The 57,671-nt window shown below is 64.7% G+C and carries 49 protein-coding genes and 1 tRNA gene (1 of these 50 running past the window's edge); 44 read left to right on the top strand and 6 right to left on the bottom strand.

The genetic code is table 11. From position 1 onward, the window contains the following. Window positions 1–1,873, top strand: partial view of an acetyl-CoA carboxylase biotin carboxylase subunit gene (locus AC1DN9_RS02355; protein WP_478096919.1) — the 3' portion only. Its footprint begins 176 nt before the window's first position; the window shows 1,873 of its 2,049 coding nt (coding positions 177–2,049); its start codon lies off the left edge, out of view; it ends in the stop codon at window positions 1,871–1,873. Beyond that, window positions 1,873–2,349 carry a VOC family protein gene (locus tag AC1DN9_RS02350; RefSeq protein WP_478096917.1) on the top strand — a complete coding sequence of 159 codons (477 nt, stop codon included), beginning with the start codon at window positions 1,873–1,875 and terminating at the stop codon, window positions 2,347–2,349. Before AC1DN9_RS02355 ends, AC1DN9_RS02350 begins: the two co-directional genes overlap by 1 nt. A gap of 21 nt (window positions 2,350–2,370) precedes the next feature. Here the strand turns inward: AC1DN9_RS02350 and AC1DN9_RS02345 are convergent, their stop codons facing one another. The 4 genes from AC1DN9_RS02345 to AC1DN9_RS02330 form a co-directional block, all read right to left on the bottom strand. After that, window positions 2,371–3,006: a LysE family translocator gene (locus AC1DN9_RS02345; protein WP_478096915.1), complete on the bottom strand. Its 636-nt coding sequence runs from the start codon at window positions 3,004–3,006 to the stop codon at window positions 2,371–2,373. Beyond that, a complete protein-coding gene (locus AC1DN9_RS02340; RefSeq protein WP_478096913.1) occupies window positions 3,003–3,638 on the bottom strand; it encodes an RnfABCDGE type electron transport complex subunit B in 636 nt (211 codons plus the stop codon). The genes AC1DN9_RS02345 and AC1DN9_RS02340 overlap by 4 nt, the downstream gene beginning before the upstream one ends. A gap of 4 nt (window positions 3,639–3,642) precedes the next feature. Next, on the bottom strand, window positions 3,643–5,049 hold the full coding sequence (locus tag AC1DN9_RS02335; protein WP_478096911.1) for a polyhydroxyalkanoate depolymerase: 1,407 nt from the start codon (window positions 5,047–5,049) through the stop codon (window positions 3,643–3,645). A gap of 189 nt (window positions 5,050–5,238) precedes the next feature. Next, on the bottom strand, window positions 5,239–6,435 hold the full coding sequence (locus tag AC1DN9_RS02330; RefSeq protein WP_478096909.1) for an amino acid aminotransferase: 1,197 nt from the start codon (window positions 6,433–6,435) through the stop codon (window positions 5,239–5,241). Window positions 6,436–6,547: 112 nt separating this feature from the next. Here AC1DN9_RS02330 and uvrB point away from each other — a divergent pair, with 112 nt between their 5' ends. From uvrB to AC1DN9_RS02150, 36 genes are all read left to right on the top strand, one after another. Further along, window positions 6,548–8,680 (top strand): excinuclease ABC subunit UvrB, encoded by a 2,133-nt coding sequence (uvrB, locus tag AC1DN9_RS02325; RefSeq protein WP_478096907.1) that lies wholly within the window; start codon window positions 6,548–6,550, stop codon window positions 8,678–8,680. 214 nt (window positions 8,681–8,894) lie between these two features. Beyond that, window positions 8,895–9,431, top strand: coding sequence for a Fe-S cluster assembly transcriptional regulator IscR (iscR, locus tag AC1DN9_RS02320; protein WP_028253560.1), 537 nt, complete (start codon window positions 8,895–8,897; stop codon window positions 9,429–9,431). Window positions 9,432–9,503: 72 nt separating this feature from the next. Further along, window positions 9,504–10,724, top strand: a complete 1,221-nt coding sequence (locus AC1DN9_RS02315; RefSeq protein ID WP_478096905.1) for an IscS subfamily cysteine desulfurase — start codon at window positions 9,504–9,506, stop codon at window positions 10,722–10,724. 19 nt (window positions 10,725–10,743) lie between these two features. After that, window positions 10,744–11,157 (top strand): Fe-S cluster assembly scaffold IscU, encoded by a 414-nt coding sequence (gene iscU / locus AC1DN9_RS02310; protein ID WP_478096903.1) that lies wholly within the window; start codon window positions 10,744–10,746, stop codon window positions 11,155–11,157. Between the two features lies 1 nt (window position 11,158). Continuing rightward, entirely contained in the window at window positions 11,159–11,482 is a 324-nt protein-coding gene (iscA, locus tag AC1DN9_RS02305) for an iron-sulfur cluster assembly protein IscA (protein WP_184524123.1), read from the top strand. 58 nt (window positions 11,483–11,540) lie between these two features. Next, entirely contained in the window at window positions 11,541–12,059 is a 519-nt protein-coding gene (gene hscB / locus AC1DN9_RS02300; protein ID WP_478096901.1) for a Fe-S protein assembly co-chaperone HscB, read from the top strand. 4 nt (window positions 12,060–12,063) lie between these two features. Then, the gene (hscA, locus tag AC1DN9_RS02295) at window positions 12,064–13,920 is read left to right on the top strand and encodes a Fe-S protein assembly chaperone HscA (protein WP_478096899.1); all 1,857 of its coding nucleotides are present in this window, start codon (window positions 12,064–12,066) and stop codon (window positions 13,918–13,920) included. An 8-nt stretch (window positions 13,921–13,928) separates the two neighbouring features. After that, a complete protein-coding gene (fdx, locus tag AC1DN9_RS02290) occupies window positions 13,929–14,267 on the top strand; it encodes an ISC system 2Fe-2S type ferredoxin (protein ID WP_478096898.1) in 339 nt (112 codons plus the stop codon). After that, window positions 14,267–14,986, top strand: coding sequence for a DNA polymerase III subunit epsilon (gene dnaQ, locus AC1DN9_RS02285; protein WP_478096896.1), 720 nt, complete (start codon window positions 14,267–14,269; stop codon window positions 14,984–14,986). Before fdx ends, dnaQ begins: the two co-directional genes overlap by 1 nt. Before the next feature lie 63 nt (window positions 14,987–15,049). Further along, window positions 15,050–15,124: transfer RNA gene (locus AC1DN9_RS02280), tRNA-Val, on the top strand. Window positions 15,125–15,480: 356 nt separating this feature from the next. After that, window positions 15,481–15,747, top strand: coding sequence for a flagellar biosynthetic protein FliQ (locus AC1DN9_RS02275; protein ID WP_478096895.1), 267 nt, complete (start codon window positions 15,481–15,483; stop codon window positions 15,745–15,747). Between the two features lie 12 nt (window positions 15,748–15,759). Continuing rightward, complete coding sequence (locus AC1DN9_RS02270) at window positions 15,760–16,581, top strand: flagellar biosynthetic protein FliR (protein ID WP_478096893.1); 822 nt, start codon at window positions 15,760–15,762, stop codon at window positions 16,579–16,581. Further along, entirely contained in the window at window positions 16,542–17,672 is a 1,131-nt protein-coding gene (locus tag AC1DN9_RS02265; protein ID WP_478096891.1) for an EscU/YscU/HrcU family type III secretion system export apparatus switch protein, read from the top strand. The genes AC1DN9_RS02270 and AC1DN9_RS02265 overlap by 40 nt, the downstream gene beginning before the upstream one ends. Next, on the top strand, window positions 17,669–19,768 hold the full coding sequence (gene flhA / locus AC1DN9_RS02260; RefSeq protein ID WP_478096889.1) for a flagellar biosynthesis protein FlhA: 2,100 nt from the start codon (window positions 17,669–17,671) through the stop codon (window positions 19,766–19,768). Before AC1DN9_RS02265 ends, flhA begins: the two co-directional genes overlap by 4 nt. A 20-nt stretch (window positions 19,769–19,788) precedes the next feature. Then, entirely contained in the window at window positions 19,789–20,565 is a 777-nt protein-coding gene (locus AC1DN9_RS02255) for a flagellar hook-basal body protein (protein ID WP_478096887.1), read from the top strand. A gap of 52 nt (window positions 20,566–20,617) precedes the next feature. Further along, on the top strand, window positions 20,618–21,403 hold the full coding sequence (gene flgG, locus AC1DN9_RS02250; RefSeq protein WP_478096886.1) for a flagellar basal-body rod protein FlgG: 786 nt from the start codon (window positions 20,618–20,620) through the stop codon (window positions 21,401–21,403). Beyond that, the gene (gene flgA, locus AC1DN9_RS02245; protein WP_478096884.1) at window positions 21,387–22,433 is read left to right on the top strand and encodes a flagellar basal body P-ring formation chaperone FlgA; all 1,047 of its coding nucleotides are present in this window, start codon (window positions 21,387–21,389) and stop codon (window positions 22,431–22,433) included. Before flgG ends, flgA begins: the two co-directional genes overlap by 17 nt. Before the next feature lie 11 nt (window positions 22,434–22,444). Beyond that, on the top strand, window positions 22,445–23,011 hold the full coding sequence (locus AC1DN9_RS02240) for a flagellar basal body L-ring protein FlgH (protein ID WP_478096882.1): 567 nt from the start codon (window positions 22,445–22,447) through the stop codon (window positions 23,009–23,011). Continuing rightward, on the top strand, window positions 23,011–24,144 hold the full coding sequence (locus AC1DN9_RS02235) for a flagellar basal body P-ring protein FlgI (protein WP_478096880.1): 1,134 nt from the start codon (window positions 23,011–23,013) through the stop codon (window positions 24,142–24,144). The genes AC1DN9_RS02240 and AC1DN9_RS02235 overlap by 1 nt, the downstream gene beginning before the upstream one ends. Before the next feature lie 49 nt (window positions 24,145–24,193). Further along, entirely contained in the window at window positions 24,194–24,577 is a 384-nt protein-coding gene (gene flgB, locus AC1DN9_RS02230) for a flagellar basal body rod protein FlgB (protein WP_478096878.1), read from the top strand. A 2-nt stretch (window positions 24,578–24,579) separates the two neighbouring features. Next, window positions 24,580–25,047, top strand: coding sequence for a flagellar basal body rod protein FlgC (gene flgC / locus AC1DN9_RS02225; protein WP_478096876.1), 468 nt, complete (start codon window positions 24,580–24,582; stop codon window positions 25,045–25,047). Beyond that, window positions 25,044–25,385, top strand: a complete 342-nt coding sequence (gene fliE, locus AC1DN9_RS02220) for a flagellar hook-basal body complex protein FliE (RefSeq protein WP_478096874.1) — start codon at window positions 25,044–25,046, stop codon at window positions 25,383–25,385. The genes flgC and fliE overlap by 4 nt, the downstream gene beginning before the upstream one ends. Further along, window positions 25,382–26,830, top strand: coding sequence for a flagellar basal-body MS-ring/collar protein FliF (gene fliF / locus AC1DN9_RS02215; protein WP_478096872.1), 1,449 nt, complete (start codon window positions 25,382–25,384; stop codon window positions 26,828–26,830). The genes fliE and fliF overlap by 4 nt, the downstream gene beginning before the upstream one ends. Further along, window positions 26,827–27,426 carry a hypothetical protein gene (locus tag AC1DN9_RS02210; RefSeq protein WP_478096870.1) on the top strand — a complete coding sequence of 200 codons (600 nt, stop codon included), beginning with the start codon at window positions 26,827–26,829 and terminating at the stop codon, window positions 27,424–27,426. The genes fliF and AC1DN9_RS02210 overlap by 4 nt, the downstream gene beginning before the upstream one ends. Beyond that, on the top strand, window positions 27,423–28,184 hold the full coding sequence (locus AC1DN9_RS02205; protein ID WP_478096869.1) for a FliH/SctL family protein: 762 nt from the start codon (window positions 27,423–27,425) through the stop codon (window positions 28,182–28,184). The genes AC1DN9_RS02210 and AC1DN9_RS02205 overlap by 4 nt, the downstream gene beginning before the upstream one ends. A gap of 1 nt (window position 28,185) precedes the next feature. Further along, the gene (locus AC1DN9_RS02200; RefSeq protein ID WP_478096867.1) at window positions 28,186–29,544 is read left to right on the top strand and encodes a FliI/YscN family ATPase; all 1,359 of its coding nucleotides are present in this window, start codon (window positions 28,186–28,188) and stop codon (window positions 29,542–29,544) included. Further along, on the top strand, window positions 29,541–30,050 hold the full coding sequence (locus tag AC1DN9_RS02195; protein WP_478096865.1) for a hypothetical protein: 510 nt from the start codon (window positions 29,541–29,543) through the stop codon (window positions 30,048–30,050). The genes AC1DN9_RS02200 and AC1DN9_RS02195 overlap by 4 nt, the downstream gene beginning before the upstream one ends. A gap of 527 nt (window positions 30,051–30,577) precedes the next feature. After that, window positions 30,578–30,835 (top strand): hypothetical protein, encoded by a 258-nt coding sequence (locus AC1DN9_RS02190; RefSeq protein WP_478096863.1) that lies wholly within the window; start codon window positions 30,578–30,580, stop codon window positions 30,833–30,835. Beyond that, window positions 30,835–31,236, top strand: coding sequence for a flagellar hook capping FlgD N-terminal domain-containing protein (locus AC1DN9_RS02185; protein WP_478096861.1), 402 nt, complete (start codon window positions 30,835–30,837; stop codon window positions 31,234–31,236). The genes AC1DN9_RS02190 and AC1DN9_RS02185 overlap by 1 nt, the downstream gene beginning before the upstream one ends. A 27-nt stretch (window positions 31,237–31,263) precedes the next feature. Then, window positions 31,264–32,454: a flagellar hook protein FlgE gene (locus tag AC1DN9_RS02180; protein WP_478096859.1), complete on the top strand. Its 1,191-nt coding sequence runs from the start codon at window positions 31,264–31,266 to the stop codon at window positions 32,452–32,454. 8 nt (window positions 32,455–32,462) lie between these two features. After that, on the top strand, window positions 32,463–33,347 hold the full coding sequence (locus AC1DN9_RS02175; RefSeq protein WP_478096857.1) for a FliM/FliN family flagellar motor switch protein: 885 nt from the start codon (window positions 32,463–32,465) through the stop codon (window positions 33,345–33,347). Between the two features lie 20 nt (window positions 33,348–33,367). After that, entirely contained in the window at window positions 33,368–33,703 is a 336-nt protein-coding gene (locus tag AC1DN9_RS02170) for a FliM/FliN family flagellar motor switch protein (RefSeq protein WP_478096855.1), read from the top strand. Between the two features lie 3 nt (window positions 33,704–33,706). Continuing rightward, on the top strand, window positions 33,707–34,165 hold the full coding sequence (locus AC1DN9_RS02165; protein ID WP_478096854.1) for a flagellar biosynthetic protein FliO: 459 nt from the start codon (window positions 33,707–33,709) through the stop codon (window positions 34,163–34,165). Continuing rightward, window positions 34,162–34,887 (top strand): flagellar type III secretion system pore protein FliP, encoded by a 726-nt coding sequence (gene fliP / locus AC1DN9_RS02160; protein WP_478096852.1) that lies wholly within the window; start codon window positions 34,162–34,164, stop codon window positions 34,885–34,887. Before AC1DN9_RS02165 ends, fliP begins: the two co-directional genes overlap by 4 nt. A 10-nt stretch (window positions 34,888–34,897) precedes the next feature. Continuing rightward, a complete protein-coding gene (locus AC1DN9_RS02155) occupies window positions 34,898–35,665 on the top strand; it encodes a sigma-70 family RNA polymerase sigma factor (RefSeq protein WP_478096850.1) in 768 nt (255 codons plus the stop codon). Window positions 35,666–35,704: 39 nt separating this feature from the next. Beyond that, complete coding sequence (locus AC1DN9_RS02150; RefSeq protein WP_478096848.1) at window positions 35,705–36,934, top strand: tetratricopeptide repeat protein; 1,230 nt, start codon at window positions 35,705–35,707, stop codon at window positions 36,932–36,934. On the opposite strand, the gene AC1DN9_RS02145 is transcribed toward AC1DN9_RS02150, so the two are convergent. After that, window positions 36,931–37,302, bottom strand: coding sequence for a hypothetical protein (locus AC1DN9_RS02145; RefSeq protein WP_478096846.1), 372 nt, complete (start codon window positions 37,300–37,302; stop codon window positions 36,931–36,933). The genes AC1DN9_RS02150 and AC1DN9_RS02145 overlap by 4 nt on opposite strands. Before the next feature lie 18 nt (window positions 37,303–37,320). Beyond that, window positions 37,321–37,908: a tetratricopeptide repeat protein gene (locus AC1DN9_RS02140; protein ID WP_478096844.1), complete on the bottom strand. Its 588-nt coding sequence runs from the start codon at window positions 37,906–37,908 to the stop codon at window positions 37,321–37,323. A gap of 146 nt (window positions 37,909–38,054) precedes the next feature. Between AC1DN9_RS02140 and AC1DN9_RS02135 the strand changes: the two genes are divergently transcribed. The 6 genes from AC1DN9_RS02135 to AC1DN9_RS02110 form a co-directional block, all read left to right on the top strand. Continuing rightward, window positions 38,055–52,751, top strand: a complete 14,697-nt coding sequence (locus tag AC1DN9_RS02135) for a LysM peptidoglycan-binding domain-containing protein (RefSeq protein ID WP_478096842.1) — start codon at window positions 38,055–38,057, stop codon at window positions 52,749–52,751. Window positions 52,752–52,759: 8 nt separating this feature from the next. Continuing rightward, the gene (locus AC1DN9_RS02130; protein WP_478096840.1) at window positions 52,760–53,074 is read left to right on the top strand and encodes a hypothetical protein; all 315 of its coding nucleotides are present in this window, start codon (window positions 52,760–52,762) and stop codon (window positions 53,072–53,074) included. Window positions 53,075–53,297: 223 nt separating this feature from the next. Beyond that, window positions 53,298–53,642 (top strand): hypothetical protein, encoded by a 345-nt coding sequence (locus AC1DN9_RS02125; protein WP_478096838.1) that lies wholly within the window; start codon window positions 53,298–53,300, stop codon window positions 53,640–53,642. Window positions 53,643–53,693: 51 nt separating this feature from the next. Then, on the top strand, window positions 53,694–56,549 hold the full coding sequence (locus AC1DN9_RS02120; RefSeq protein WP_478096836.1) for a LysM peptidoglycan-binding domain-containing protein: 2,856 nt from the start codon (window positions 53,694–53,696) through the stop codon (window positions 56,547–56,549). Next, window positions 56,533–57,126 (top strand): hypothetical protein, encoded by a 594-nt coding sequence (locus AC1DN9_RS02115; protein WP_478096834.1) that lies wholly within the window; start codon window positions 56,533–56,535, stop codon window positions 57,124–57,126. Before AC1DN9_RS02120 ends, AC1DN9_RS02115 begins: the two co-directional genes overlap by 17 nt. A gap of 217 nt (window positions 57,127–57,343) precedes the next feature. Then, on the top strand, window positions 57,344–57,671 hold a 328-nt coding region (locus AC1DN9_RS02110; RefSeq protein WP_478096833.1), incomplete at its 3' end, for a hypothetical protein.

The raw sequence follows: 57,671 nt of genomic DNA, 5'->3' as shown, positions 1-57,671 counted from the left end.
CTACCTGCAGGCCGACCGCATCATCGCGGCATGCAAGCAGACCGGCGCCGAAGCGGTGCACCCCGGCTACGGCTTCCTCTCGGAGAACGAAGCCTTCGCCAAGAAGGTGGAAGACGAGGGCATCGCCTTCATCGGCCCCAAGCACTATTCGATCGCTGCCATGGGCGACAAGATCGCGTCGAAGAAGCTCGCGAACGAGGCCAAGGTCAACACCATTCCAGGCTGGAACGATGCCATCGACACGGCAGAGCGTGCCGTCGAAATCGCCAAGGACATCGGCTACCCGGTGATGATCAAGGCATCGGCCGGCGGCGGCGGCAAGGGCCTGCGCGTGGCCTACAACGACAAGGACGCGTTCGAAGGCTTCACTTCGTGCCGCAACGAGGCGCGCAACAGCTTCGGCGACGACCGCGTGTTCATCGAGAAGTTTGTCGAAGAGCCGCGCCACATCGAGATCCAGGTTCTCGGCGATTCGCACGGCAACGTGATCTACCTGAACGAGCGCGAATGTTCCATCCAGCGCCGGCACCAGAAGGTGATCGAGGAAGCACCGTCGCCCTTCATCAGCGAAGCGACTCGCAAGGCCATGGGCGAGCAGGCCGTGGCGTTAGCCAAGGCAGTGAAGTACCAGAGCGCGGGAACGGTCGAGTTCGTGGTCGGCAAGGACCAGAGCTTCTATTTCCTGGAGATGAACACACGCCTGCAGGTGGAGCATCCGGTGACCGAAGCCATCACCGGTCTCGATCTGGTGGAACTGATGATCCGCGTCGCCGCCGGCGAGAAGCTGCCGCTGGCGCAAAAGGACGTGAAGCGCGAGGGCTGGGCCATCGAATGCCGCATCAATGCGGAAGACCCGTTCCGCAACTTCTTGCCGTCGACCGGCCGCCTCGTGCGCTTCCAGCCGCCGAAGGAGACCATGTTCTCCGCGGACACCGAGCATCTGTATGGCGTGCGAGTCGACACTGGCGTGTACGACGGCGGCGAGATCCCGATGTTCTACGACTCGATGATCGCCAAGCTGATCGTCCATGGGCGTGATCGCGCGCATGCCATCGCCCTGATGCGTGAGGCACTCAACGGATTCGTGATTCGCGGCATCAGCAGCAACATTCCTTTCCAGGCGGCGCTGCTGGCTCATCCGAAGTTCGTCGCGGGCGACTTCAACACGGGCTTCATCGCCGAGCACTACGGCAAGGGCTTTCATGCGGAGGACGTGCCGCATGACGATCCCGACTTTCTCGTGGCGCTCGCGGCCTACATGAACCGACGCTATCGTGCCCGTGCATCGGGCATCAGCGGCCAGCTCGAAGGCCACGGCGTCAAGGTCGGCGAGCAATTCGTGGTGGTCGTGCTCGACGACAACGGCCAGCACGTGCATAAGCCGGTGTCAGTCACCGACTTTCACGGGCAGACGGGGTCGAGCGCCGTTGCAGTGGGTGGCAACAGCTACAAGATCGACAGCAGGTCTCCCCTGGGCAGCGTCCGTGTCGAAGGGACGGTGAATGGTCGTGCCTTCACCGCTCAGGTCGAGCGCGGGGCCGGCAAGAATCCGCTTTCGCAGCGTGTCTCGCACAACGGCACGCAGATCGAGGCGATGGTTTTGTCGCCGCTTGGCGCCCGGCTGTTGAAGCTCATGCCCTACAAGGCGCCGCCGGACCTGAGCAAGTTCCTCATGTCGCCGATGCCCGGCCTGCTGGTCGAGGTGGCGGTGCAGCCCGGTCAACGTGTCCAGGCGGGCGAGAAGCTGGCGGTGATCGAAGCAATGAAGATGGAGAACGTGCTGTTCGCGACACAGGACGGCGTGGTCGGCAACATCGCGGCCGCCAAGGGCGAATCGTTGTCGGTCGATCAGGTGATCATGGAGTTCGCGTGATGAGCCGCCCATTCAAGGTGCTGGGCATCCAGCAGATCGCCATCGGCGGCGCCGACAAGACACGGCTGCAGAAGCTGTGGGTCGAGATGCTGGGCCTCGAGGTCACGGGCATGTTCAAGAGCGAGCGCGAGAACGTCGACGAAGACATCTGCGCGATCGGCAGCGGGCCGTTCAAGGTCGAGGTCGATCTCATGCAGCCGTTGGACCCCGAGAAGAAGCCCGCGGTCCACGCCACGCCGCTGAATCATGTGGGCCTGTGGATCGATGATCTGCCCAAGGCGGTCGAATGGCTGACGGCGCGGGGCGTTCGCTTTGCGCCGGGGGGCATCCGTGCGGGCGCGGCTGGCTTCGACATCTGCTTCCTGCACCCCAAGGGGAGCGAGGAGTTTCCGATTTCGGGGGAAGGCGTTTTGATCGAGCTGGTGCAGGCGCCGCCGGAAGTCGTCAAGGCGTTTGCCGCGCTCGCGGCCGCATGAGACGAGTGGGTGTAGCCGCGATCAGGCGCCTGGACGGCGCCAGATTGCGAGCGTCCCGGCGAGCAGCCACATACCCACGGCGCAGCCTCGATTGAGCGTGCGCAGGCTGCGTTGCGAAAGCCAGCGCACGGCCTGCGTTCCGGCCGTGGCGTAGCCCAGCATCACGCAGGTGTCGAGGCAGACGAAGATGGCGCCAAGCAAGAGGTATTGCGGTCCTTGTGCCTGGGTCGTGTCGACGAATTGGGGCAGAAAGGCCGCAAAGAACAACAGGGACTTCGGGTTGGACAGCGCCACCGCGAGGCTGCGCAGCATCGCGAGCCGGCCGCGCAGCGGTTTGGCCGCTGACGCTGCAAGTTCGCTCGCAATGTCAGGTGCCGGAGTGCGCCAGAGCTTGACGCCGAGCCAGACCAGGTAGGCGACGCCCACGATACGGATCGCGTTGAAAAGCCACTCGGAAGCTGCAAGCAGCGAGCCCAGGCCCAGCGCGACGGTGGTGATCACGATGGTGCTGCCCAGCGAAGCGCCGGCGACGCCCCATCCCGCTGCGCGCATGCCGCCTCCGATGCCGTTGGACAGCGCAAGCAGCATGGTCGGACCGGGCGTGATCGCGAGCGCGATCGAGGCGAACGTGAAGAGGAGGAGGGTGTTGGTGTTCATGATTTCCCGCTGCCGGTTTTGGATGCGCTCGCCGCACGAGCGCGTGCCAGGGCCGCTTCGATGATGGCCCGTTTGCGGTCCGTTGGGGGCGTCGCGTCAGGCGTAGCCACCGGTGCCGACGCGGTGACGGGGGCCTGCTTGCTGCTCCGCAACTTGTGCGCCTCATAGCGCTGGCGTGCGTGATCGGCCTGCTCTTGCGACCACGCCTGCCAACCGCTTCGGCCGGGCGTGGCTACCTCGAGTGAGATGCAATCGACCGGGCAGACCGGAATGCAGAGTTCGCATCCTGTGCAATGGGCTTCGATCACCGTGTGCATGCGCTTGTGAATGCCGACGATCGCATCTGTCGGACAAGCATCCAGGCACAGCGTGCAGCCTATGCACCACGCCTCGTCGATCACCGCCATTGCGCGGGGCCCCTCGACGCCGAACCGTGGATCGATGCCCCGCACCGGATGGCCTGTGAGTCGGGATAACCGCGCAACGCCCTCGGCACCGCCTGGGGGACATTGGTCGATCCCTGCCTCGCCGTCTTCGATGGCCCGTGCGTAGCCCGCGCAATCTGGATAGCCGCAGCGCGTGCACTGCGTTTGCGGCAGCGCCTCGAGAAGGCGCACGGCCAGACCGGTCACGGCATCACGACGACTTGCGCTTCGCTGTGCGTGACCGGGGCGCGGGCGCAGTCTTGCGCGCCGCCGCCGATGTCGCGCGCTTTTTGGGCGCGGAGGGTTTGGTGACGGCATCTTCCTGGGCCAGCACCACGTGCGATGCGCGCGTCTGCGGCTCGTCGTGCGCCGCGATGAACGTTTTGACCTCGGGGTAGACCCGCTCTCGCCAACGGCGTCCGCTGAAGATGCCGTAGTGCCCGGCACCCTTGACTTCGAGATGCTTCTGCTCGTCGGCAGAAATCCCCGTACACAGATCGTGTGCTGCGCGGGTTTGGCCCGCACCCGAGATGTCGTCGAGTTCGCCCTCGACCGTCAACAGGCCCGTCGAATGGATGTCCTGCGGACGCACGGGCTCCCGCTCGCCTTCGAGGTTCTTCACTTCCCACGTGCCGTTGACGAGGTCAAAGTCCTGGAAGACGGTCCGGATGGTCTCGAGGTAGTAGTCCGCATCCATGTCGAGGACGGCGTTGTACTCGTCGTAGAAAGTGCGATGCGCATCGGCACTCGCGTCGTCACCCTTGATCAGGTTCTTGAAGTAGTCGTAGTGACTGCTCGCGTGGCGGTCGGGGTTCATCGCAACGAAGCCCGTGTGCTGCAGGAATCCTGGGTACACGCGGCGGCCGGCGCCCGGAAAGCCGTCCGGCACGCGATAGATCACGTTGTTCTCGAACCACTCGAAGCTCTTGTTCATCGCCAGGTTGTTCACGGCCGTCGGTGACTTGCGGGCGTCGATCGGGCCACCCATCATGGTCATCGACAGCGGTGCCCTCTCCCCGCGGCTCGTCATCAGGGACACCGCCGCAAGCACCGGCACCGTGGGCTGGCAAACGCTGATCACGTGGCAATTGCCGTACTCGGTCTGCAGATAGCGGATGAAGTCTTCGACGTAGTTGATGTAGTCGTCGAGGTGGAATTCGCCTTCGGACAGCGGCACCAGGCGCGCGTTGACCCAGTCGGTGATGTAGACCTTGTGGTCCTGCAACATGGTGCGCACGGTATCGCGCAGCAGCGTTGCGTAGTGGCCCGACAGCGGCGCCACGATCAGAACCACCGGCTGGCTCTTGAGGGTCTGGAGGATCTTCGGTTCGTCAGTGAAGCGCTTGAAGCGGCGCAACTGGCAAAAAGGCTTCTCGACTTCGATGCTCTCGTGGATCACGACGTCACGGCCGTCGACCTTGACCGTCTTGATTCCGAATTCCGGCTTTTCGTAATCCTTGCCCAATCGGTAGAGCAGGTCGTAACCGGCGGCCATCCGTTGAGCGATGGGCGTCTGGCCAAAGACGGCGCCTTGCCCATAGAGTTTGGAGGCGGCTTGCGCGAAGTCCGCGAACGGCTCCATCAGGGAGCGTTGCGCTTCATACAGTTGGTAGAGCATCGGGAGGCCCGGTTAGTTATTGCAGTGCAATATATCAGTTGCACCTTTCTGTAAATAGAGTGTGTGTTCAACTTGACAAGGGTGCGCGTGACATTCAGATCACTGCGCGCACCTATTTTGGGCGGCGCAGTCGACCCTGTTCAGCCTGCGATGAGGGGCGGCGCCACGAATAGGCGCCGCCGTTCAGGTTCAGAGGACCTTGGCGATGCTCTGGCAGACGTAGTCGATGTTCTTGCTGTTCAGCGCCGCCACGCACATGCGGCCGGTGTCGGTGCCGTAGACGCCGAATTCCTCGCGCAGGCGCACCATCTGGTCTTTGGTCAGCCCGGAGTAGCTGAACATGCCGATCTGCGAGGTGATGAAGCTCATGTCCTGCTTCACGCCGGCGGCCTTCAGCCCGTCGACCAACTTCTGGCGCATGGCCTTGATGCGCACGCGCATCTCTGCCAGTTCGTTTTCCCAGACTGCACGTCGCGCAGGGTCGTTGAGCACCGCGGCCACCACCGCACCGCCGTGGATCGGCGGGTTGCTGTAGTTAGTGCGGATCGCGACCTTGAGCTGCGAGAGGACGCGGGCGGCTTCATCCTTGTTTTGGCACAGGACGGAGAGGGCGCCGACGCGCTCGCCGTAGAGGCTGAAGCTTTTCGAAAAGGAGGTCGAAACGAAGAAAGTCAGACCCGCTTCCACGAACTTGCCGATCACGGCGCCGTCTTCTGCGATGCCATTGCCAAAGCCTTGGTAGGCCATGTCGAGGAAGGGCGTCAGATTGCCGGCCTTGACCGCGGCGATGACCTGATCCCACTGTGCGGCGGTGATGTCGTAGCCGGTCGGGTTGTGACAGCAGGCATGCAGGACAACGATGGTGCCAGATGGGGCCGCCTTCAGCGCAGCGAGCATGCCTTCGAAGTTGATGCCGCGCTGGGCGGCGTCGTAGTAGGGGTACGTTTCGACTTCGAATCCGGCGTTGGTGAACAGGGCGCGATGGTTTTCCCAGCTCGGATCGCTGATCAGTACCTTGGCCTGGGGGCTGAGCTTCTTGAGGAAGTCCGCGCCGACCTTGAGGCCGCCCGTGCCGCCGATGGCCTGGATGGTGGCGACGCGGCCGGATTTCACCGGTTCGCTATCTGCGCCGAACACGAGACCCTTGACTGCGTTGTCGTAGGCGACGATGCCGTCGATCGGCAGATAGCCGCGCGCGCTGGGCGCCTTCATCATGTCTTCTTCCGCAGCCTGCACGCATTTCAGCAGGGGCAGCTTGCCGTTGTCGTCGTAGTACACGCCCACGCCGAGGTTGACTTTTTGCGGATTGCTGTCGGCGGCGTAGTGCTCGTTGAGGCCCAGGATCGGGTCGCGTGGCGCCATCTCGACGGCGGTGAACATAGACATGGGAGAAATCCTTTTGGGGGTGATCGATTCGCGTGAACCCCGGAGCTGCGTTACGCTTTCCGGTTCGCTTGAATTTTACCGGCCGCGGCCGCATCTCTCCCGAGTCCACGCCATGCCAGAAACGTCCGAAGTCATTCCTGAGTCGCAACACGCCGATCCGGTGGGTCCCGCCAAGGAGGGCGAATTCATCAGGTTCCCCGGTTCTCCGTTCGAGCTCTACCAGCCCTATCCGCCGGCGGGCGACCAGCCCACTGCGATCGCCGGCCTTGTCGAAGGTGTCCAGGATGGCGAGGTGTATCAGACGCTGCTGGGCGTCACCGGCTCCGGCAAGACCTTCACCATGGCCAACGTGATCGCCCGCCTGGGTCGGCCGGCGATCGTGTTTGCACCCAACAAGACGCTGGCGGCGCAGTTGTATAGCGAGTTCCGGGAGTTCTTTCCGAAGAATGCCGTCGAGTACTTCGTCAGCTACTACGACTATTACCAGCCCGAGGCCTACGTTCCTCAGCGTGACCTGTTCATCGAGAAGGACAGTTCGATCAACGAGCACATCGAGCAGATGCGGCTGTCGGCCACAAAAAGCGTGCTGGAACGGCGCGACACGGTGATCGTGGCGACGGTCAGCGCCATCTACGGCATCGGCACCCCCGAGGACTACACGCAGATGCGCTTCATCATGCGAACGGGCGACAAGATCGGCCAACGCGACGTGATCGGGCGGCTCATTCGTATGCAATACACGCGAAACGAGCAGGATTTTTCGCGCGGCACCTTCCGCGTGCGCGGCGACACGATCGACGTCTTTCCGGCAGAGCACAGCGAGTTGGCGATCCGCATCGAGCTGTTCGATGACGAGATCGAGTCGCTGCAGTTGTTCGATCCGCTCACGGGCCGCATTCGGCAGAAGATTCCGCGCTTCACCGTCTACCCCTCGAGCCACTACGTCACGCCGCGCGACAAGGTGCTGAATGCGGTGGAAACCATCAAGCTGGAACTCGACGAACGGCTGAAGTTTTTCCTGGCCGAGGGCAAGCTGGTCGAGGCGCAGCGAATCGAGCAGCGCACGCGTTTCGATCTCGAAATGTTGGCCGAGATCGGGCACTGCAAGGGCATCGAAAACTACACCCGCCATCTGTCAGGTGCTGCGCCGGGGGAACCACCAGCCACGCTGACCGACTATCTTCCGAAGGACGCCCTGATGTTCCTCGACGAGAGCCACCAGATGATCGGGCAGCTCGGCGGCATGTACAACGGCGATCGGGCGCGCAAGACGACGCTCGTCGAATACGGCTTCCGGCTGCCCTCGGCACTCGACAACCGGCCGCTGAAGTTCGAGGAATTCGAAACCCGCATGCGTCAGTGCATCTTCGTGTCCGCCACGCCGGCGCAATACGAAAAGGACAACGCCGGCAATGTGGTGGAGCAATTGGTGCGTCCCACAGGCTTGATCGACCCCGAGGTCGAAGTCCGTCCGGCCACGCACCAGGTGGATGATGTGTTGCAGGAAATCCGTCTGCGGGTGGACAAGAACGAGCGGGTGCTGATCACGACCTTGACCAAGCGAATGGCCGAACAGCTGACCGACTACCTGGGCGACAACGGCGTCAAGGTGCGTTACCTGCACAGCGATGTGGATACCGTCGAGCGCGTCGAGATCCTTCGCGACCTCCGCCTCGGGACGTTCGACGTGCTGGTCGGCATCAACCTCCTCAGGGAAGGGCTGGATATTCCCGAGGTGTCGTTGGTCGCGATTCTCGATGCTGACAAGGAAGGCTTCTTGCGTGCCGAGCGCTCGCTGATCCAGACCATCGGCCGCGCGGCTCGAAACCTCCATGGCAAGGCGATTCTTTATGGCGATCGCGTCACCGATTCGATGAAGAAAGCCATCGACGAGACGGAGCGTCGACGCGCCCGCCAGATCGCCCATAACGAGGCGAACGGCATCACGCCGCGAAGTATCGTCAAACAGGTTCGGGACCTGATTGACGGGGTGTATAGCGAAAAATCCGGGAAGGAAGCCGCAAAGCGTGACCTTGAGCGTGCAAAGGTGGAGGACATGTCCGAAAAGGACATCGCGCGCGAGATCAAGCGGCTTGAAAAGACCATGCTTGAACACGCGCGCAATCTCGAATTCGAGAAGGCTGCACGTGTCCGGGATCAGCTGGCGTTGCTGCGCGAGCAAGCGTTTGGAGCCTCGGGGCACGACAATATTGCGGTTCCGTCGTCAGGCGACGCGACCGCCTGAGTCGCCGCAGGACTGCAATCGGGTTTACCCCAGCAGTCCGAAGGGCCTTCTGCTATACTTGAGCAAAACACTCAACAACAAAGAAACTTCGCGATGAAGGGCCGACTCCCAATAACTGGTTCACCAGTGAAGCAGGGGTCGGGCAGGGCGGAGACGACGTCACCCAGGCCTCGGCCAAGGTGTCATTTCAACGGTAAGCACTAAGGAGCTTGCGATGCGTCTCACTACCAAAGGCCGCTTTGCGGTTACAGCCATGATCGATCTGGCGCTGCGCCAGAACACCGGTCCGGTCACGCTGGCCGCAATCAGCCAGCGGCAGCAGATTTCGTTGTCGTATCTCGAACAACTCTTCGGCAAGCTGCGTCGCCACGAACTGGTCGAGTCGACCCGCGGCCCCGGCGGCGGCTATTCGCTCGGTCGCAAGGCTGCAGATATCACCGTGGCCGACATCATTGTTTCCGTCGATGAGCCCATTGATGCCACCCAGTGCGGCGGCAAGGAAAACTGCCTTGGAGAAGCCGGTCGATGCATGACCCACGAACTGTGGGCTTCGCTCAACCAGCGCATGGTCGAATTTCTCGACTCGGTGACGTTGCAGAAGCTGGTTGACGACCAGATCGCCAAGGGCGTCCAGATTGAGAACAAACCAGCCGTCAAGCGCGCGATTTCGAGCCAGCCGGTCGTCAAGCCGATCAGGGTGAATGCGCCGAATTCGGTATTCGCATTGGGCAATGCGTTCGCCAAATCGTGATCTGTAGGCGCCTTCGGGCGCCGCTGCTTCCAGCTTCCACAAAGATAAACCCCACGCCAGCCTGAGCCAGCCATGGACGTCACTCCTCATTTCCCGATCTATCTTGACTATGGCGCCACGACGCCGGTTGATCCGCGCGTGGTCGACGCGATGATTCCCTGGTTGCGTGAGCACTTCGGCAATCCGGCGTCGCGTAGCCATGCATGGGGATGGGAGGCCGAGGAGGCCGTCGAAAAGGCGCGTGTCGACGTGGCCGACCTGATCGGCGCGGATCCGCGCGAAATCGTCTGGACTTCCGGCGCCACCGAATCGAACAATCTCGCGCTCAAGGGTGCCGCCCACTTCTACAAGGGCAAGGGAAAGCACCTCATCACGGTGAAGACGGAGCACAAGGCCGTGCTCGACACCATGCGCGAACTCGAGCGACAGGGCTTCGAAGTGACCTACCTGGACGTCCAGGAAGACGGCCTGCTCGACCTGGAAGTGTTCAAGGCCGCGATCCGTCTGGACACCATCCTTGCGAGCGTGATGTTCGTGAACAACGAGATCGGTGTGATCCAGGACTTGGTTGCGCTCGGCAACATCTGTCGTGAAAAGGGCGTGATCTTCCATGTCGACGCGGCGCAGGCGACCGGCAAGGTCGAGATCGATGTCAAGAACCTGCCGATCGACCTGATGAGCCTGGCTTCCCACAAGACTTACGGGCCAAAGGGCATCGGCGCGCTGTATGTGCGCCGCAAGCCGCGCGTACGTCTCGAAGCTCAGATGCATGGTGGCGGCCATGAGCGTGGCATGCGTTCGGGCACGCTGCCCACGCACCAGATCGTGGGTATGGGCGAGGCCTTCCGACTCGCCAGGCTTGAAATGAAGCAAGACATTGCCAAGGCGCAGGCGCTCCAGAAGCGCCTTCTCGATGGCCTGAAGGATGTCGAGCAGGTGTTCATCAATGGCGATCTCGAGCACCGCGTCCCACACAACCTGAACATGAGCTTCAACTACGTCGAAGGCGAGTCGCTGATCATGGGCATCAAGGGTTTGGCGGTGTCCAGCGGCTCCGCCTGCACCTCGGCCAGCCTCGAGCCCAGCTATGTGCTGCGCGCGCTGGGCCGCAGCGACGAACTCGCGCACAGCAGCTTGCGCATGACGATCGGCCGGTTCACGACCGAAGAAGAGATCGACTACGCGATCTCGACCATCAAGCACAACGTGGCCAAGCTCCGGGAACTGAGCCCGTTGTGGGAGATGTTCCAGGACGGCATCGACATCAGCACGATCCAGTGGTCGGCTCACTAGAAATCAATGAGGTATCCCCATGGCATATTCATCCAAGGTCATTGACCACTACGAAAATCCCCGCAATGTCGGCTCTTTCGAAAAGGGCGACGAGTCGGTGGGCACCGGCATGGTGGGCGCGCCTGCCTGTGGTGACGTCATGAAGCTCCAGATCAAGGTCAACCCCGAAACCGGGGTGATCGAGGACGCACGCTTCAAGACATACGGCTGCGGCTCGGCAATTGCCTCGTCTTCGCTCGTGACCGAATGGGTCAAGGGCAAGACGCTCGACGAAGCGGCCGCGCTGAAGAACGCGCAGATAGCCGAAGAGCTGGCGTTGCCGCCCGTCAAGATCCACTGCTCGATCCTCGCGGAAGACGCGATCAAGGCGGCGGTCAGCGATTACAAGGCCAAGCATGGCGTTGCCGCATCGGCGACGGAGGCTGCTCACTGACATGGCTGTGACTCTCACCGAATCGGCCGCGCGCCACGTCACGCGCTACCTCGGCAAGCGAGGTAAGGGTGTAGGTGTGCGGCTGGGCGTCAAGACCACCGGCTGCTCGGGGCTCGCCTACAAGCTCGAGTACGTCGATGAGTTGTCGCCAGAAGACGTGGTGTTCGAAGACCACGGCGTGAAGGTGCTGGTTGACCCCAAAAGCCTCGCCTACATCGACGGGACCCAACTCGATTTTGTGCGTGAAGGTCTCAACGAGGGCTTCAAGTTCAACAATCCGAACGAACGCGACCGCTGCGGTTGCGGCGAGAGCTTTCGCATCTGACTCCACCGGCATCGAGCCCGAGCCGCCACCATGTCATGTGCTGGCGGCTTTTTGACGCATGAACCTCACTGACAACGATTTCGACCTCTTCGCGGTACCTGTCCGCTTTGGACAAGACCGCGCCAAGTTGGACGTCCGCTGGAAAGAATTGCAGCGCGAAGCGCATCCAGATCGCTTCGCTGCGCAAGGCACTGCGGCGCAACGGGTGGCGATGCAGTGGTCGGTGCGCATCAACGAGGCCTACCAGCGCCTGAAGGATCCGATCAAGCGTGCTGCATACCTTTGCCAGTTGAACGGCGCTCCGATCAACGCCGAGAACAATACGGCGATGCCGGCGGATTTTCTGATGCACCAGATCGAGTGGCGCGAAGAACTCGATGAAGCGCGCGGCGCGGCCGATATCGAGAAACTGCGTGCCGAAGTCGACGCCGGCCGCGCGCGGGCGCTGTCCTCGCTTGACTGGCTCATCGACGAAAAGGGCGACTATCCCACTGCGGCGCTGCAGGTCAGAGCCCTCATGTTCATAGAGCGCTTTGCCGAGGACATCGAGGCGAAGTCGGAGCAATTGGGACAATAGCGCCATGGCATTGCTCCAGATTTCAGAACCCGGCCAGGCGCCTGACCCGCACCAGCGCCGTATCGCGGTCGGCATCGACCTTGGAACCACTCACTCCCTCGTGGCGGCGGTGCGCAACGGCGTGTCCGAATGCCTGCCAGATGCAGAAGGCCGAGTGGTGCTGCCCTCGGCGGTGCGCTATCTCGACAAGGACCGGCGCCAGATCGGCTTCGACGCGCTGGCTGCGCGTGTCGGCGATCCCGCAAATGTCATCACGTCTGTCAAGCGCTTGATGGGTCGCGGCATCCAGGACATTGTCAATCGGGATGCAATGGCCTACCACCTGACGGACGACGCAGGCATGGTCCGCGTTCGGACTGCGGCCGGCGAGAAATCCCCGATCGAAGTCAGCGCCGAGATCCTCGCGACCCTGCGCTATCGCGCCGAGGACACTTTTGACGACGATCTGTATGGCGCCGTGATCACGGTGCCGGCCTACTTTGACGAAGGTCAACGCCAAGCCACCAAGGACGCCGCGCAACTCGCGGGACTCAACGTGCTGCGCCTCATCAGCGAACCGACAGCGGCCGCGATTGCCTATGGGCTGGACAATGCGAGCGAGGGCGTCTATGCCGTCTACGACCTGGGTGGTGGCACGTTCGACATTTCGATCCTGCGACTGACGCAGGGTGTATTTGAGGTCATCGCGACCGGCGGTGACTCGGCCCTGGGGGGCGACGACTACGACCACGCGCTGGCCGACCTGGTCCTCGCGCAAACCGGCCACAAGGTGCACAGCGATGCCGACAAGGCAGCGCTGCTGGTATCGGCGCGATTCGTCAAGGAAGCGCTGTCGTCGGCGGAGTCGGCGACGTTCTCGGCGAGCCTGGAAACAGCGAAAGTGTCCGTTGAAATTCGACGTGCGCAATTCGAAGAGGCCACCGAGTCCCTTACCGCGCGGACGATCGTGGCAGTCCGCAAAGCGCTGCGCGACGCAAAGCTGCAGCCGGCCGAACTGCAAGGCATCGTGCTGGTCGGCGGCGCCACGCGCATGCCGCAAATCCGGCGCGCGGTCGGTCGTTTCTTTGGTCGCGAGCCTTTGACCAATCTCAATCCCGACGAGGTCGTGGCACTTGGTGCGGCGATCCAGGCCAACCAGCTCGCCGGCAATGCCGGTGCGGACGACTTGTTGCTGCTCGACGTGATTCCTCTTTCGCTTGGCATCGAAACGATGGGCGGCCTTGTCGAACGCATCGTGCCGCGCAATCAGACCATTCCGACGGCGATGGCCCAGGATTTCACGACCTACAAGGACGGCCAGACGGCGCTGGCGCTGCACGTGGTGCAAGGTGAACGTGATCTCGTCGCAGACTGCCGAAGCCTGGCTCGGTTCGAACTGCGTGGCATACCGCCGATGGTCGCGGGTGCTGCGCGCATCCGGGTCACTTTCACCGTCGATGCCGACGGCCTGCTCAGCGTGAGCGCCAAGGAGCAGGGCAGCGGCGTGGAGGCCAGCGTCACCATCAAGCCCTCCTATGGGCTTTCGGACGACCAGATCGCCGCCATGCTGCAGGACAGCTTCTCGACCGCGCAGCAGGACATGCAGGCGCGCGCGCTGGCGGAGGCGCGCGTAGACGCCGATCGCATGCTGCTGGCGACACAGAGTGCGCTGGATGCGGACGGTACGCTTCTGTCCTCCGATGAACGCGCCGCGATCAGTGCGCTGATGGATGCGCTGCGCGAAACTCGATCCACCGGCGACGCAGCCGCTGTCGAAGCAGCAACCAAGGCGCTCGCCGACGGCACCGAAGCCTTCGCGGCTGAACGGATGAACGCAGGCATTGCGCGCGCGCTTGCGGGTCGCCAAATCGAATCCCTCTAGAACATCCAATGCCCACGATCAAGATCCTTCCCCACCCAGAGTACTGTCCGCAAGGCGCCGAGATCGCCGCGCCCGCCGGCACCTCGATCTGCGAGGCCTTGCTGGAGAATCACATCAATATCGAACATGCCTGCGAGATGAGCTGCGCATGCACGACCTGCCACGTGGTGGTCCGCAAGGGACTCGAGTCGCTGAACGATGCCGAGGAAGAGGAAGAAGACCTGCTCGACCGCGCGTGGGGCCTCGAGCCTCAATCGCGCCTGAGCTGCCAGGCGATCCTTGCACAATCGGACCTGACCGTCGAAATCCCGAAGTACTCGATCAACCACGCGAAAGAAAATCACTGATGACCAGGCAGATCGTTCTCGATACCGAAACCACGGGCCTCTCGGCTGAAAACGGCGATCGCATCATCGAACTCGGTTGCGTCGAGCTGTTCAACCGCAAGCTCACCGGGAACGACCTGCACATCTACTTCAATCCTGAGCGCGAGAGCCATGAGGACGCGCTCAAGGTGCACGGCCTGACGACCGACTTTTTGCGCGACAAGCCGAAGTTTGCGACGCTTGCCAACGACATCGTCGACTATCTGCGCGATGCCGAACTGATCATCCACAACGCGGCCTTCGACGTCGGGTTTCTCAACAAGGAGTTCGAGTTCGCCGGCCTGCCCCGCCTGCAAAGTTTCGTTGGAGAGGTGACCGACACGCTGGCCATGGCGAAGATGGTGTATCCCGGCAAGCGCAATTCTCTCGACGCGCTGTGTGATCGCTTCGGGGTGGACCGGTCGAACCGAACCTTCCACGGCGCCAAGCTTGACGCGCAACTGCTGGCTGACGTCTATATCAACCTCACGCGCGGCCAGGATGCCCTGCTGATTGACGTCGCCTCGAACGAGCCGGCGCAGGGGGCTATTGTTCTGGTTGAACTGAGCACGTTCGAGTTGCCGGTGCTGATTGCGACCGAACATGAACTTGCCGCGCACGAGGAAGTGCTGGCCCAACTCGACAAGGCCAGCAATGGCCGCACGCTTTTTCGACAGTTTTCGGAAAATGCTGTGGCATAATCACAGGCTTCGCGCCACACGGTGCGGAAATCCAAAGGCGCACGTATTCGACATGTGCGCCACGGGCGGTTAGCTCAGGGGTAGAGCACAGCATTCACACTGCTGGGGTCGGAGGTTCGAAGCCTCCACCGCCCACCAAATTCCCCCTCTCTCACATTGCCAGTGCTGGCCCTCAGGGTTTGCGCTGTGCGTTGCCGCGCGCGCAGTTTTCCGAATCTTCGGCTTGACTCGTCCCTGGCGTCTTGGCTCGACGCGCTGTGCCGGAAATTTCGCGCCATCTTCGAGACGGGTTCCCCCTGTTTTGGAGAGCCGGCCGACATTCAAAAGCAGGGCGGATCGGCACAATTCCTCTCCTTGATTCCGCGCTGCAAAAGACTGAATTCGACTTCAGCACGCGCCGTGCGGGAGGGCGCCAGGGAAACGCTCCGCAAGGGCGCCCGACAACATGCCCGCGACCAAACACCAGCAAACACCGATAGACGGACCACGGGTTCATGCACGCCGATCTCGCCTTGAAGATGATGACAGACCTGTTCTGGACAGGGCTGCTGGTGTGCCTGCCTCTGCTGGGTTTGACCATGCTGGTTGGCATCGTGATCAGCATGGTTCAGGTCGTGACGCAGGTGCAGGAGATGTCGCTCACATTCGTTCCCAAACTCTTCACTGCCGCAGCGGTGCTGATCCTGGCGGGCCCCTGGATGTTGCGCAAGTTGACTCAGTTCACCGTGCAACTCTGGAGCGGTATCCCCGCGATGTTCTGAGGCAGGCGACTTGTGAACGCGTTGTCATCGACGGCGGTGCCGACCGCATTTGCCGCGGCGGGGATTGGCGTGGACTGGCTGGCTCGTGTCAGCTTGTTGGCGCTGCGCGTCGCGGCGACGTTTGTCATGACGCCCGTGCTGTATGCGGTGCCGTTGCCGACCTCGGTGCGCATGCTGTTGGTTCTGGCCTTGTCCTTTGCGTTGGCTTCGGGCCTGTCCGTGCCCGGCGGGGAGTGGACGGGGTGGAGCGACTTCCTCGTGGCCGCCATGGCCGAAATCGCCTTGGGCGCGACACTGGGCCTCGGCATTCTGATGGCCTTCGCCGCGTTTTCCGTTGCGGGGCAACTGCTCGATGTGCAGTTGGGTTTCGGCATGGCGCAGATCATCGATCCGGTCACGAAGCGGCCCATTCCGATCCTGACCTCGGCCTTCGAGTACCTCGGCGTCCTCGTTTTCTTCCTGGTCAATGGACACCACGCGCTGCTGCGCGGCCTTCGGTACAGCGTGGAGCGCTTTCCGGTCGGCGTGCCGTGGTCTGTGGCGCAGGCGGTGGCGTCGGTGCTCAAGCAGGCGGGCGGGCTGTTCAGTCTTGGCTTTGCCTTGGCGGCACCGGTGGTGTTCTGCATTCTGCTCACCGAATTCGTCCTGGGCGTTGTGGCCCGCAACCTGCCGCAGATGAACATGTTCACGATGGGCATTCCCGTCAAGATCGTCGTGGGACTGGTTGCGCTATCGGTGTGGTTCGCGGGTGTGGGCGGCGCCGTGACGAGGGTTTATGCCAGCATCACCATCGTGTGGAGCGACGTCTTCGTGGCGGCGGAGAGAGGGCGCTGATGGCGGATCAGGATCTAGATCGCAGTCAGGCTGCCACGCCGCACAAGCTGAAGCGCGCACGCGAGCGCGGGCAAACTGCCAAGAGCACCGATCTCGTGTCTGCCATCGTGTTTGCCGTCGCTGTGGTCTATATGACGGGGCAGGGGTTCGATGCCGTCTCGACGCAATTCCGCCTTGATCTGGCGCTCTTGCTGCAAGCTGGCCGGATGGATCCTTCGGGCGCAATGCTGTGGCCGATGATCGATCACGTTCTGCGATCGACGCTGCTGCTGATGGCGCCGTTCCTCGCGACGGTCATGCTGGCGGCCATTGCCGGCAACATGCTGCAGACGGGACCCATTCTTTCGTTCGAGCCCCTGAAAGCCGATTTCGACCGGATCAATCCCGTCAACGGCCTGAAGCGCCTGTTCGCGATGCGGGTGCTGTTCGACGCCGCGCGTGCGCTGGTCAAGCTGGGCTTGCTGTCGCTCGTCGCGCTCCTGGGACTCGAGGCGCTGACAGGGCAGTTCCATGCGCTGCCCTCGCTGTCTCCTGTCGGCTATCTGCGCGCGCTATTGAACGACCTTGCCAGCCTCGGCCTCAAGATGGCGTTGATTCTGGGATTGGTCGCGCTGGTCGACCTCATGTACACACGGCACGCCTTCGCCAGGAAGATGCGCATGAGCCAGCGCGAACTCAAGGATGAGATCAAGCAGCGGGAGGGCGATCCGCGCATTCGCGCGCGCCTGCGCGAACTGCGCCGCGAAATGCTCAAGCGCAGCCAGGCGTTGCGGCAGACCCGGAATGCAGACGTGCTGATTACCAACCCGACCCATCTTGCGGTTGCATTGAAGTATGAGCACGGCCGCATGGCGTCGCCGCAATTGCTGGCGAAGGGCGCGGGTCATCTGGCCACAGCCATGCGCGATATCGCCGCGCGTCACCGGATTCCCGTCGTACGGAACCCGCCATTGGCGCGGAGCCTGTTCCGCGACCTCCCGGTGGACCACCCCGTTCCGCCGGAACTCTATGCGCAGGTAGCGCGCATCATCGTATGGGTCTTCGCGATGCGCGAGAAAAACCAGGGAGCTTCCGTGGGAGCGCGGTCATGAAGGCATTGAGCCGCATGGTCGTAAGGCATAGCGACATTGCGCTGGTGCTGCTCGTGCTCGGTGTGCTGGTGGTGCTCTTTGCGCCGATCCCCAGCGGGCTGCTCGACTTCCTCATCTTGAGCAACTTCAGCTTTGCCTTCCTGGTCCTGCTGCTGACCTTCTACATGGCCCGGCCGGTTGAGTTCTCGACCTTTCCGTCGCTGTTGCTGATCGCGACCCTCTTCCGTCTTTCGCTCAACGTGGCGGCTACGCGGCTCATCTTGTCGGACGGCGACGCGGGCCGCGTCATCGGGGCGATCGGCGCCTTTGTCGTCGGTGGCAATTACGTCATCGGCCTGATCATCTTCCTGATCCTCATCGTGGTGCAGTACGTGGTGGTCACCAGCGGTGCGCAGCGCGTGTCGGAAGTCGCGGCGCGCTTCACCCTCGACAGCATGCCGGGCCAGCAGATGAGCATCGACGCCGATCTCAACATGGGTTTCATCGACCAGGCCGAGGCCCAGCGGCGTCGCAAGAATCTCGAGAAGGAAGCCGGCTTCTATGGCGCCATGGACGGGGCCAGCAAGTTCGTCAAGGGCGATGCGATCGCCGGCATCGTGATCCTGCTGATCAACATCGTCGGCGGTCTGGTCATCGGCGTGATGCAGCACGGCATGCCGTGGGGTCGGGCGCTGCAAACCTACACCCTGCTGACCATCGGCGATGGCATCGTGACCCAGGTGCCCGCGCTCGTCATCGCGGTGGGCACCGGCATCATCGTCACGCGCTCGTCGTCCGACACGAACCTGAGCCGCGAAGCCTTGCGCCAGATCGGTTCCTTTCCAAAGACGCTCCTGCTCGTGGCGATGGCGCTTGGTGGTCTGTTGCTGTTGCCGGGCATTCCGGCTGTGCCGACGCTGCTGCTGACGTCGTCGCTCCTTCTCACCGCGATGCTGCTCTATCGCGCGTCGAAGTCCGGCGCCCCGGCCGGCGAAGCGGGCGATATGGTGGCGGGTCAGGCGCTCGACAGTGCGCCCGTATCGAATCCGGATGGCACGCCGCCTGCGGCGCAGGATGATCCCTACGCACTGCTTCAAGTGGAGCCCATCGAGGTGCACCTGGGAAGTCGCTGGGTGCCGCTGGTCAATCAGCCGGGCAGTGTCTTCATGGAGCGCATCAGCGCCTTCCGCAAGCAGCACGCGCAGGAATTCGGCCTGGTGTTGCCGCGCGTGCGCTTCAAGGACTCGGCGAGGCTCTCGGCCGACCGGTACGAGATCCAGATCGACGGCGTGCTGGTCGGTAAGGGCGAGGTGCGTGCGGACAAGCTTCTCGCGATCCATCCCTCCGGCGACACCAAGGCCGTGCCGGGCGAGCCGACACGCGATCCCACCTATGGATTGCCCGCCTTGTGGATCGACGAAAGCCAGCGCGAAGCGGCAGGCAAGGCCAATTTCACGCTGGTGGACGGCCCCACGGTCTTCATGACGCATCTCACGGAGATGCTGCGCCGCGAGTCCGCGACGCTGCTGACGCGTGCCGAGATCGACCGGCTGCTGGGGCGCGTGCGACAAGCCCAGCCGGGCCTCGTCGAGGAATTGATCCCGACCGTTCTTTCGTCCAGCGAAGTGCAGAAGGTGCTTCAGAACCTCCTGCGCGAGAAGGTGTCGATCCGCCACATCGAGGCCATCCTCGAAACCCTGGCCGACGCCGGTCGCTCCACCCGCGACGCCAACCAGCTCACCGAAGCCGTACGCCAGCGGCTGGGCCATGCAATCTGCCAGGGGCTTCTGGGCGAGGCGAATTCGCTCCAGGTGCTCACGCTCGATCCGGCGATCGAAAGCCAGTTCCTCCAAAGCATCCAGTCGGCCACGGAAGAAGGAGGAGGGCAAGCCTTTGCGCTCGATCCGCGTCTGACGGAGCAACTCGTGAAGCGCCTCGTGCAGCAGGCCGAACGCATGATGAAGAGCAACCTGCTGCCGGTGCTGCTTTGCGCGCCGGAATTGCGTCGCCATGTGCGCGCGCTGTCCGAGCGCGTGATGCCGCATTTGCGCGTCCTGTCCATGACCGAAGTGCCTCACGCCGTCGAGCTCAAGTCCTTTGGCGTCATTCAACTCTGAACCCTGCGAGGACCGCATCAATGACCGACGTTCTAGCCATCAGCCTGCGCAGCATGCAGCACGACATGGTGCGCCTCGAGCGCATCAGCATGAACATGGCGAACGCCATGACCCCGGGCTACAAACGGGAAATGCCCGCGGCCCTGCCCTTGGCGGCCAGCGGATTCATCAATGCGATGAGTTCGGTCGATGCGTCGGCGGCGCGAACCCTGACGGCCGCGACGACCTCGGCCGGCGCGTTGATGGTCCGGACCGACATGCGCCCGGGCACGCTCAAGTCGACCGGTCAGGACCTCGATGTGGCGCTCGGCGGAACCGGCTTCTTCGAGGTGAACACCGACAGCGGCCCGGCCTACACGCGCCAAGGCAACTGGCAAGTGGATGCACGCGGCCGTCTGGTGACAGCGCAGGGACATCCGGTGATGGGCGTGGGCGGGGAAATCCTCCTGTCGAATCCTCGACCGCGCATCGACGCGACCGGCCAAGTGTTCGATGCAATGGTCGACGGACGCGCCGATGCAGCCCCCGTTGCACAGCTGAAGGTCGTCCGGTTCGACGACGTCCGAGACCTGGAGCGCATCGGCGACGGTCTCGTGCGATCCCCCGTCCCTCCGAAGCAGCTCGTCGACAGCGAGGTTCAGGTGCACCAGGGCTTCCTCGAGAACTCCAACGTCAACTCGATGCAGGAGATGGTGCAGCTGATCCAGTCGATGCGGCACTTCGAGTCCATGCAGAAAGTGGCCCTGGGCTACGACGAAATGATCGGCGCCGCCGTGCGCAAGCTCGGCGAGATCTGAGCGCCGATCCTCCCCGGAGCTCCCAAGATTCCTCTGATCGAAGAAATGACTCATGTTTGACGCCCTCTACATCAGCGCCACGGGCATGCAGGCTCAGCAGCTCAACGTCGACACCATCGCCAACAACCTGGCCAATGTCAGCACCCCCGGATTCAAGAAGAGCAAGGTCGGCTTCACCGACCTGATGGTGCGTGAGGCCGCTCGCCTCACGCCGTCGCAGGTCGCAGGGCCGCTCGGCGGCGAGACGCGCTTGGGAGCAGGCGTAGGCATCACCGGCGTCGCGAAGCTCTTCGACATGGGCGACCTCAAGAAAACCGAGTCGGCCTTCGATCTTGCGATCCAGGGCGAAGGCTTTCTCGAGGTGAGCATGCCCGACGGATCGAGTGCCTACACGCGCGGCGGTACTTTCAAGATCAATCGCGAGGGCCTGTTGGCGACGCCGGGAGGCTTCCCGCTCAAGCCGATTCTCTCGATTCCCGACAACGCCGAGAGCATGGTGATCGAAGCCGATGGCCGTGTGCAGGTCCAGGTGCCGGGTCGGGCTTCACCCATCGATCTGGGCCAGCTTGAGCTGGTTCGCTTCACCAATCCATCCGGCTTGCTGGCGCAAGGCGACAACCTCTATCGCTCGAGCGTCGACTCGGGCGAGGCCATCGCCGCGAAGCCGGCGGAAGACGGCATGGGCAGCCTGGCGCAAGGTTTTCTCGAAGGGTCGAACGTCAAGCTGACCGAGGAAATGGTCAATCTCATGGTGGCGCAGCGCGTGTACGAGGCCAATGTCAAGGTCGTGCAGGCTTCCGACGAGATGCTGGCAATGATCAATGGCCTGCGTCGATAGAAACCCGGCCGCTGCGCGCGCGAGCGCATTGGCCCTCGCGTTGTGCGTGGCGACGTCGCTGGGCATCCACGCCTCCGCATCCGCAATCCCGAGGCCGAGCCCGACCGTCACCATCGAGTTGCGACCGGGCGTGAAGATCGGCCGGTCGCAGGTACGCCTGGGCGACGTCGCCTATCTCACGACGCATGACCTGCCCACGCTGCGCCAGTTGATGGCCTTGCCGATGGGCGCCGCGCCGCGGCCGGGTTCTCCTGCGGTGCTCGATCGCGAGACGGTCGAGCGCTGGATCCATGCAAAGAGCGGCTTGTTCGCCATTCGCTGGGAGGGGCCGATCGAGGTCGAAGTCGAAAGCGCCGCGTTGCAATTACCCGGCGACACCGTGATCGACGCGGCTCAGTCCGCGCTCACGCGGTGGCTGTCGGAGCGTAGCCTGCGTGCCGAAGTCTCGCCCGTGTCGACGGCGCGCGATCTCGTTCTGCCGGCCGGGAAGCCCACGCTGCATGTGCGGCCGATCGCAAGCCAGGCGTTGCCGTCGAAGCGCATGTTGGTGTGGGTCGATGCCTGGGTGGACGATCGGTTTGTGCGGACGACTGCGGTGAGCTTCGAGGTGAGTGCATGGGCATGGGTGCCGGTGGCAGCAGCGGATGTCGATCGCGGCGTGACAGTCGATCCGGTCGTGCGCCATGGTGCGCTGCAAGAGCGAGAGGTCGATCTGACGACGCTCCGCCAAGGAAAGCCGGCCGCTTCCGCCAAGAGCCGTACCACCGTGGCGGAGAGCAACCAGCAGTTGCGCCGTCCGTTGCGCAGCGGCGAGGCGCTCACCGAGTCGCATCTGGAGCCGGCGCTTGCGGTCGCGCGCGGTAGCTCGGCCGCATTGACGGCCCGCAGCGGCGATGTCGCGATCCAGAGCCGTGTCGAGGTGTTGCAGGACGGCCGCCCCGGGCAGATTGTCCGCGTCAAGGTGCCGGGCGCCAGCGGCGAGGTCTTGGCGCGCGTGACCGGGCCGGGTCAGGTCGAGGTGCAGCCGTGACATTGCGTTGGTTGAATCTGTTCGCTCTCACGGCGATGCTGTGTGTGCCGTCGGCGATGGCGGAAAGTCTTTATCAGGAGGGCAGTTTCCAGCCACTGACTGCCGACAACAAGGCCTTTCGTGTTGGCGATTCGCTCACCGTGCAGGTCTACGAGAACTCGTCCGCGACGAGCAGCGCCGATACCGGCACCCGCCGCGGCAACGACCTGTCCGGCTCTGTCACCCACAACGGCGGCAAGCTGGTCGGCCAGTTCGGCATCGGCATCGCCGGCAATTTCGACGGCGGCGGCCGGACCCAGCGAACCAACAAGCTGCTGGCGACGCTCAGCGTGACCGTGATCGAAGTTCTGCCGAACCGCGAGTTGCGCGTGGCTGGCGAGCAGTTGCTGACGGTCAACGACGAACTGCAGAGAGTCAATCTCGAAGGGCGCGTGCGGCCGCAGGATATCTCCAGCGGCAACGTAGTCTTGTCGACACGGCTGGCCGACGCGCGCATCACCTATGTGGGTGAGGGTGACGTGTCCGACCGTGCCCGGCGCAGCGCATGGCGGCGGATTCTGGATTGGCTTGGGCTGTGATGAAAACAGGAATCTCTCGAATCGCCTCGTGCGTGGGACTGGTGTGCGCGCTGGTGATCGTCGGCCTCCCGTCCGCGCATGCTGAAGGAATGCGCGTCAAGGACCTCGGCAAGCTCAAGGGCTGGCGCGACAACGCGCTGGTCGGCACGGGCATCGTCACCGGCCTCGCCGGCACCGGCGATTCGCCTGCCAACCGCACGACACGGCAATCGCTCTCGAACGTGCTGTCGCAGTTCGACCTGACCATTGCGCCGGAGCAGATTCAGAGCCGCAACGTCGCGATCGTCATGGTCAGCGCCTCGCTGCCGACTTTCGCGCGCGAAGGCGATACGCTCGACCTCACGGTGAGCTCCGCCGGCGATGCGCGCAGCCTCGTGGGTGGCACGCTGCTGATGACCCCATTGCGGGGTGCCAATGGCCGCACCTATGCACTCGGGCAGGGGCCGCTGTCGGTGGGCGGATATCGCTACGACGCCAACGGCAACGTGGTGCAGAAGAACCACCCGACCACGGCTTCGATTCCCAATGGCGCGACAGTGGAAGTCGGCGTGACCGCCGAGATGCTCGACGCACAGAAGAGCGTGACCTTCGTTCTTTCGGAGCCGGATTACACGACCGCCAACCGTGTCGCCGCGGCGATCAACAAGCAACTCGGCGAGCCGATCGCGCGGGCGAAAGATGCATCCGGCATCGAGATCGCGGTGCCGCCGGCGCAACGCGGCGACGTCGTGGCGCTGTTCACCCGCATTGAGAATGTGACGGTCGAGCCCGACCGGCGCGCCAAGGTCGTGATCAACGAACGCACCGGCACGGTGGTGTCGGGCGGCGATGTGCGGATCTCGAAGGTCGCGATCTCGCATGGCGGCATCAAGATCGCGATCTCCAGCGAGAACACCGCCTCGCAACCCTTCGACGTCATCGGCGCCGGGCCCGACGTTCGCACGGCGATCGTCACCAACACCCGCATCGATGTCGAGGAGCAGAACGGCACCGGCTTCGTGAGTGGGTCCAACACCGTGTCGGACCTCGTGCAGTCGCTCGCCCGCCTCAAGACCAGCACACGCGACGTGATCTCCATCCTGCGCGCCGTCAAGGCTGCGGGTGCGCTTCACGGCGAACTCATCGTGCAGTGACCGGCACGCATCCATTGAATCTTCATTCATCTTCCCTGAACAGCATCCCATGACAGATGGAATCGAAGCCGTCACCCGATCGGCACTCTCGCTGGCGCTCGACGCTGCCGCCCTGCGCCAGCAGGCCATCGCCACAAACATCGCCAATGCCGACACGGTCGGCTATGTGCCGCGGCACGTGAACTTCGAGGCGCAGCTCGCCGACGCACGGCGCAGCCTGCGCCAATCCGGAAGGCTTGACGCTTTCGCGCTGGGTGATGTGCGCCCGCGCATCGAAGCGGCGCGCGATGGAAACGGTCTCCAGGCGCAGGTCCGGCTCGATGTGGAGTCAGCCGAGATGGCGCGCAATGCCGTGCACTACCAGGCGCTCGCCAAGGGCCTTGCGCGTCACTACGCGATTCTTTCGATGGCCGTCGGCGACGGAAGGAAATAAGCATGGACTACTCCCGATCCTTCGCCATCAGTGCCGTCGGCATGAACATCGAGCGTGCGCGCGTCGATGTCGCGGCACTCAACCTCGCCAATGCCAACACCGTACAGGGTGTGGGCGGCGTCACGTACCGGCCGCTGCGCGTGGTGGCCCAGGCGCACACGGGGACACCCGCCGCAGGCGATGGCGTCCGCGCTTTTGATGCGATGGTCAGTGCCGGCATGGACACGGCAACGCAGGTGGCAACTTCGGTGCGCATCGTGCCTGCCGACGTTTCGCCGCGGCGTATGTACGAGCCCGGACATCCCATGGCCGATGAGCGCGGCTTTGTTTCCTACGCCGGTGTCGATCCGGCGACCGAAATGGTGAGCCTGATGAGCGCGACGCGCGCCTACGAGGCCAACGTCGCGGCGATGAACACGACCCGCGCCCTGGCGCTGCGGGCGCTCGACATTGGAGGACAGAACGCATGACCGGATTCCTTCCGATCGAGGCGCTGGCCTCGCTGTCGCCGGCGGCGCAGAACATGGTGAGCGTGGCCAACGCCAACGCGTTGGGCATGGCGGCGCCACCGACGCTGCAAGGCGCGGACGGATCCTTCGGAAGACTCGTGACCGACGGCATCGCCCAGGTCAACAGCCGCTTGATCGACAGCCAGGTCGATTTGCAGAAGCTCGCCGTGGGCGATGCGCAGAACCTGCATCTGATCATGATGAAGCTCGAGGAAAGCCGCCTTTCGTTCCAACTGATGATGCAAGTCCGCAGCCGGCTGCTTGAGGCCTATCAAGACATCATGAAGATGCCGATATGAGCTTCTGGCAAGGACTGACGCAGCGTGCGCGATTCGGCCTAGTCGCCGGTGTGCTGTCCATCCTCGTGGTGACTTCGGTCGCCGGATGGTGGCTGTTGCGCACGGAATATCAGGCGCTTTTCACAGACCTGAAGCCGCAGGACGCGCAAGCGATGACCGCGGAGCTTGAGCGCCTCAAGATCCCCTACCGCCTGGGCGACAGCGGCACGGCGATCCTGGTGGACAAGGCCACCGTGCATGCGACGCGCATCAAGCTCATGGGCAAGGATCTGCCGCTGCACGGTGCGGTCGGGCTGGAACTCTTCAACAACACGGACTTCGGCATGACCGAGTTCGCACAGAAGATCAACTACCAGCGCGCCTTGCAGGGTGAACTCACGCGCACGATCCAGTCGCTCTCCGAAGTGCGCGTCCTGCTGGCGCTTCCGGAACAGGGCCTGTTCAAGCAGGCGACTTCCAAGGCCAAGGCATCGATCACCGTGAGCCTGCGGCAGGGGCAGTCGCTGCGGCCCGAACAGGTGACCGGCATCCAGCGCCTTGTTGCGGCGGCCGTGCCCGGCATGACGAACCAGGACGTCACGATCGTCGACAGCCACGGCGTGGCCTTGACCCGTTCGGATTCGGGGGAGGCCGCCGATGGCCTCGACAGCGCTCGCCTGGACCTGAAGCGCGACACCGAGATTTACCTCGCCCGCAAGGCCGCTGCCGTGCTGGACAAGACTTTTGGACCGGGACAGGCGCTCGCCAGCGTGGATGTGACACTCAACATGGATCAGATTCGCGTGACCACCGAAGACGTGTTGCCGGCCGCGTCGCGGGCCGGGCTGCAGGCCGCAGGCGTGATCGTGCGCGAGCGCGAAACGCTGCGTGACGCAGGAGCGATCGACACCCGGAACCCCGATGCCGGCGGAAGCGCGCAGCGCGATGTGGAGTACGCCGTGGGGCGGCGCGTCGAACAGGTGGTCAGCCAGCCCGGCTCCATCCGGCGCATTCAAGTGGTGGCCGTGGTGCGCAGCGCGCTCGACGTTTCGCAAGAAGAGCAGCTTGCCAAGGTCATTGCCGCAGCCGTCGGCGCCTCCACGGATCGTGGAGACACCGTGGTCGTGCAGTCGCTGACCGGCGGGGCCGTGGGGGCGACGCAACCGGCAGCAGCAACGTCGGCCGGCTTGTCGGTCGAACTAGCGCCGGAGGCATCGACTGTTCAGGATGCCGACTCCTGGCTTGGAGGACTCGACGGTGCATCGGCCCTTCGGTGGCTGCTTGGCGCTGCGCTGATGGCGATAGCGGCATTGCTGATCTATCGCATGAACCGTTCGACGCTGCGCCAGCGAGCACTCGATCAGCCGGTTCTGTCGGAGGCGGAACGAACCGCCGCGTTGCAGCGCATGCGCGACTGGATGGCCGTGGATGCGCGCGCAGCCATCATGCCGGGGAGAAAGCCTTGATCGTCGAAGGAGGCCTCGCGCCTCGCCTTCACGACGGCCATGCCGGCCCAGGCGAAACAGCCGGAGCGCGGCAGGCCGCGCTGCTCCTGCATGCCATGTCCCCGGTCGATCGGACGTGGATGCTCGATGCCATGCCGGAGCGAGAGAGAGAAACATTGCAAGCGTTGCTGGCGGAATTGGCGTCCCTGGGCATCGCCAGTGACCCGGCACTGATCGCGGATGCGACGATGCCGTCGTCCGATGAAGACGTGCTTCTCTCACTCGCCGGAGGCCGCCTCGACACCGTGATCAGGGCGCTGCGAAGCGAGCCGGCCGCCCTGATCGTCAGTTGGTTGCGCGTGGCCAACTGGCCTTGGCGCGAAGACCTGCTGCAAGCCCTTGAGCCCGACCAACGATCGCGCGTGCAGGCGCTGTTGGCATCGACGACTGCCGGCCCGGTGCCGCCAGCACTTCGCTCCGCGCTCATCGCCGCCGTTGTGGCGCGCCTTCGTGGGCCGGTGCCGTATGAGCCGTTGCCGAGGCGGTGGCATTCCGTCCGGGAATCCTTGCGTGGGTTCTGGCGGCGGGCACGTGTCTCACAAGGAGTATCCGGATGAGCGGCGAAGTCTCGTCGCGAGTGCTGTGCGATGTGGTGGTGCAGGGGCGTCGGGCGCTTGCGCGTCCGCAAGCGCCAGCCCTCGTGGCAGCTCCGACCGTGCAGAACCAGCCGGACTCTCGCCCGGCCGCCGCGCAACGCGATGACGAGGCCTGTCGCCGCGGCTATGACGAGGGTTTTGCCAAGGGCGTCGCCGAAGGCCTTGCGCAGGGGACCGAAAAAGCGATGCAACTGGCACTTCAGGCGGCAGAGCAGGCCGAACGCGATCTCTTCGTGCAGAACGAACGTCTGGTCCAGGAACTGAAGCAGGAAGCCCAGGCCGACTGCGACGCACGCCTCGCACAACTGGACAAGCTGATCGCCGCGCTCGCGCCACAGATCGACGCCAGGGTGCAAGCGGCGGAGGACGACATCCTGGCGCTTTGCTTCGAGGTCATCTGCCGGTTGCTGGGCGAGCACGCGCCCCGGCCCGAGGCGCTCCAGGCCCAATTGAAGCAGTCGACGGACGCCATGCGGAATGGGCAACTGGTGGCCATCCATTTGCATCCCGAAGATCTCGCTGTGCTGGAGAAAGCTGGCGTGGCGCCGGCGGAAAGCGGCGAGCGCGACGGTGTTCAATGGATTGGCAGCAACGAAGTCGTACTCGGCGGCTGCATCCTGCAGTCTCCCGAAGGCGGACTCGATGCGCGCTTCGAGACGCAATTGCAAGCGTTGCGAGAACTCCTCCAGCGCAGCCGCGCCATGGTTCGTGGGTCCTGACATGAGCGCACTATCGGCTTGTCGCGAAGCGCTGCGCAACACTGACCTGCATCGCCGCATCGGCTGGGTCCGGGAGATGCAGGGGCTGGCCATCGATGCATTGGGCCCCGACGCCGCAGTCGGCGAACTGTGCCGCATCAAGGTGCGCAGGCATTCGCAGTCCGACCCCACGGGCGACGTGCTCGCGGAGGTCGTCGGGCTCAAGCAGGGCCGCGTCACGCTGATGCCCTATGGCTCGGCCGAGGGCATTGCATCGGGCTGCGAGGTCCAGGCGCTGGGCGCGAGATCGCAGATCGATGTCGGCCCAGCATTGCTTGGCCGCGTGGTGGACGGATTCGGCGATCCGCTGGACGGTGGGCCCCGCCCGGCCACGTCCATGCGCAGGCCGCTCAAGGCGGCGCCCATCAACCCGATGCGGCGCCCGCCGATCGACCGCATCCTCGAAACCGGCATCCGCAGCATCGACGGCCTGCTCACATTGGGCGAGGGACAGCGGATCGGCATCTTCGCGGGCAGCGGTGTAGGCAAGAGCACGCTACTGGGCATGCTGGCGCGACACCTGGGCCAGCATGCGGGTGCCGACGCGGAAGCCGTCAACGTGATCGCGCTCATCGGCGAGCGCGGCCGCGAAGTGCGGGAGTTCATCGAAAAGCAACTCGGCCCCGTTGGACTTGCGCATTCGGTCGTCGTGGTCGCCACATCCGACCAGCCAGCGCTGGCCCGCCTGCGGGCGGCCTATGCGGCGTTGGCGATCGCTGAGCATTTCCGCGACGAGGGCCGCAAGGTTCTCCTGACCATGGACTCGGTCACGCGCTTTGCAATGGCGCGGCGGGAGGTGGGGCTGTCCGCCGGCGAACCACCCACGGCGCGGGGCTACACGCCCTCCGTGTTCGCGGAGCTGCCCGAGCTGTGCGAGCGCTGCGGCACCGCGCCGGGCGGCGGGTCGATCACCGCGCTGCTCACGGTGCTGGTGGAAGGCGACGATTTCAACGAGCCGGTGTCGGACGCCTTGCGCGCGATACTCGACGGACACATCGTGCTCTCCCGGCACCTGGCCCATCGCGGGCACTACCCGGCGATCGACGTACTCAAGAGCGTCAGCCGGCTGATGACCGAGTTGGCCGATGCCGACCAGCGTGCACTTGCCGTGACGGCGGTGAACCAGTTGGCCGTGCTCGAGCGCAATCGCCAGATGGTCGACATCGGTGCCTATGAGAGAGGCTCGAACTCCGAACTCGACGCAGCGTTGCAAATCGAGCCTGCGTTGCAAGCATGGCTGCGGCAGAGCACCGGGGGCGCAACGCGTGCGGAAGCGCTCAGCGGGCTTCGAGACATTCTGGCGGAGCAGAAGAAGCCATGAGCAGGACCCTTGCAGAGACTACTGTCGCCCGGGATGTCGACGTTCGCGGCTTCGCGTACACGCTCGAACCCGTGAGGCAGAAGCAGCAGTGGCGTCTGGAGAGGCTGACGGCCGATCTCGCCCGAACGCAGCAGGCACTCGCTCGTGTCGAAGCACAAGTGGAGGAACTGCGGCGAATGCACGATACGCAGGCCGATGCCGTCGGCCATGCGTTGACGCAACGGGTCGATCCAGCGGCCCATCGGTACGCACTGAACCATCTGGCCCGCCTGGACGAGCGGACTTGTGAGCTCGACGAAGAACGCAAGTCGTTGAATCAGCGCTGCGCCTCACTGAGAAAAGCTTGCGTGGCGCAGCAACTCCGCATCGAAGGGCTCGTGCGCCACAAGGAAGAGGCGCTTGCCGAATACGCGCACGAGATGCGCCTGCGTGCGAGTGCCGAGCAGGACCGGGACTGGCTTGCGCGTCCGGCTGCCGGCCGTGTCTTCGGAGGGCGCGGGCGATGAGTTCGCAAGTCTCAGTAGCGCCCGCGCGTGTCACTCAGCCGGCCCAGCAGGGTGGCGGTGCCGTGTCGACCGGCCGCGACGCCCGACAGCATCAAATTGCATGGCAGCGCGAGATGGAGCGGGCGCAGTTGACGTCCTGGTTCAAGACGAACCCTGTCGCCGGGGAGAACGCGGAGCCGCCGCCGGAGAGCCGCACAGCAGCACACGCCGCCGCTCACCGCCATGGCGGCGAGAGGCGCGGCAGCGCGCCGCCCGGTGCGTCGCGGAGGGATCCATTCCCGGCAGTGCCAGCGTCGAGGACATCGAATGCTGGACACATGTCGGCGGCGTCGACGGCGCCCTGGGTTTCTTCTGGCCCGATGTCGATGCGGGCTGCGCCGAGCAAGACGCTGCGCCCCGCAGAGGGTCCGCAACGACCCGAGGCGTATCAGCCGTCACCCATGACCGGTTTGCCTGCGAATGTGCGAAGGGCGTTTCCCGCATCCATCACAGAAAGCGCATCACGCGCGCAACCGTCGATGCAAATCATGGAGCCGTCCGCGCTCCTGCGTCTGCACCCGGAGGAACGTCCCGAAGGCCATGCCGTATGGATCGCCATGCGTGCGAACGATGAAGCGCTTCGCGCCATGTTGCCCGGCATCGTGGCGGATCTGCAGCGCGCGCTCAGGGATCGCGGCGAGCGCCTGCACCTCGTGGTCTGCAACGGCCAGCCGGTCTGGCGCGACGGCGTTGCGCTGATTCCTCAAGACAACCCACACGATCAACTTCACCCAAGGGAGGCCTGATGGCCATCGATTCAATCGGCGCAGCCGGCGCAAGCAACCTTCAGGCAAGCAGCCTGGGCATGGAGGACTTCCTCAAGATCCTCCTGACCCAGTTGACCTACCAAGACCCGCTGAAACCCATGGACAACCAAGAGTTCATGGCGCAGATGGCGCAGTTCACGAGCCTGGAGCAAACCCAGCAACTCAACAACAAGATCGAAACGCTGATCACCAACCAGGCGGCGCTGCAGTCAGTAGGGCTGATCGGCCGCACGGTCGATATCACCGTCAGTGACGGGAAACTGAGCGGCACGGTCAAGGCGCTCTCGCTGTCGGGCGATGCGCCGCTGCTCACCATCGAGACCACGGCAGGGGCCACGCTCGGCGATATCTCCTTGAGCCAACTCGTCGCCGTGCGTTGATCGCTTGAACATCCGGAGGAAATCACCATGCTCGAATCCATCTACGTCGGAATGACGGGGCTGCTGGGCTATTCGCGCGGCCTGCGTGTCATCGCCAACAACACGGCCAACATGAACACGCCGGGCTTCAAGAGCTCCAGTCTTCAGTTCGCAGACATGTTCTACACCGGAGGCAATCTCAGCGGCGGCGTCACCAGCCAGAACAACAACCAGCTGGGCTTCGGCCTCAATACCACCGGAACGACGATGTCGTTCAAGCAAGGCGAGTTGCGCCAGACCGGCAACGAGCTCGACATGGCGGTCGACGGCCAAGGTCTCTTCGTGCTCAAGGGAGACGATGGCAGCCTCGTCTACACCCGCGCCGGCCAGTTCCGCTTCGACGCCGATGGTGTGCTCGTGAGCCGCAGCTCAGGCGAGAAGGTGATGGGGCGGGACAGCAATGGACAGCTTGTCGAGATCAGCGTCGCCGGGCACATGACGCAAGCTGGCAAGGCAACCACCCGGGTGAAGTTCAGCGGCAACCTTTCGAGCACGGCGACCGAGCAGGAAGTGGGCAACATCACCGTGCTCGACGCGATGGGTGGAAGCCACACGCTGACGCTGAAGTTCACCAACACGGACAGCGTCGAGGCCGGCAGTTGGAGCGTGGATGTCATGGATGGCACCACCGTGCTCTCCACCGGGCGCATCGTGTTCGCCGATGGCCGACCCGTCGCGGATGCGGCCATCGTGCAGGCCACTTATACGCCGCCGGGCCAGCCGCCGATGGCGCTGTCGCTGGATTTCAGCTCGGATGTGACGTCATTCGCGTCGGGCAATCTGTCGACGCTTGCGATGACTTTTCAGGATGGTGTCGGGCCCGGCACCCTGAGCGGCGTCGCTTTCGACGCCAATGGCGTGCTCACCATCAGCTACTCGAACGGCGAATCGCGCAACGGGGCTCGTATCGCGCTCGCGCGCTTCGACTCGCAGGATGCGATGGCGGCGCTGGGAGACAACCAGTTTCGCATGCTCGACGAGCGCGCCTGGCACTTCGGCGCGGCCGGTGAGGGCGCGTTCGGCAAGGTGCGTACCGGCGCGGTCGAGATCTCGAACGTGGACCTGTCACAGGAGTTCTCTGATCTGGTCGTGATGCAGCGCGGTTACCAAGCCAGTTCGCAGGTCATCTCGACGGCCAGCGACATGCTGCAGGAACTTTTCTCGATGAAGAGCCGATGAATACGGCGATGTCTTCAGCTCTGCTCGATCCGGTGGCGTCGGCGCGCCGGGCGCGCCCGCTGCGGCATTGGTCAAAGGTCCGGCAGGATCTCGTGTGCTCGCAATTTGCCGCGGTCCATCGCGCCTGGTGTGCGGATTGGCTGCCGGCAGACGAGGTCGCGGCGTTTGACGCCGATGTTCTGGTCAGCGAAAGCGATGCGGGCATGGAGCACGTGCCGGAAGACGCTGTCTGGTGGTCCTTCGCTGATACGCCGGCGGTGACAAGCGGCGACACCGCGATCCATGCGGTGGCGCGCGCGATGTTCGGAACCGATGTGACGACGACCGCACCGCGCCGCGAGGCATCGGCCATCGCCGAAGGCATGGTGCGCGCGGCGTGGAACGACTGGCTGCATCGCATCGCTTCATCGCCCGCGCTCGTCGGGAGCGAATTGCGGGAATCGCCGCTGGTGCGGGGTGCGTCGGCCGTTGCCGCCAAGCCCTGGTCCGGCGCCTTGTGGCTGCGTTGGCGCTGGTGCGGCGGTGTCTGGCGAATGGGATTGCCGTATCGCGCGGTGGCTGCACTTGTTGGCAGCGAGCCCGCGAAGGAGACCGCACAGGCAGCCGCCACCGCGGCAATACCACTCGAACAGGCCCTGGCGCGGGAGCGGATCGCGTTGCGCGTCATGCTGGCGGGCGCCGAATTGAATCTTGGCCAGTTGCAGGCGCTGCGTCCCGGCGATGTCATCCCGTTGAAGCATCTGCTCGACGCGCCGCTCAAGGTCATTGCCGCGGATGGTGCATCACTCTGCGACGGCTGGCTCGGGCAGCGCCAAGGGCGAATCGCCGTCGAGATGGCGTGGCCGGCCGCACCCCCATCCAACAATCATTCAGTGAAGGAAAAGAACCGATGACGAATGCCATTGAAGGAATCGTGACCGCGCAGACCGTTGTGCTGCCGGACCTGCCGGCCCCGGCACATGTCGATGGCGATGCCGGCAGCGCCGCCATCCTGCGGGACTGGAATCCGCTGCATCAAATCAAGGCCAAAGTGCAGGTGTGCGTTGGCGAGGCATCCCTCTCCGTGGGCGAACTGCTGGCAGCCAAGGAAAACCAGGTTCTGTGTCTCGATCGCACCATCGATCAGCCGGTGGACCTGACGATCGAGGGCAAGGTCGTCGCGCGTGGGCAGCTGGTGGCGGTGGACGATCACTTCGCGGTGCGCATCACTGAACTGCCGGTGGCCCTGAACCTGAGCCGGGGCGCCTGATCGATGAATGTTGTCGATGCGGGGCTGCGGCGGGCCGGCCTTCCCGGTTTGTGGCTGGCTTGCCTGATGGTGCTGGGCCTGTGGTTCGCGACGGGGGCCGGTGCGCAGACCGTGGCGCCGGCGGTCGCGGCGACCGCCCGTACGGCCAGCCTGCCATCCAGCATTCCGGTCATGCGCGAAGCGACGGAGGATGACGGGGCGCGTGGTGCAGGTGTCGGATCGCTCGGCATCGCGGCCGTATTGGTCCTCGTGGCGGCTGCGGTGTACGTGGCGCGAAAGAAGACGCGCACCGTGGCGCCGCCTTCCGAACTCGCGCGCTCGTCCTGCATGCGGCTCACGCCTCGCCACAGCCTGCATGTCGTGGAGTGGGAAGGCCGCCGCCTCCTCGTGGGATGCAGCGAGCAAACCATCTGTCTCGTGGCCGAGTCGCCGCGCGTGCCCGCCGCGGAAGAATCGGCATGAGATTCAGGTCTGCATCGTTGTTGCTGGGTGTGATGCTGCTAGGCGCCGCGGCCCAGGCGGCGGCGCCCGCTGCGGCACCGAGCGTCGCGACCGCCGAAACTTCGCAGGCATTGCGCGTGGTGCTGGGCCTGACCGTGCTGGCCGTCCTGCCGGCGCTGATGGTTTGCCTCACCAGCTTCCTGCGCATCATCGTCGTACTGTCGATGTTGCGCCACGCCATCGGCATGAACGAGACGCCGCCCAATACCGTCCTGATCGGACTGGCCCTGTTCCTCACGTTGTTCACCATGTCGCCGGTGCTTCAGACGCTCGGCCAGGATGCGTTCGAGCCCTTCATGGCGGGCAAGCTCTCGGTCGAGGAGGGCTACCAGAAGGGCGTCGGTCCGCTGCGCGAATTCATGGTCCGGCAGACCCGCGAGGCCGACCTTGCATTGATGGTGGAACTTTCGAACGCGCCGGTACCGGCATCGATGGACGACATCGGCAATGTGCAGCTCATTCCCGCCTTCATGCTGTCGGAGCTGCGCTCGGCATTCCAGATCGGCTTCGTGATCTTCCTGCCGTTCCTGCTCATCGACCTGATCGTCTCCAGCATTCTGATGGCGCTGGGAATGATGATGATGCCGCCGACCACCATCGCGCTGCCGCTGAAGATCCTGATGTTCATCCTGGTCGACGGCTGGAGCCTGGTGCTCAAGGCACTCGTGGGCAGCTTTCACTAAGTGACGCGCGATGTCTTGCGAAGAATCGGCACCGCTGTGGGTTTGCTGGAGGGAGGAGGGCGATGCGGCCGCCCGCGAGCGCCTCATCTGCCTGCATCTGCCCTACGCGCGCATGCTCGCGGCCACGCTCTTTGCCCGGCGCACGCACGGCGGTGTCGAGTTCGGCGACTACCTGCAGCTTGCGCGCATCGGCCTCATGGAGGCGGTCGATCGCTTCGATCCGGCGCAGGGCGCCAGCTTCAGGACTTATGCCTCCAAGCGCATCCAGGGCGCGATGCTCAACGGCCTGGTCCGGTTGACGGAGAAGAACCAGCAGAGCAATGTCATGGCCCTTCTTCGACAGGAGCGGCTGGAGGTCGTGAAGGAGGCCGCAACGGATGCCGCTGGCGCGTCGGCCTCGTCTGCCGACCCGGACGCCTTGTTTCGCTATCTGGCGGACGTTGGCATTGGCCTTGCGATCGGCGTCCTGCTGGAAGACACGGGCATGATCGATGCGGATGCCTTCGAGAGCGATGCGCGCATGCCTTCGCCCGAAGTGAGTTATTTCCGCAAGACCGAGATCCTGCGACTCCGCGAGGCCCTGCGCGACATGGTCGACCAGCTGCCGGTGCAGCAGAAGAAGGTGATCGCCTGCCACTATCTGCAGGAGATGCCCTTCGAACACATCGCGCGCCTCCTGCGTGTTACGCGCGCACGCGTCGCGCAATTGCACCGGCAGGGCCTGTCGCGGTTGCGCGAGTTGCTCGGCAAGGACGCGCATTGCGACGTCTCGTGGTGACCTTTCCTGTCGTCCTTCAACCAGTATCCTTTGCTCTTCATGACCCAGCCGACGCCATCCCCCGTTGCCGCCCGTCAACGCCTTGACCGGCTCGACGGTTTCCTGCGCGAAGACCCCTCGAACAACAGCCTGCTGATCGACGCTTTCGAAACCGCGTTGGCATGCGGGGAGTGGGAGCGCGCCAGGTTCCATCTGCAGCATGGAGATTCATTGGGTACCGAGCCGCTCGCGTGGCGTCTGCGCGAGGGCGACTACTGGCTCGCGCAGCAGCGCTACGACGAAGCGCAGCGTGTGCTGGAGGCCCTGGCGCGAACGCCGAACCCGCCCGCGGGATTTGCCGAAGTACTGCTTCACAACCGTGCCTTCATCGATTTGCGCCGCGGCCGCCATGCGGAATGCATCGCCCGGCTTGCGCCCTCGCTGGAGACATCGGCCGATGGTCGAGACGGCGTCGTTCGGCATCCGGCGACCGCAGCGCGCGCGTTGCAGCAACTGTGGCTGCGTGCGCTGCACCTCCAAGGCGATCTCGACCGCGCCATCGCCTGGGCGAAGGAGGCGGAGAGGCAGAACGGGCTCGATCCGCAGGCCGCGGGGGTCGCCAGCCTCATCGCCATCGATGCAGCTGATTTCGTTGCGGCGAAGCGCTGGTCGGTCGCCAGTCTCCAAGCGGGAAACCCCGCGGACCATCCGCCCGAAGCCTTCGTGACGCAGGCTTCTCTTGCACTGGCGGCGCGCGATACCAGGCACGCGGCCCGATTCGCCGATCTCGCACTGCAGCGGCATCCCGACGACGGTCGGGCTTGGTCGACGCGGGGATTTGCCGCACTGTTGGCCGGCGATCTTCAGGTGGCCCATGCGGCCTTCATTCGCGCGCTGGCGGTTCTGGGCAAGCACATCGGCACATGGCACGGCCTGGGATGGACGCAGATCCTTCAAGGCGACTTGCCGGCGGCCCGCGCCAGCTTCGAGGCGGCATTGGCGCTGGACCACAACTTCGCCGAGAGTCACGGCGGGCTGGCAGTCGTCCTGGCGATGCAGCAGATTCTGCAGGAAGCGGAAACGCACGCCGAGACGGCGCTGCGGCTCGACAGGGGCAATTTGTCCGGTCGATATGCCCGTGCGCTGTTGAACGGTGAAGTGAAAGATGCCGAAGATCTTCAGCGCCTCGCCCGACGTCTGCTCGGCGGCCGCGAAGCGCCGCTGGGCGGCGACATGGCTGACTGGCTGCCGAAGCAGCAGGTCGTCGATCCGGAACGCGACAAGTCCTAGCGGCAGGGCGCCGGCATCACATCGGCGAGCAAGAGATCGCCTGCCTCTCGCAATGCCGCTTCGAGCGCGGGATCGCCTTCCATTCGATGCAGCACCGTGTCGACCAGTTGATCGAACCCGTGGTCCTCAGGCCGCCTGCGGCCCAGGGCCTCCACCAGTACCGATTCCAGAAAAATCCGAAAGGCCTTGCGTCGACGTTGCGGATCGTCCGGCGACAACGTCCGCACGCGCAGTGCGGGCGTCCGCTGAATCGTGGCGTCGCCATGGCCGGCGTGCCGCTGTGCAGGATCGCGCCGCGCGGGAACGCGTCGCTGCGCGCCCAACTGCGCGCGAACCGTGGCGGCCAGTTGCGATGGCGGATCAATCATGCAGACGACGCTGGCCGATCAATGCGCGGGGCCACGCTGCCGATAGCCCGCGAGCAGCACGTGCGCTTCGGACTCTGACAACGGCTGGGGCGTGATTTCCGGCCCCGGCACCGAGTTGCGCATCAGGGTGCGGATACCGTCGATGACCTTCTCGATATCGCTCGTCAGCGCGACATTGCCCGTGTTGAGCGCGATGCCCTGCTGGAAATCGTGCAGCGCTTCTTCGAAGCGGTCCTGCGCCAGCGATGCAAAGCCGGCCACGAAATGGGGCAATGGATCGGTATCGGGCAATTGCAGCAGCGGTTGCCAGGTGAGTAGGGCCATGGCCGCGCGGCCCGAGCTGAACTGCAGCAGGCCCAACTGAAAGCGGGCCATGGGCAACCCGGGCGCGAGGCGCGTGGCGTTGGCGAAGGCGGTCTCCGCCGCGCTCATGTCGCCGAGCGCGGCGAATTCCGCACCCAACAGGAACTGAGGCAAGCCGGCCTCGGGTGCCGTGGTGCTTGCCTTCTGGAAGCAGGCGATGGCCCGTTCGGCATCGTCGGCCTGGCTGGCAGCCAAGCCCTCGGCGATCAGGCCATCGAGTGAATTGGATTCGGGCGTTGTCATGACAAGTTATCCATCGTTTTGTGCTTTTGTTAAGAACCCCTCGATCGCGCTGGGTCATTCGCTTAACGATTTCCGAAATCCCTGGATGTATTGCTTGAGAGCCGTGCGTGACGGTTCACCAGATATCAGTAAGGGACGGAATAAAAATGGTAGCAATCGTCAGCGGCAACAGCCTGGGCCTGAGCCTGACCTCCTTCGCCACCCTGGGCCAGCGCGGCGTCATCGACACCGCGGCACAGGGCCGCAACGGCGAGCAATCCTTCGTCAATGTGGCCACCGGCAACCTGGTGCTGCAGGACTGCGACGACACCCTCATGGGCCGGGGCCTAGATTTCACGGCCTTGCGCACGTACAACAGCCAGGGCCTGATGAACGACGACAACGCCGACAACTGGCTCGTCGGTGTGGCCGCGCAGCGCATCGAACTGTCGGGCATCGTCGGAACCGCAGGCAGTTCGGTCACCGTCACCGGACGCGATGGCGCCCGATCCATCTACCACTGGGATGCCGCCCGCAGGCTGTATGTCGGCACCGCCGGCGCGGGCGCGTTCAACACGGTGAGCTACGACCCCGCTGCCGCCCAGTTCGTATGGACCGATGGCAACACGGGCGTCGTGGAGCGCTATCAATCGACAGGCCAGGGCCACCTGGTGTCCTCGCAAGACCCGAACGGCAACACCCTCACGTACAGCTACAACCGAAATGGCACCCTGCAGAAGGCCGCCGACGCCAACGGCGAGACCACCTTGTTCGACTACACGGGAGTGAGCCTCACGCAGATCCGCACGGTCTCGGGCGGCGTCGCCACGACCACCGTGCGCTACGGCTACGACGCGCAGAACCGCCTCGCGAGCGTCACCGTGGACCTGTCTCCCGAGGACGGTTCGATCGACGACGGCAACGTCTACCTCACCACCTACACGTACGACGGGGCGAGCACGCGCATTGCGAGCATCACCCAGAGCGATGGCAGCTCGCTGGCCTTCACCTATGTGCAGTCCGGCGGCGTCTGCAAGGTCGCCAGCGTCACCGATGCGCTCGGAGCGGTCACCCGCTACAGCTACGACACGACGGCCAACACCACCACCGTCACCGACCCGCTAGGTGCGCAGTCGATCTTCCGCTATGACGCCCAAGGCCAGTTGCTGGAGGTGCGCGAGGGTGCGACGGCTGCCCACCCCGAGGGCCTGACCCGCACGAACTTCACCTATGACGACCAAGGCAATGTCACGAGCACCACGGATGGCGCCGGCAACACCACCGTCTTCGGCTACGACGCTCAAGGCAACCAGGTCTTGCAGCGCGACGCCGCGGGCAACGCCATCACGCGCACGTTCAACGAGCGCAATCAACTGTTGACCGAGACCGTCCATGCGGCACCGGACCCCGATGGGGCGGGGTCTGCTCAACCTTCGTTGCCCCTTACCACGCGCTACATCTACGACGCTGCTGCAAAAAATCAGCTGCGCTTCGCCATCAGCGCCGAGGGCCGTGGGGTCGAGTACCGTTATGACAGCCATGGCGAGCTGGTGACCACCATCGAGTACGCCGGCCAGACCTACCCCACCGCCGGGCTGGGCGCGACGCAGGTCCCCACCGAGGCGCAGTTCGTCATCTGGACCGGGCTCCAGGACAAGACCAAGACCCTGCGCACCGACCTGGCGTACGACGCGCTCGGGCAGCTGAAATCCAGGACCACCTACGCCCAGGTAGGCACCGACGGGCTCGGCGTCGTCGGCACGGGATCGATCACGCAGTACGTCTTTGACCGCCGAGGCCTCCTGATTCAGGAGATCGCGCCGGACTATGTCGGGGTCACGACCTACGCGTACGACGGACTGGGCCGCCTGCTCGCGGTCACGCGCCCGTCGCTGGATGGGGTGACGCCGAACACGACGATCACAAGTCATGACGACGCCAACGGCAGGACCACCCTCACGCTCGCCAACGGCTTGGTGACCACCCAGGCCTTCGACAAGGCTGGGCGGCTCGTGAGCGTGACGCAATCGAGCGTGGGCACCGGAGTTCTGGGCACCACCCGCTACGTTTACGACGCTGACGGTCACCTGCTCATGGTGGAGGACCCGACGGGCGCGCGGCGCTTCATGCTCTACGACGAAGCCGGCCGCAAGGTCGCCGATATCGATCCCACGGGGGCGGTGACCGAATACCTCTACGGCGCGGATGGCCAGTTGCGCGAAACGATCGCCTATGCCACCGCGATCGACACCGCCCCGCTTTCCACCGGCGGCTCGCCGCTGGACTTGGCGGCCAACCTGGCAGCTGTAAGGCCCGAGGCCACTGCGCAGGACCAGAAACTCTGGCGTCTCTACGACGCGGCCGGCCGCCTCTCCTTCGAGGTCGATGCGCTCGGCTACGTGACGCAAACGAGCTACGACGGCGCCTCGCGCGTCACCTCGGTGACGCAGTTTGCCAAGCCACTGACCGCGATCCAGCTGGACCAGCTCGACACCGGCGCCGCCCTCCAGCTCGTCCCCATCGTCGACACAATCGCCGACCCCGCCAACGACCGCACCACCACCTCGCTCTACGACGGCGACAACCGCCTGATCGGGGTCATCGACGGCGAAGACTACCTCACCGAATACCTGTACGACGCCGCAGGCCGGTTGGTCGAGACCGTCTTCTACACCGCCCGGTGCGCCTTCAACAGCGCCGCGCAGCGCACCGCTGCCATGGCAGTCGCCCGCGCGAGTCATGACCTCGCAAGCGTGCGACCCGCTCCCGCCTACAACGCCACCCCCCTTCACGTCTACAACTTCTACGACGCCCGGGGGCAACTGGTCGGGCAGATGGATGCGGACCGCTATGTCACGGAGAACTTCTACGACACGCGCGGCAATGTCGTGAAGACCATCCGCTATGCGCGCCCCGGCTATCAGGGGTATCTCGTCGCGGGTGTTGCCCCGACGCTGGAGGGCGTGCGCCTGCTCAATCCAGGGCAGGACCAGATCGTCACCCAGACCTGGGACGCGGCCGGCCAGCTCGTCTCGCGTACCAACGCCGAAGGAACGGTAACGCGATTCGTCTACGACAGCGTGGGCCAACTGGTGGAGACCACCACGGCGCTGGGCACCAGCGACGAGCGCACGTCCAAGCTGCGCTACGACCTCCAGGGGCGCCTGATCGGCGAACTCGACGGCCGCGGCAGTCTGGCGGTCGGCGCCTCTTCGAGCCTGGCCGACTGGGCGGCGAACGGCACCACCCACAGCTTCGACGCGGCGGGCCGCCTCGCAAGCAGCACGGACGCCAACGGCAATCGGACCCTCTTCTTCTACGACGCGGTGGGGCGCCTGAGCTACACCGTCAACGCGATGGGCGAGGTGAGGGAGAGCCGCTACAACGCCCTGGGCCAGCTGGCCGACGAGGTGACCTACGGCACGCGCATCGATGTCGCGGTGCTCGCGACCACCAGTCCCGGCGGTCTGGTAACGGCCACCATCACAGGCGCCATCGCCGCGATCGCCGACGCGAGCAAGGACAGCCATGTCCTTCGCCGCTACAACGCTACCGGCACCGAGGCCAGCAGAACCGACCCGCTGGGCCATGTGACGAGCTACTCCTACAACGCGTTCCGCGAGGCCGTCGAGAGCAGCCAGGCGCTGGCGAGCGGCTACGTCGTCGTCGACACCGCCACATTCGATCGCCGCGGCCTGCAGATCCGCTCCATCCGGGATGTCTCGGGCACCAACGTCGAGCAGTACAGCCTGTACGATGCCTTTGGGCGACTGATCGAAACCCGCAACGCCTACGGTCGGGTGAGCCAGCAGTCCTACGACGCGCGCGGCAACCTCGTGGGGAGTGCCAACGGAGTCGGGGCGATTCGACGCACCACCTTCGACGCCCTTGGCAGGGTGGGCCGCTATAGCGACGCGTTGACCAGCGCTAGTGGCTATACCTACTCCTATGGCTACGACACCGCCCAGCGCAGCGTGAGGGTCTACCGGGGAGGGGGGGTGGAGGTCTCGACGACGGTGCATAACCGCGAGGGCCAGATCCAGGTCGAGATCGATGAGTGCGGCAACGCCACGAACCACAGCTACGACCTGAGCGGCAACCGCGTCGAGACCCAGGACGCGCTTGGCGGCAAGACCACCAGCACCTACGACAAGGCCAACCGCCTCACCGCCACCACCGACGCCAACGGCGTGGTCACCACCTACGCCTACGATGCGGCCAACCGCCTTGTGAGTTCGACGATCGACCCGGGCGGGTTGGACCTCACGACCCGCTACGAGTACGACGCCAAGGGCCAGCGCGTGAGCGTCACCGACCCCAGGGGCGTGGTCACCACGATCGAGTTCGACCTCGCCGGCCAGGTCGTGCGCCAGACCGAGGACGCGGGGGGCCTCAACCTGGAGACCGTCTACACCCACGACACCAATGGCACGGTGCTCACCGTGACCGACCCGAACGGCACGCTCACGCGCTACACCTACGACGGCGCGGGACAGCGCGTGAAGGAGCAGGTCGATCCGCTCGGCCTGAACCTCACGCGCAGCTACGTCTACGACAAGGCGGGCAACGTCGTGAAGGCGGTGGACGCCAACGGCAACGCGACGCTCTATGTGTACGACCAGGCCAACCAGTTGATCTACACCATCGATGCGCTGGGCTACGTCAAGGAGAACACCTATAACGCCGAAGGCTGGTTGACGCGGGAGACTTCGTACCCGGCGCCGCTGTCCGTGCAGACCCTGGCCAGCCTGGGCGCCACGGTAAGCTCCGCGCTCAACTTCCAGCACAACTACCTGCCGGCGCTCGGCACGGCAAGCGTCACGCAAAGGCGCGACTATGACTATGCCGGGCGCCTGACCTACACGATCGACGGCGAAGGCCGGGTCACCGGCTACACCTACGACGCTGCGGGCAATGTGTACCAGATCACCTCGTACGCCAACCGGGTCGATCCCACCACCCCGCCCGTGCTCAACCCGACCGTGGACACCGAGATCGTGGTCCGCGATCGCGCGCGCGACGAGGTCGTGTGGTTCTACTACGACGCGCTGAACCGGCTGGAATCCAAGGTCGACGCCACGGGCGCCGTCACGCGCTACATCTACGACGCCAACAGCAACCTGATCGAGACGCGGACCTACGCCGCGGTCGTCAGCGCCGCGGACATGGCGAATTACGTCTGGCGGGGCAAGATGCCGGAGGTGACCGCCGACGCGACGCTCGATCAGCGCGTGCGCACCGTCTTCGATCACGCGAACCGTCCGGTCTGGCGCGTGGATGGCGCCGGGAATGTGACGGGCTTCGCCTATGACGCCGTGGGCAATGTGATCGAGGAGCGCCACTATGCGACGCCGCTCACGCCCGCGCAGCTCGCGGCCTGGGACGGCAAGAGCGCCCCCCCGGTGGCGACCGACGACGCGCGCGACGCCGATGTGCGCACAGTCTATGACGCGGTCAACCGCCAGACCTGGCGCATCGACGGTGCGGGCTCGGTCGTGTACTCCCAGTACGACAACAACGGCAACCTGATCGACCAGCGCGCCTTCGCCCATGCCGTGGCGCCCGGCACGCCCGCAGACGCCCAAGCGCTCGCCCTGGCCACGGCGGGCCTGATCGACGATGCCCGCGACCGCCACCTGCGCTATGTCTACGACGCGGTGAACCGCGCCACCTGGAGCGTCGAAGGCGGCGCAGGGGGCACGGGGGCCGTGGTGCACGTCCAGTACGACGCCAACGGCAATGTGGTGGACCGGCGCGCCTACGCGAATGTGGTTTCCCTGCCTCCGGTTCTTGACGCAGCCTCGCTGGCGGCGGCGACGGCCGCCAGCGTCGACGACGTGCGCGACGTTCACACGCGCAGCGCCTACGACATCACGAACCGCGTCGCCTGGCAGGCCGATGGCACCGGGGCGGTCACGGGCTTCGCCTACGACGGCTTTGGCAATCTCGTGCGCACGGTCCAGTACGCCACGGCTATCGCGCCCGATGCGGCCCCCTCCAGCGTGGTGGCGAGTGCCAACGATCGCATCACCGCCATGGCCTATGACGCGTCGCGACGGCTCACCTTCGTGGTCGATGCGCTGGGCGGCGTCACGCGCACCGTCTACGACGTCTTCGGCAACGTGACGCAACGCATCGCCTACGCCAACCCGGTCGCCGCGCCTGGTGCGCAGACCACCTACACCGACGCGGCCCTGCAGGGCATGGTGAGTGCCAACCCGAGCGCGGACCGGGTGCAGCGCTACGCCTACGATCATTCCAATCGCCTGGTCTTCTCGATCGACGCCCAGGGCGGCGTGGTCGAGTCCACCTATGACGGCTTTGGCAACGTCGTGCGCACGACCGCCTATGCCCGAGCGGTGGACCCTGAGACCCTTGCGAACCTGAGCGCCACGGCAGACGCCGCCGAGGTGCGCATGCGCATCGTGAACAGCAACGTGGCGGACGCGGCCAATGACCGTATCACCCAGCGCGCCTTCGACGATGCGCGGCAACTGGTCTACGAGGTCGACGCGTTGGGCTACGTCACGCGCCTCGAGCGCGACGGCCTGGGCCAAGTCATCTCCACCACCCGCTACGCGCTGGCGATTCCCGCCACCACGGCCGGCACGGTGGCGGGCATCGCCGCGGCCATCCGCACGAACACGAACGATCGCACGACGAGTCAGACCTTCGACGCCGCCGGGCGCGTCCTCTCCAGCACCGACGCCATGGGATTCGTCGAATCCTGGAGCTACGACGCGGTGGGCAACAGGCTCTCGTACACCAACGCGAGCGGCTCGGTGTGGACTTACAGCTACGACAGCGCCGGGCGCATGACGACGGAATGGGCGCCGCCAGTGGCGTTGACCACGGTCGTCCCCGGCGCCGACGGCAAGCTCGCGGTAGACGAGGCGGCGAGCGGTGCAGCCAGCATCGTGACAGCTCTCGCCTACGACAGCCTGGGCAACCTCCTGAGCCGCACCGAGGCGCAGGGCCGCCCCGAGGAGCGCACCACGAGCTACGTCTACGACGCGCTGGGCCGCCAGGTGAAAGTGATCTATCCCCCAGTGGGCGTGTACGACGCGGCGGCGGACGCGAGCACCCCTCAGACTCTGTACACCGAGACCACCTACGACGCGCTCGGCAACGCCATCGCCAACCGCGACATCGGCGGCAACTTCAGCTACAAGACCTACGACCTGCTAGGCCAGGTGGTCTTCGACGTCGATGCGCTCGGCTACGTCACCGGCTACCAGCGCAACGCCTTCGGCGAGGTGAGCGATCTCGCGCGCCACGGCACGGCCACGACGCTCGCGCTGTCCAGGCCCGCGAGCCTGCAGACCGCGCAGGTGCGGGGCGCCCTCGATGCGCAGACCCGGGCCGAGCGTGCCGCCAACCGCACGCTGCATACCCGGTATGACCGCCTGGGCCGCGCCATCGAGGTGGTCGAGTCCACCGGCTTCGTGTTCGACAGCAGCCTCACTGCCGAGCAGCAGTACGGCTCGGGCGCGAAGACCACCCGCAACACGTTCAGCACCTTCGGCGACCTGGTGCAGGTCGCGCAACTCAAGGGCAAGGATGTCGCGGGCGCTGACATCTGGACGCTCACCACGCATGCCTTCGACAAGCGTGGCCAGGAAGTCGCCAGCATCGACGCGCTCGGCTATGTGACGACCCAGGCCTTCGACGCCGCGGGCAACATGGTCGATCGCATGGAGTACGCCAAGGCAGCAACGGGATGGGCGGGGACGAGCACGCTCGGGGGCTGGACGGGCCAGGCCAATCCGACCGACGTGCCGACGATGCCGACGCCGCTGATTGATCTCGTCAACGACCGCCACACCGGCATCACCTTCGACCTCGCCAACCGCAAGACCAGCGAGATCCGCTTCAACGTCGAGTTCAGCACCGCGTCCAACGGCACCAGCCAGCGTGGCAACCTGACGACGAGCTACGGGTACGACGCGGTGGGCAATTTGACGCGCACGACCGATGCTGCGGGCGCTTCGACCTACAGCTACTACGATGCCCTGGGCCGTGTCACGGCGGTGGTGGAACCCACGCGCACCAGCACCGAGACCGGCGAGGCCCTCGCGCCGCTGACCGTTTACCGGCGAGATGCGTACGGCAACGTGGTCCTGAAGACCGAATACGCCAATGGCGCCTCGATGGTGCCGGGCCTGGAGGGCACCCCCCTCGACCCGCGGTCCGCGCCGCAGCCCACGGTGGTCGTCGCGCCCAACCCGGAAATCGAGCACCTCACACAAGCCGCTCAAGGCTACTCCGACTACGGCGTGACCGGCTACATCTCTCTCGCGCCTTTCGAGGGCGGAGTCCCTCTGTATCGACTCTCTCAGGGCACCCAGCACTACTACACGGGCTCGGCGCAACTGCGTGACCTCAAGGTGGGCGAAGGCTTCACGGACGAGGGCATCGTCGGCTACACCGCTGCCGCGGGAACCCCTGGCACCCGAAGCCTGGTGCGCTTGGTGAAGTTCGACCCCAACCTGGGCACCCTCTACACCCTCGTGTCCGACCCCGCCGAATTTGCCTTGCTGGTCGGGGGTGGTTGGGTCGCCGACATCCTCGCCCCCGATGGTGGAAACGCAGGCTGGGTTGCGCAAGGACCGGACGCCACGCTGGGCGAACCCCTGAAGCACCTGGCCAACCTCAGCCCGTTCGTGGGCGACAACATCTTCGTGACCGGCAATACCGTGCAGGTGCTGCCGCCCGACCTCGCCGCCGTTGTGCGCTCCGACCGAGAGAGCTTCGCCCAGTACGACAGCCTGGGCCATGTCGTCCAGAGCACCGACGCCTCCGGCGCCAACCACTACAGCGCCTACAACGCCCAAGGTTTGTTGACCAAGGAGTGGCAAAGCGTCAGCAGCGAGGACGGCGCGCAGACCCTGCGGCGCGACTACCGTTATGACGCCCTGGGCCACCAGACCCATGTGCTGGACCACGGCGTCGATACCGAGCTCAAGTACAACGCCTTCGGCGAACTCATTGCGAAGTTCGTCAACGATGAGCAGGGCGAATACTTCGACTACGACAACGCCGGACGCCTGTGGCGCACCAACGCCGGGGACGGCGTCGACAAGATCGCGCTCTACGACCTGCAAGGCCGCCAGACCGGCGAGATCCGCAGCGCAGGCACCAGCCGCGCCGACCTCGACCTGCGCCAGATCGGGAGTGCCCAGGCCGCCGCGCAGCTCGCCGACGTGCGCCGCACCGACACCACCTACGACCTGCTGGGCCGCGTCGTCAGCCAAGCGCTGCCCGAGCGGCTGGAGACCCATGGCGGCGCGACAGTGCGCAACGACACGCTCACGAGTCGCATCAACGCCGACTCGGTCCGGCTTGACTGGCCGGGCTTCCTGGCCGGCCTCGGCAGCGGCGACGTGGAGGTCACGCTGGGCTATGCCATCGGTGACGGGACGGTCCGGAACGAAACCCAGCGCTTCGACGCCAACCAGGCGGCCAACGGGGTGACGCTGGCTTTGAGTGGGGTTCAACAGATCACCCACGTCACGGTGCGCAAGAAAGACTCGTTCGGCAACTGGCAGGTCATGCTCGATCGCGATGGCGCGCACGCCTCGGGCGGCTCGATCGGCCAGAGCGTCGCGATTGCGGCACCGGCGGCGGCGGTCGGCCCCGCACCGGGCGCCCAGGTGATCATGCAGGTGCGCGCCGCCGGCAGTCCCGGCGACAGTGGCTGGAGCACCGTCGCGCTCACGAACTTCGGCGACAGCCTGCGCTACGACGCCACGGGCCTCGCGCGCGGCGACTACGAATACAAGGTCACCACGATGGTGCCCGGGCAGGCCGACCAAGTGACCGCGAGCGGTCTCCTGAGCGTGACGCCGCTGCCCCTGGGCAACATCAACGTCGCGATGGGCGTCAATCCGGGCGCGCAGACCTTCGAGTGGCAGGGCCCGGGCGCCGGCGACATCCAGGTCCTGCGCCTGCGCCTGGCTGGTTCCGCCGATACGTGGGTGGAGCAGCGCATCGACCACCCCGCCGGCAACGAGTGGAGCGCAGTCAACCTCGCGGGTCTGGCGGGTGGCCTGTACGAATACGAGTTGCTCTGGAGCCACCCGGGCGACCCCGGCCCCTACGCGCATGCCACCGGGCAGATCAGCAAGGTCGCGGGTACTCCCGACCAGTACGTGCCCGGCACCCCGGGCACCCCCGCCGTGGGCGTACCGACCATCGGCGACATCACGGTGGTAGGGAACGGGGACGGGAGCTACTCGCTGCGAGTGCCCGAGCCGCCCTCAGGTATCGCCACGCTCGTCATTGCGTCGATCAACGCCTACCCTCCCTTGAGCGCGTTCATGGAGACGCAGTCTTTCTTCGGGTACGCCTATGCGTCCTTCGACGCCGGGCGAGGCTTGATGGGCGGCTATGCCTACGCTCCCGGCGACTATGAGGTCACCTACGCCTACTGCCCCGTGCCGGGGGCGGATGCGACGCAACTATGGAAGGCCCGCATCACCATTCACGAGGATCGCAGCGTCACGATGGAAGTGATTGCGCTGCCCTACGACCCCGGCACGCCGGAGATTCCGGGCTACACCATCCCCGGCGACCCCGCGCAGTACGCCCAGGCCGCCACCGACCGGGGCGCCTACGCCGTGAGCCAGGACCCGATGGCGAGCGGCCGGCTGATCAGCCAGGTCGCGGACATCAACGGTGTGAACGGCTACCAGCGCCCGGTTGTGAACCAGAACGTCGACCGCTGGGGCAACGTGATCGCCATCAGCGACCCGCGCTCGGCCGACTGGGTGACCACCTACCGCTACAACGCCAACAACCAGCTCATCGAGCAGGTGCAGGTCGGCGGCATCGTCACCAGCATCTACCACGATGAGATGGGCCGCCAAGTGGCGGTAAGGGATGCCAACGGGAACGTGAACGGCAACGTCTACGACGCCGGGGGCAACCTCGTTCAGGAGCTGCACGCCGACGGCGGCGTGGTGAGCCACGCCTATGACGCCTTCGGCAACAAGGTCCTCACCATCGACGCGGAGCACAACCCCACCTGGTACCTGCAGGACAAACTCAACCGCCTGATCCGCACCACCCGGGCCAACGGCGTCCAGGAGAGCCAGACCTGGGACGAGGCCGGGCGGCTGGTCGCCACCACCAACGGCAATGGCGAGACCATCCGCTACGCCTACGACCTGCGCGGCAACCTCGTTCGCACCACGCTGGCGATGGGGCAGACCACCGAGTTCGCCTACGACGCGCTCAACCGCAAGATCTCGGAGACCGATGCCAACGGCAACACCGCGACCTGGACGTATGACTACTTCGGTCAACTGAAGGACCATACCGACATCGGCGGGGCGAGCTACACGTATGCCTACGACAACGCGCGCCAGCTCACCACGCAGATCAACACACGCGGCCAGCAGCAGGCGTTTGAGTACGACGCGGCGGGACAGCTCATCCACATCAGGGAGAAGGTGGTCAACGACACCTTCAGGGACACGTTCTACCGCTACGACCTCGCGGGCCGCCACATCCGCGAGACGACCGTGCAGGATGAGGTGACCTACCAGGACAACTTCATCGCCTACGACGCGCTCGGGCGTATGCGCTGGATCGCGGATGCGCGCGCGGCGATCACCATCGACTACGACGCAGTGGGCAAMCGCACGCACATCCACACCCACGTCAACGATCTCGTCGCCGAGGACACCGATCGGTATTACCAATACGACGCGATGAACCGCCAGACGGTGGTSGATGCGGTGGATGCGGCCGGCAACCTCGGTGCCACGGGCCATCGGCTCACCTACGACGCGAACGGCAATCGAACCAGCGATACCCACAACGGCCTGCGTTTGGTGGAAGCCGGCGGGCCGGGCAGCGGCCTGTGGGCSGCSCAGGCGGGCGAGACCCAGGAGGTCTACGGCTATGACGCGCTGGGACGCCTGGAGACCACCGATCGCGATGGCGTGAGAGTRGACCGTCGGACCTACGATGCGGCGAATCGGGTCATCTCCAGCGGGCCGGAGGCGCTGCCTGCGGCGTACATGGCGCTGCATCGCATGCACATGGGCACCACGGGCAACGACCCGCTGCAGGGGCGCCGCAACGAGTACGACGCCAACGGCYGGCTCAGGCACCAGGACACCTTCGAGTACGGCGTGTCGCTCACCGGCGTGAACTACGACTAYGACGACGTGGGGAACGTCGTGAAGACGCTGGCGGTGCCGGTGGAAGCGGATCCGGAGAAACGGGCCTTCACCACGACGACGTACGAGTTGACGCGCTTCGAGGGCTATCAGGTCGTCAACAGCGTCAGCGCGACGCGCAAGACCGCCGACGAATACGACGTCCCGCAGTCGCTCGCGGGCCTGGCCTATGCCTACGACGTCAACGGCCACCTGATCTCCACCGGCGACGCCGGCCAGATCACGMGTCCGACCCTGCGCACGCACAACTTCGTGAACGACGCCGCAGGCAACGCGCTGTACGCCTCCTACTCGGCCGAAGGTGCCGGGCAGCATGAGCACGCCCAGCGCCAGCTGGTGGTCAACGGCGAGGTGCTCGGACGCTATGGCGAGGTGGCGGACCAGCGCTTCGAGGGCTTCCCGATTCCGCAATTCAAGGGCGAGGCGCAGTTCAGCTTCGGCTACCAGCCCATCAACGGGAGCTACCCGGCGGGCAGTCCGGGCACCTATGCGGTGGCTGCCGGGGACACGCTCAAGAGCATCGCCAAGGGGGCCTATGGGGATGCGAGCCTGTGGTACCTGATCGCGGACGCGAACGGGCTCTCCAGCGACGCGGACCTGAGGACGGGCCAGGTGCTGACGATTCCCACGCGGGTCTCGAGTGCCAACAACGCGAGCACCTTCAAGCCTTACGACCCGACGAAGATCGCCAACGACACGCCCACCATGCTGGCCATGCCGCAGGACAAGGGCGGCTGCGGGGGGATCGGGCAAGTCCTTGTGGCGGTAATTGCCGTGGTCATTGCGGTCTACACCGGGGGCATCGGTGGCGCCATTCTGGGAAATGTCGTGAGCCAGGGCGTCGGCATGGCGATTGGTGTGCAAGACGAGTTCAGCTGGAAGTCGGTTGCTCTGACAGCGGTCAGCGCCGGCGTGAGCCAGGGCTTGGGGGCCAGCGGGTTCGAAGGCGCCGTGAGCCGGGCGACCAACGACACTGTCGGCAGGATCGCCACCCAGGCGCTGGGTAGCGCAGTGACGCAAGGCATCGCGATGGCGATCGGACTGCAGTCGAGCTTCGATTGGCGCGGGGTGGCTGCGGCCGGCATCGGTGCGGGCGTGGGCCAGGCCATTGGCGAAGCGCTGGGCAACTCGAACGCCTTCGCGGGCTTGGACGCGGCGGCCCGGCGAACTGCCATCGGCGCAGTGTCGGCGTTTGCGGGCAGTGTGACGACGGCGGCCATGCGGGGTGGAAGAATCAGTGCGATCCAGGTCGCCGTGGACGTCTTTGGCAACGTGGTCGGGTCGTCGCTCGCAGCAGCCAACGGGCAGCAGACGCAAGGCGTCGGGCCTTGGTCGGATGCGGGCTACGAAAACGGCGCCGACGTGCAGGACAGCATCGCCGCTGCCAACCGGGGCGGCGCGGGTGCGCAGCTGTTCAACGAGCCGGATTGGAGCCGCGTGTCGGGCTCTGCGGGGTATGCCTACGGTCTCGGCGGCAACGGCATCACGGACCGGCAAGGCAATGCAGCGGCCAAGGGCGAGCACAGCGCCTCGCTGGAGCGCGTGGCGGGCTCTGAACTTGGCAAGGAGCCGGGAGCCTCGAACGAGGATGCCTTCGTCGGCGAGATGAACTCCCAGCGCGACCTCAATATGTCAGTGTCGCGTCGGGCGGCCAACGTGGCCTACAACGGTGATTCGGCGATGGCGTCGTACCAGCTCCTTGGTGGTGGGCCGGGCGGCATCATGAACGTCACGCCGTTGAATGCGGGTGCAGGCGGCGCGGGCAACTCGCCAGGAGCGGGACGCTCCTACATCGGCGCCGATGGCGAGGGGTGGCTACCAGAGGTGACTGTCAGCGCCAACGCAGCCGAAACCGCCGCCCCGTGGCAGCCTGCGCCGGTGTCGAGTTGGGACGCGTTCGAGCAAGCATGGCGCGGGGATAGCTGGAGCGTGCTTGAACACGGCACGCAGCCCAAGCCGTTTGCCTACGGGCTGGGCGGCGGGACGCGAACTGTGGTCGATAGCCTGACCGGCGCTGGCGCGTTCAACCAGGCGCGGCAAGCCTTCGCCAACGGGCAGAACACGCGCGGCGTGATCTACGGCATGCAGGGCATTGGTGAGGCTGGCTTGACGGCGATGACGCTCGGGCAATATGCCCTGGCCAAGACGGCAGTCATGGGTGCGATCGGCGCGCGCGGGTCAGCTGGCGCCATCGATGCAACGGCTTCTGCCTATTCACGCCTCTCACAGCCGGGTGGCCTAGCTGCCACGGAAGGTAGCCAAGTCTTGCGGCCTAACGGCACACTAAGTGCCGCGAGCCATCCTTTGGCTAAGCACGGTCCCGATGTCACGAATCAATACCTATACGATCGTGTGGCGACTGAGCTATCGGTGAACAATCGCACAGGTCTCAGAACAGCCTTTAATGATCGGGTTCAAATGGAGGCGGCAATCGACAAGACGTTCAGCATTCGCCAGCAGGACATCAACTCATGGCTTGCTGGAAAACCGAGGGCAGGTGTTCCCCAGGCATTCGAGGCGGACGTAGGCATGGGAAATCTTGGCCGTGGCTATGAAGTAACTAGTAGGGGTGGCCCGATCGCGCCGATCAGCCAACCTATGCCAGGCGTCAACCTAGTGTTGATGCCTGACGGCCGAGGCAGGTTCTTCATTCACACTGCGCACCCTATCAAATGAGATCCCAGATGACTCACCAAGAAGCTTCATGGCGCGCTGATCTTCAGCAACTGTTCGCGGCTTCCGTAAATCAGCAGACCTTGGAAGAGGCGGCTGAATTGATGGTGTCCGTGAGCGCTACAGAGCCGAACTACCACGCGGAATGTTTGACACTGCTCGACGCTGGCATCGATGCCGCTATGGCCCATGACGAAGCCGTCATCCCGATCATTAACAAGAGTGGGTATCAAGTAGTCTCAACAGCGGAGGCTGCTGAGTTGCTACAGGAATTCAAGGCGATCTACCTGAAAGAGTTCGATCGCGTGACGGGGAAGAACGCGTAGCACGTGGCTCGTGTCCTGTCCGCATAACCGCATCGCTTTGGCGTTGCCCCTGGATGGCGATTTTTGCGGCGTTCAGTTCAAGCTGACCGCCGCGAAGTGCCGTTCCAGGCAGTTTGGATCATGTTCAACGCATGCGACGTGCTTGATCCCGTCCTGCTTGGACACCCTTCGTCGACCGTCCGCTTTGCCTGCTTCCATTTCTTCGACCTCAACATCGAACGTGATGACCCACCATCCGGCCATCGAGCGCCTGCGCCCGGCGCCCCTTGCCTTCAGCAGCTGGGTGGGGGACGCCCGCGCGGCCATCACGATCGACTATGACTTGGCGGGCAACCGCACGCACATCCACACCCATGTGAACGACATCGTCGGCTCGGAAAGCGACAGCATCTACCAGTACGACGCGATGAATCGCCAGAAGGCGATCGACACGGTCGAGGTGGCAAACGGGGTCGCCTCATTCGAAAGTCACCGCCTGACCTACAACGCCAACGCCAACGCCAACGGCAACGGCAACGGCAACGGCAACCGCAAGAGCGACACCCACAACGGCTCGACGGAGACGTAAGAGTACGACGCGCTCAACCGCCTGCGCGACACCTGGCGCGACGGCGTGCGCGTGGACCATCGGGAGTACGACAACGCGAACCGCGTCACCCAGAGCGGCAGCGCGAGCGAAGGCCGCTTCAACGAATACGCCGCCAATGGCCGCCTCAAGATCCAGCAAGTCCTGGAGCCCAACAAGACGCACACCCTCGTGGAGTACACCTACGACGACGTGGGCAATGTGAAGAGCTATCGCGCGGCCGATCTGGTGGGTCAAACGATCTCCATGACCGAGAACACGCTGCGCGTGGGCGAGGGCTACCAGATCAGCGAGAGCGTGACCACGGGCCAGAGCGCAGGAGCCCTGGTCTACAAGTACGACGTCAACGACCGCCTGTGGAGCACCGGCGACCCCGGCCAGGTCATCGCCCCCGGCTTGCGCATCCACGACTACGTCAGCGATGCGGCGGGCAACGTGCTGTACGCCTACTACACCGACGAGAGCCACCAGCAGCGCAACAACGCGCAGCGGCAATTGATCGTCAACGGCGAGGTGCTCGGGCGCTACGGCGACGTGGCGGGCGAGCGCATCCTTGACGGGCGGTTGCCGACCTTCTCGCCGCAGGTGGACTTCAGCTTCGGCTACCAGCCCATCGATGGGAACTACCCGGCGGGCAGTCCCGGCACCTACGCGGTGGGCGCGGGCGACACGCTGCAGACCATCGCCAAGGGGGCCTATGGGGACGCGAGCCTCTGGTACCTGATCGCGGAGGCCAACGGGCTTGGCAGCAGCGCGGACCTGCGAGTGGGCCAGATGCTGACGATCCCGACGCGGGTAACGAGCGCGAACAACGCGAGCACCTTCAAGCCCTACGACCCGTCGAGGATCGTTAACGACACCCCGACCATGCTGGCCGCGCCGGGCAACCAGGGCGGGTGCGGGGGAATCGGACAGGTCCTTGTGGCAGTGATCGTGGTCGTGGTGGCGGTAGTCAGCCAGCAGTACTGGTTGGCGAACTACGGCACAGCGATTGGTGCGACAACTGCGGGTCCGGCCGTCCTGAGCGGCGCCGGAGCGACAGCGGGGGTCGCCGCTGGCACTGCCACGTGGACTACCGGGTCGCTGCTCGCGGCAGGTGCTGTGGGCGGCGCGGTCGGATCGGTTGCAGGCCAGGCTGTTGGCAACGCTCTCGGTGTGCAAGATGGCTTTAGCTGGAAGCAGGTCGCTCTCAGTGCAGTGGGCGCGGGCGTCACCGCTGGGCTGGGTGGCAGCGGCCTCGTCAACACCGGAAATGTGGTGGGCGATGCGGTCATTCGCGGCGCTGTTGCCAACGCAGCGACGCAAGGCATCGCGGTGGCGACCGGGCTGCAGTCGAGCTTTAGCTGGAAGTCCGTCGCGGCCTCGGCGGTGAGCGCTGGTGCGGCGCGGGGCCTGAACGCCGCCCTCGATTACAACCCGGCAGTCTCAGGCTTCGATCTCGGCAAGAGTCTCGTGACCGGCATCGGCGGCAGCCTCGTCGGCCAGGCGGTGCGCGGCGGCAGGATTGACGCGGCGACGGTCGCCACTGACGCGTTTGGCAATGTGTTGGGGGACAGCCTCGCAGCGGCGAATGGGCAGAAGGCGCAGGGCGTCGGGCCTTGGTCGGATGCGGACTACGAAAACGGCTCCGACGTGCAGGACAGCATCGCGGCAGCCAACCGGGGCGGCGCGGGCGCGCGGGTGTTCAACGAGCCGGATTGGAGCCGCGTGCCGGGCTCTGCGGGGTATGCGTACGGTCTCGGCGACAACGGCATCACGGACTGGCAAGGCAATGCAGCGGCCAAGGGCGAGCACAGCGCCTCGCTGGAGCGCGTGGCGGGCTCTGAACTTGGCAAGGAGCCGGGCGCCTCGAACGAGGATGCCTTCGTCGGCGAGATGAACGCCCAGCGCGACCTCAACATGTCGGTGGCGCGTCGGGCGGCCAACACGGCCTACAACGGCGACTCAGCGATAGCGTCGTACCAGTTGCTTGGCGGTGGGCCAGGCGGGATCACGAACGTCAAGCCGTTGAATTCAGGTGCTGGCGATCGCTGGTATCCCGATGCTGAGGGCTTAGGGGGAACAGTGGTTGGCCAACGCATGACAGCGGCCGAGATGGCGGCGTTTGATGCACTTGATGCGCAGACATCGAGCCCGCAGAGCTTTGGCGAGTTCGTCAACCCGAGCGGTCAACCTGCCTACAACGCGAACTGGCAGGCGGACCTCATTCGGAACACGCTCGACAATGCGATGGCACATCAAGCTCGCGAAAACAGCGCACCGGTGCCTATGGCGCCTAGCCCGGCGGCGTATCCGAGATCTGTTTCAACGTCGAGTCGCGGCAGTCTGAACTACGAGTCGATCAGCGGCGCTGCAGGAAGATCCGGCGCAGTGATCGGTGCGATTGACAACGCTGGAACGGCCGTCGGTAAGGCATCCGCTATCGCTATCCTTCAAAGGGCCGGATCATTGCACATCGATCGCATGGCTCAGATTGGGAGGGCTGCTGAACTTTCGGGCGCGATGAATGCGGTCAGCTCAGCCTCGAAATCTGGCCAAGCGATGGCCCGTACAGCACGAGTGACGAAGGGATTGGGCCCTCTGGGATTTGTCGCCGGCGCTGCAGAAATTTCGGCCGATGTTGCCGGTGCTCCGGTGAACCAAAGAGTGGAGACGTTTGCTTCGTCTACGACAAGCGCTGCCGTGGGAGGCGTCGCAGTGCTGGGGGCGGCCCAGTTGGGTGCGAGCTTAGGGCTGGCGGTGACTTTCGGTAACCCGATCGGAGGGGTGATTGGCGGCGGATTGTTCGGAATCGGTGCAGCTTTAGGCTATGAATTTGGCGGTGGATCTAATGCTGTAAAGGGCTTTGTTAAGGATGAATTACTGGAATTCAATGGGAAAAACAAATAAATCAAGGCAGTCAATTTATGCATGGATCGCCGGCACGATGATTGCGTTTGTGCTGGCTCCGCTGCTTGCGACGAATTCGATGAGCATTCCTTTTGTATATAGAGAAAAGTGGCTTTTCTTTACAATTCTTGCTTATTTTCAATTGGGTCTATTGAGTGGCTACTTGCTGGTACGAGTGGTTCCAAGCGGCTTTTGGAATCGACTTCCAAAGCGTGAACGCTGGGGAGCCGTTGGTGGTCTTGTGATTGGGCCGCTGCTGCTGTCTTATCTCTTGCTCTTGCTATTCCCGTTAGTGGGAAACAGCCTCGCCGTTGAAGTCGTCGACAGGAGCTTTACCTATGTTTCGTCAAAGCCGTACGCAGGAACATCGCGTGGCCTCGTTCAACTAGAGCTTCTGGACAGTGGGGGCGCTAGCCACTGGGTGGTGTTCACGAAAGAGCGCGCAGAGAAGTTGGCCATGAAATGCGGCGATATCTTGGTAGCACGGGGCAGAAACTCATTTATCGGATATGTGATCGACGGTGAAGCCAAGACACGCGAAAGTGCCGAACCGTGCTTGCGCGACCGGCAGCCCTGAATGTGCTGCCCACATGCACACATGACCTTTGCGTTGCCGCCGGATGGCGGCGCTTCTGTTGTAGAGCCACGGGCCATACCGACATCGGACGAGTTGCACCTGCGACAACGCCCGTCAGCTGATTGCGCAGAGCAGTCGCAACCAGGATGGTGAGCTTCGACAGAACCAGCGCTTCGACTACGACGCGGCCGGCCAGCTTGTGCACATCAAGGAAGTGGTGAACCCTGGCGTCTTCAGAGACACGTTCTACCGCTACGACCTCGCGGGCCGCCACATCCGCGAGACCACCGTGCAGGATGAGGTGACCTACCAGGACAACTTCATCGCCTACGACGCGCTCGGGCGTATGCGCTGGATCGCGGATGCGCGCGCGGCGATCACCATCGACTACGACGCAGTGGGCAAACGCACGCACATCCACACCCACGTCAACGATCTCGTCGCCGAGGACACCGATCGGTATTACCAATACGACGCGATGAACCGCCAGACGGTGGTCGATGCGGTGGATGCGGCCGGCAACCTCGGTGCCACGGGCCATCGGC

The organism is Variovorax sp. 05L425 (assembly GCF_056397705.1).
Note: the sequence above shows the minus strand (reverse complement) of the source record. Positions and strands in the feature narration are given on the sequence as shown.

Excerpts from the sequence above, each read along its gene's own strand:
- AC1DN9_RS02350 (WP_478096917.1), top strand. The coding sequence starts at position 1,873 with ATGAGCCGCCCATTCAAGGTGCTGGGCATCCAGCAGATCGCCATCGGC.
- AC1DN9_RS02345 (WP_478096915.1), bottom strand. The coding sequence starts at position 3,006 with ATGAACACCAACACCCTCCTCCTCTTCACGTTCGCCTCGATCGCGCTC.
- AC1DN9_RS02335 (WP_478096911.1), bottom strand. The coding sequence starts at position 5,049 with ATGCTCTACCAACTGTATGAAGCGCAACGCTCCCTGATGGAGCCGTTC.
- AC1DN9_RS02330 (WP_478096909.1), bottom strand. The coding sequence starts at position 6,435 with ATGTCTATGTTCACCGCCGTCGAGATGGCGCCACGCGACCCGATCCTG.
- uvrB (WP_478096907.1), top strand. The coding sequence starts at position 6,548 with ATGCCAGAAACGTCCGAAGTCATTCCTGAGTCGCAACACGCCGATCCG.
- iscR (WP_028253560.1), top strand. The coding sequence starts at position 8,895 with ATGCGTCTCACTACCAAAGGCCGCTTTGCGGTTACAGCCATGATCGAT.
- AC1DN9_RS02315 (WP_478096905.1), top strand. The coding sequence starts at position 9,504 with ATGGACGTCACTCCTCATTTCCCGATCTATCTTGACTATGGCGCCACG.
- iscU (WP_478096903.1), top strand. The coding sequence starts at position 10,744 with ATGGCATATTCATCCAAGGTCATTGACCACTACGAAAATCCCCGCAAT.
- iscA (WP_184524123.1), top strand. The coding sequence starts at position 11,159 with ATGGCTGTGACTCTCACCGAATCGGCCGCGCGCCACGTCACGCGCTAC.
- hscB (WP_478096901.1), top strand. The coding sequence starts at position 11,541 with ATGAACCTCACTGACAACGATTTCGACCTCTTCGCGGTACCTGTCCGC.
- hscA (WP_478096899.1), top strand. The coding sequence starts at position 12,064 with ATGGCATTGCTCCAGATTTCAGAACCCGGCCAGGCGCCTGACCCGCAC.
- fdx (WP_478096898.1), top strand. The coding sequence starts at position 13,929 with ATGCCCACGATCAAGATCCTTCCCCACCCAGAGTACTGTCCGCAAGGC.
- dnaQ (WP_478096896.1), top strand. The coding sequence starts at position 14,267 with ATGACCAGGCAGATCGTTCTCGATACCGAAACCACGGGCCTCTCGGCT.
- AC1DN9_RS02275 (WP_478096895.1), top strand. The coding sequence starts at position 15,481 with ATGCACGCCGATCTCGCCTTGAAGATGATGACAGACCTGTTCTGGACA.
- flhA (WP_478096889.1), top strand. The coding sequence starts at position 17,669 with ATGAAGGCATTGAGCCGCATGGTCGTAAGGCATAGCGACATTGCGCTG.
- AC1DN9_RS02255 (WP_478096887.1), top strand. The coding sequence starts at position 19,789 with ATGACCGACGTTCTAGCCATCAGCCTGCGCAGCATGCAGCACGACATG.
- flgG (WP_478096886.1), top strand. The coding sequence starts at position 20,618 with ATGTTTGACGCCCTCTACATCAGCGCCACGGGCATGCAGGCTCAGCAG.
- flgA (WP_478096884.1), top strand. The coding sequence starts at position 21,387 with ATGGCCTGCGTCGATAGAAACCCGGCCGCTGCGCGCGCGAGCGCATTG.
- AC1DN9_RS02235 (WP_478096880.1), top strand. The coding sequence starts at position 23,011 with ATGAAAACAGGAATCTCTCGAATCGCCTCGTGCGTGGGACTGGTGTGC.
- flgB (WP_478096878.1), top strand. The coding sequence starts at position 24,194 with ATGACAGATGGAATCGAAGCCGTCACCCGATCGGCACTCTCGCTGGCG.
- flgC (WP_478096876.1), top strand. The coding sequence starts at position 24,580 with ATGGACTACTCCCGATCCTTCGCCATCAGTGCCGTCGGCATGAACATC.
- fliE (WP_478096874.1), top strand. The coding sequence starts at position 25,044 with ATGACCGGATTCCTTCCGATCGAGGCGCTGGCCTCGCTGTCGCCGGCG.
- fliF (WP_478096872.1), top strand. The coding sequence starts at position 25,382 with ATGAGCTTCTGGCAAGGACTGACGCAGCGTGCGCGATTCGGCCTAGTC.
- AC1DN9_RS02205 (WP_478096869.1), top strand. The coding sequence starts at position 27,423 with ATGAGCGGCGAAGTCTCGTCGCGAGTGCTGTGCGATGTGGTGGTGCAG.
- AC1DN9_RS02200 (WP_478096867.1), top strand. The coding sequence starts at position 28,186 with ATGAGCGCACTATCGGCTTGTCGCGAAGCGCTGCGCAACACTGACCTG.
- AC1DN9_RS02195 (WP_478096865.1), top strand. The coding sequence starts at position 29,541 with ATGAGCAGGACCCTTGCAGAGACTACTGTCGCCCGGGATGTCGACGTT.
- AC1DN9_RS02190 (WP_478096863.1), top strand. The coding sequence starts at position 30,578 with ATGGAGCCGTCCGCGCTCCTGCGTCTGCACCCGGAGGAACGTCCCGAA.
- AC1DN9_RS02185 (WP_478096861.1), top strand. The coding sequence starts at position 30,835 with ATGGCCATCGATTCAATCGGCGCAGCCGGCGCAAGCAACCTTCAGGCA.
- AC1DN9_RS02180 (WP_478096859.1), top strand. The coding sequence starts at position 31,264 with ATGCTCGAATCCATCTACGTCGGAATGACGGGGCTGCTGGGCTATTCG.
- AC1DN9_RS02175 (WP_478096857.1), top strand. The coding sequence starts at position 32,463 with ATGTCTTCAGCTCTGCTCGATCCGGTGGCGTCGGCGCGCCGGGCGCGC.
- AC1DN9_RS02165 (WP_478096854.1), top strand. The coding sequence starts at position 33,707 with ATGAATGTTGTCGATGCGGGGCTGCGGCGGGCCGGCCTTCCCGGTTTG.
- fliP (WP_478096852.1), top strand. The coding sequence starts at position 34,162 with ATGAGATTCAGGTCTGCATCGTTGTTGCTGGGTGTGATGCTGCTAGGC.
- AC1DN9_RS02155 (WP_478096850.1), top strand. The coding sequence starts at position 34,898 with ATGTCTTGCGAAGAATCGGCACCGCTGTGGGTTTGCTGGAGGGAGGAG.
- AC1DN9_RS02150 (WP_478096848.1), top strand. The coding sequence starts at position 35,705 with ATGACCCAGCCGACGCCATCCCCCGTTGCCGCCCGTCAACGCCTTGAC.
- AC1DN9_RS02145 (WP_478096846.1), bottom strand. The coding sequence starts at position 37,302 with ATGATTGATCCGCCATCGCAACTGGCCGCCACGGTTCGCGCGCAGTTG.
- AC1DN9_RS02140 (WP_478096844.1), bottom strand. The coding sequence starts at position 37,908 with ATGACAACGCCCGAATCCAATTCACTCGATGGCCTGATCGCCGAGGGC.
- AC1DN9_RS02130 (WP_478096840.1), top strand. The coding sequence starts at position 52,760 with ATGACTCACCAAGAAGCTTCATGGCGCGCTGATCTTCAGCAACTGTTC.
- AC1DN9_RS02125 (WP_478096838.1), top strand. The coding sequence starts at position 53,298 with ATGACCCACCATCCGGCCATCGAGCGCCTGCGCCCGGCGCCCCTTGCC.
- AC1DN9_RS02115 (WP_478096834.1), top strand. The coding sequence starts at position 56,533 with ATGGGAAAAACAAATAAATCAAGGCAGTCAATTTATGCATGGATCGCC.